The 57671-nt window shown below is 55.4% G+C and carries 49 protein-coding genes and 1 pseudogene (1 of these 50 running past the window's edge); 15 read left to right on the forward strand and 35 right to left on the reverse strand.

Annotation, left to right across the window (positions count from 1 at the left end; all coding sequences use genetic code 11):
• The 7 genes and pseudogenes from ACT3TJ_RS05365 to ACT3TJ_RS05395 form a co-directional block, all read right to left on the reverse strand.
• Positions 1-773, reverse strand: a 773-nt coding sequence (locus tag ACT3TJ_RS05365) for a hypothetical protein (RefSeq protein ID WP_444621823.1), incomplete at its 3' end; no start/stop codon positions are given.
• Between the two features lie 64 nt (positions 774-837).
• On the reverse strand, positions 838-2733 hold the full coding sequence (locus tag ACT3TJ_RS05370; RefSeq protein WP_444621822.1) for a hypothetical protein: 1896 nt from the start codon (positions 2731-2733) through the stop codon (positions 838-840).
• On the reverse strand, positions 2730-4097 hold the full coding sequence (locus ACT3TJ_RS05375) for a DUF4123 domain-containing protein (protein WP_444621821.1): 1368 nt from the start codon (positions 4095-4097) through the stop codon (positions 2730-2732). The genes ACT3TJ_RS05370 and ACT3TJ_RS05375 overlap by 4 nt, the downstream gene beginning before the upstream one ends.
• A gap of 3 nt (positions 4098-4100) precedes the next feature.
• Positions 4101-6065, reverse strand: a pseudogene (locus ACT3TJ_RS05380) (type VI secretion system Vgr family protein).
• A gap of 144 nt (positions 6066-6209) precedes the next feature.
• Positions 6210-6428, reverse strand: coding sequence for a DUF1653 domain-containing protein (locus tag ACT3TJ_RS05385; protein ID WP_441677930.1), 219 nt, complete (start codon positions 6426-6428; stop codon positions 6210-6212).
• The gene (tcdA, locus tag ACT3TJ_RS05390; RefSeq protein WP_444665486.1) at positions 6425-7348 is read right to left on the reverse strand and encodes a tRNA cyclic N6-threonylcarbamoyladenosine(37) synthase TcdA; all 924 of its coding nucleotides are present in this window, start codon (positions 7346-7348) and stop codon (positions 6425-6427) included. The genes ACT3TJ_RS05385 and tcdA overlap by 4 nt, the downstream gene beginning before the upstream one ends.
• 12 nt (positions 7349-7360) lie before the next feature.
• Positions 7361-8134 (reverse strand): pseudouridine synthase, encoded by a 774-nt coding sequence (locus ACT3TJ_RS05395; protein WP_193056466.1) that lies wholly within the window; start codon positions 8132-8134, stop codon positions 7361-7363.
• A 171-nt stretch (positions 8135-8305) separates the two neighbouring features.
• Here ACT3TJ_RS05395 and sodC point away from each other — a divergent pair, with 171 nt between their 5' ends.
• The 6 genes from sodC (at position 8306) to ACT3TJ_RS05425 (ending at position 15886) form a co-directional block, all read left to right on the forward strand.
• Complete coding sequence (gene sodC / locus ACT3TJ_RS05400) at positions 8306-8854, forward strand: superoxide dismutase family protein (protein ID WP_172118576.1); 549 nt, start codon at positions 8306-8308, stop codon at positions 8852-8854.
• A gap of 201 nt (positions 8855-9055) precedes the next feature.
• Positions 9056-10519 carry a carbon starvation CstA family protein gene (locus ACT3TJ_RS05405; RefSeq protein ID WP_444665487.1) on the forward strand — a complete coding sequence of 488 codons (1464 nt, stop codon included), beginning with the start codon at positions 9056-9058 and terminating at the stop codon, positions 10517-10519.
• 227 nt (positions 10520-10746) lie between these two features.
• Positions 10747-11586: an ATP-binding cassette domain-containing protein gene (locus tag ACT3TJ_RS05410; RefSeq protein ID WP_441677922.1), complete on the forward strand. Its 840-nt coding sequence runs from the start codon at positions 10747-10749 to the stop codon at positions 11584-11586.
• Complete coding sequence (locus ACT3TJ_RS05415) at positions 11586-12461, forward strand: ABC transporter ATP-binding protein (RefSeq protein WP_444665488.1); 876 nt, start codon at positions 11586-11588, stop codon at positions 12459-12461. Before ACT3TJ_RS05410 ends, ACT3TJ_RS05415 begins: the two co-directional genes overlap by 1 nt.
• A 127-nt stretch (positions 12462-12588) precedes the next feature.
• Positions 12589-14109 (forward strand): ABC transporter substrate-binding protein, encoded by a 1521-nt coding sequence (locus tag ACT3TJ_RS05420; protein ID WP_444665489.1) that lies wholly within the window; start codon positions 12589-12591, stop codon positions 14107-14109.
• Positions 14110-14122: 13 nt separating this feature from the next.
• Positions 14123-15886 carry an ABC transporter permease subunit gene (locus ACT3TJ_RS05425; protein WP_444665490.1) on the forward strand — a complete coding sequence of 588 codons (1764 nt, stop codon included), beginning with the start codon at positions 14123-14125 and terminating at the stop codon, positions 15884-15886.
• Positions 15887-15975: 89 nt separating this feature from the next.
• Here the strand turns inward: ACT3TJ_RS05425 and bfr are convergent, their stop codons facing one another.
• The 5 genes from bfr to lptF all read right to left on the reverse strand — a co-directional run bounded on the left by bfr (position 15976) and on the right by lptF (position 19644).
• Entirely contained in the window at positions 15976-16461 is a 486-nt protein-coding gene (gene bfr, locus ACT3TJ_RS05430) for a bacterioferritin (RefSeq protein WP_172118571.1), read from the reverse strand.
• Positions 16462-16641: 180 nt separating this feature from the next.
• Positions 16642-16848 carry a bacterioferritin-associated ferredoxin gene (locus ACT3TJ_RS05435; RefSeq protein ID WP_087109929.1) on the reverse strand — a complete coding sequence of 69 codons (207 nt, stop codon included), beginning with the start codon at positions 16846-16848 and terminating at the stop codon, positions 16642-16644.
• 201 nt (positions 16849-17049) lie between these two features.
• Complete coding sequence (locus ACT3TJ_RS05440) at positions 17050-17514, reverse strand: RDD family protein (RefSeq protein WP_444665491.1); 465 nt, start codon at positions 17512-17514, stop codon at positions 17050-17052.
• Complete coding sequence (gene lptG, locus ACT3TJ_RS05445) at positions 17507-18571, reverse strand: LPS export ABC transporter permease LptG (RefSeq protein WP_444665492.1); 1065 nt, start codon at positions 18569-18571, stop codon at positions 17507-17509. The genes ACT3TJ_RS05440 and lptG overlap by 8 nt, the downstream gene beginning before the upstream one ends.
• Positions 18571-19644 carry an LPS export ABC transporter permease LptF gene (lptF, locus tag ACT3TJ_RS05450; protein WP_441677910.1) on the reverse strand — a complete coding sequence of 358 codons (1074 nt, stop codon included), beginning with the start codon at positions 19642-19644 and terminating at the stop codon, positions 18571-18573. The genes lptG and lptF overlap by 1 nt, the downstream gene beginning before the upstream one ends.
• A gap of 122 nt (positions 19645-19766) precedes the next feature.
• Between lptF and ACT3TJ_RS05455 the strand changes: the two genes are divergently transcribed.
• The 6 genes from ACT3TJ_RS05455 (at position 19767) to ACT3TJ_RS05480 (ending at position 28319) form a co-directional block, all read left to right on the forward strand.
• A complete protein-coding gene (locus ACT3TJ_RS05455) occupies positions 19767-21284 on the forward strand; it encodes a leucyl aminopeptidase (RefSeq protein ID WP_441677908.1) in 1518 nt (505 codons plus the stop codon).
• Positions 21285-21437: 153 nt separating this feature from the next.
• Positions 21438-22547, forward strand: a complete 1110-nt coding sequence (locus ACT3TJ_RS05460; protein WP_441677906.1) for a branched-chain amino acid aminotransferase — start codon at positions 21438-21440, stop codon at positions 22545-22547.
• 69 nt (positions 22548-22616) lie between these two features.
• Positions 22617-23048: a DNA polymerase III subunit chi gene (locus ACT3TJ_RS05465; protein ID WP_444665493.1), complete on the forward strand. Its 432-nt coding sequence runs from the start codon at positions 22617-22619 to the stop codon at positions 23046-23048.
• Between the two features lie 79 nt (positions 23049-23127).
• Positions 23128-24165: a PDDEXK nuclease domain-containing protein gene (locus ACT3TJ_RS05470; RefSeq protein WP_444630209.1), complete on the forward strand. Its 1038-nt coding sequence runs from the start codon at positions 23128-23130 to the stop codon at positions 24163-24165.
• Between the two features lie 53 nt (positions 24166-24218).
• Positions 24219-25409 (forward strand): MFS transporter, encoded by a 1191-nt coding sequence (locus tag ACT3TJ_RS05475; protein ID WP_172118564.1) that lies wholly within the window; start codon positions 24219-24221, stop codon positions 25407-25409.
• 63 nt (positions 25410-25472) lie between these two features.
• Complete coding sequence (locus tag ACT3TJ_RS05480) at positions 25473-28319, forward strand: valine--tRNA ligase (protein ID WP_444665494.1); 2847 nt, start codon at positions 25473-25475, stop codon at positions 28317-28319.
• Between the two features lie 112 nt (positions 28320-28431).
• On the opposite strand, the gene ACT3TJ_RS05485 is transcribed toward ACT3TJ_RS05480, so the two are convergent.
• Complete coding sequence (locus ACT3TJ_RS05485) at positions 28432-28827, reverse strand: transcriptional regulator (protein ID WP_441677897.1); 396 nt, start codon at positions 28825-28827, stop codon at positions 28432-28434.
• A gap of 162 nt (positions 28828-28989) precedes the next feature.
• Between ACT3TJ_RS05485 and ACT3TJ_RS05490 the strand changes: the two genes are divergently transcribed.
• On the forward strand, positions 28990-29982 hold the full coding sequence (locus ACT3TJ_RS05490; RefSeq protein WP_444621808.1) for a hypothetical protein: 993 nt from the start codon (positions 28990-28992) through the stop codon (positions 29980-29982).
• A 146-nt stretch (positions 29983-30128) separates the two neighbouring features.
• Here ACT3TJ_RS05490 and ACT3TJ_RS05495 read toward each other — a convergent pair whose 3' ends face one another.
• Together ACT3TJ_RS05495 and gloA are read right to left on the reverse strand one after the other, a co-directional pair.
• Complete coding sequence (locus tag ACT3TJ_RS05495; protein WP_441677893.1) at positions 30129-30599, reverse strand: META domain-containing protein; 471 nt, start codon at positions 30597-30599, stop codon at positions 30129-30131.
• A 19-nt stretch (positions 30600-30618) separates the two neighbouring features.
• Positions 30619-31059 carry a lactoylglutathione lyase gene (gene gloA, locus ACT3TJ_RS05500; RefSeq protein ID WP_441677891.1) on the reverse strand — a complete coding sequence of 147 codons (441 nt, stop codon included), beginning with the start codon at positions 31057-31059 and terminating at the stop codon, positions 30619-30621.
• Between the two features lie 276 nt (positions 31060-31335).
• On the opposite strand from gloA, the gene ACT3TJ_RS05505 reads away from it, so the two are divergent.
• Positions 31336-32406, forward strand: coding sequence for a metal-dependent hydrolase (locus ACT3TJ_RS05505; protein WP_444621807.1), 1071 nt, complete (start codon positions 31336-31338; stop codon positions 32404-32406).
• 54 nt (positions 32407-32460) lie between these two features.
• Here the strand turns inward: ACT3TJ_RS05505 and ACT3TJ_RS05510 are convergent, their stop codons facing one another.
• From ACT3TJ_RS05510 to rho, 7 genes are all read right to left on the reverse strand, one after another.
• Positions 32461-33186: an MliC family protein gene (locus ACT3TJ_RS05510; protein ID WP_441677887.1), complete on the reverse strand. Its 726-nt coding sequence runs from the start codon at positions 33184-33186 to the stop codon at positions 32461-32463.
• 41 nt (positions 33187-33227) lie between these two features.
• Complete coding sequence (locus ACT3TJ_RS05515; RefSeq protein WP_441677885.1) at positions 33228-33740, reverse strand: DUF3087 family protein; 513 nt, start codon at positions 33738-33740, stop codon at positions 33228-33230.
• A 75-nt stretch (positions 33741-33815) separates the two neighbouring features.
• A complete protein-coding gene (locus ACT3TJ_RS05520; protein ID WP_441677957.1) occupies positions 33816-34895 on the reverse strand; it encodes a 3-deoxy-7-phosphoheptulonate synthase in 1080 nt (359 codons plus the stop codon).
• A 2-nt stretch (positions 34896-34897) separates the two neighbouring features.
• A complete protein-coding gene (locus tag ACT3TJ_RS05525) occupies positions 34898-35053 on the reverse strand; it encodes a hypothetical protein (RefSeq protein ID WP_172118479.1) in 156 nt (51 codons plus the stop codon).
• A 400-nt stretch (positions 35054-35453) separates the two neighbouring features.
• Positions 35454-36191, reverse strand: a complete 738-nt coding sequence (locus ACT3TJ_RS05530; protein ID WP_087109965.1) for an NAD(P)H-flavin reductase — start codon at positions 36189-36191, stop codon at positions 35454-35456.
• A gap of 55 nt (positions 36192-36246) precedes the next feature.
• Entirely contained in the window at positions 36247-37743 is a 1497-nt protein-coding gene (gene ubiD, locus ACT3TJ_RS05535) for a 4-hydroxy-3-polyprenylbenzoate decarboxylase (protein ID WP_444621806.1), read from the reverse strand.
• Positions 37744-37791: 48 nt separating this feature from the next.
• Entirely contained in the window at positions 37792-39051 is a 1260-nt protein-coding gene (rho, locus tag ACT3TJ_RS05540) for a transcription termination factor Rho (protein ID WP_172118483.1), read from the reverse strand.
• 715 nt (positions 39052-39766) lie between these two features.
• On the opposite strand from rho, the gene ppx reads away from it, so the two are divergent.
• Positions 39767-41311 (forward strand): exopolyphosphatase, encoded by a 1545-nt coding sequence (gene ppx / locus ACT3TJ_RS05545; protein WP_444621805.1) that lies wholly within the window; start codon positions 39767-39769, stop codon positions 41309-41311.
• A 20-nt stretch (positions 41312-41331) separates the two neighbouring features.
• On the opposite strand, the gene tilS is transcribed toward ppx, so the two are convergent.
• From tilS to ACT3TJ_RS05610, 13 genes are all read right to left on the reverse strand, one after another.
• The gene (tilS, locus tag ACT3TJ_RS05550) at positions 41332-42615 is read right to left on the reverse strand and encodes a tRNA lysidine(34) synthetase TilS (RefSeq protein ID WP_444621804.1); all 1284 of its coding nucleotides are present in this window, start codon (positions 42613-42615) and stop codon (positions 41332-41334) included.
• Positions 42596-43549, reverse strand: a complete 954-nt coding sequence (gene accA, locus ACT3TJ_RS05555; RefSeq protein WP_444621803.1) for an acetyl-CoA carboxylase carboxyl transferase subunit alpha — start codon at positions 43547-43549, stop codon at positions 42596-42598. The genes tilS and accA overlap by 20 nt, the downstream gene beginning before the upstream one ends.
• Before the next feature lie 134 nt (positions 43550-43683).
• Positions 43684-47190 carry a DNA polymerase III subunit alpha gene (gene dnaE / locus ACT3TJ_RS05560; RefSeq protein WP_172118487.1) on the reverse strand — a complete coding sequence of 1169 codons (3507 nt, stop codon included), beginning with the start codon at positions 47188-47190 and terminating at the stop codon, positions 43684-43686.
• Positions 47191-47255: 65 nt separating this feature from the next.
• On the reverse strand, positions 47256-47873 hold the full coding sequence (gene rnhB, locus ACT3TJ_RS05565; RefSeq protein WP_172118488.1) for a ribonuclease HII: 618 nt from the start codon (positions 47871-47873) through the stop codon (positions 47256-47258).
• Positions 47863-49035, reverse strand: a complete 1173-nt coding sequence (lpxB, locus tag ACT3TJ_RS05570) for a lipid-A-disaccharide synthase (protein ID WP_441677873.1) — start codon at positions 49033-49035, stop codon at positions 47863-47865. Before lpxB ends, rnhB begins: the two co-directional genes overlap by 11 nt.
• A 16-nt stretch (positions 49036-49051) precedes the next feature.
• Positions 49052-49819, reverse strand: coding sequence for an acyl-ACP--UDP-N-acetylglucosamine O-acyltransferase (gene lpxA / locus ACT3TJ_RS05575; RefSeq protein WP_193055211.1), 768 nt, complete (start codon positions 49817-49819; stop codon positions 49052-49054).
• A complete protein-coding gene (fabZ, locus tag ACT3TJ_RS05580; RefSeq protein WP_087109982.1) occupies positions 49816-50259 on the reverse strand; it encodes a 3-hydroxyacyl-ACP dehydratase FabZ in 444 nt (147 codons plus the stop codon). Before fabZ ends, lpxA begins: the two co-directional genes overlap by 4 nt.
• A gap of 133 nt (positions 50260-50392) precedes the next feature.
• A complete protein-coding gene (gene lpxD / locus ACT3TJ_RS05585; RefSeq protein WP_193055210.1) occupies positions 50393-51430 on the reverse strand; it encodes a UDP-3-O-(3-hydroxymyristoyl)glucosamine N-acyltransferase in 1038 nt (345 codons plus the stop codon).
• Between the two features lie 58 nt (positions 51431-51488).
• Complete coding sequence (locus ACT3TJ_RS05590) at positions 51489-51995, reverse strand: OmpH family outer membrane protein (RefSeq protein WP_087109986.1); 507 nt, start codon at positions 51993-51995, stop codon at positions 51489-51491.
• A gap of 59 nt (positions 51996-52054) precedes the next feature.
• The gene (bamA, locus tag ACT3TJ_RS05595; protein ID WP_444621801.1) at positions 52055-54406 is read right to left on the reverse strand and encodes an outer membrane protein assembly factor BamA; all 2352 of its coding nucleotides are present in this window, start codon (positions 54404-54406) and stop codon (positions 52055-52057) included.
• A gap of 100 nt (positions 54407-54506) precedes the next feature.
• Positions 54507-55865 carry an RIP metalloprotease RseP gene (gene rseP / locus ACT3TJ_RS05600; protein WP_444621800.1) on the reverse strand — a complete coding sequence of 453 codons (1359 nt, stop codon included), beginning with the start codon at positions 55863-55865 and terminating at the stop codon, positions 54507-54509.
• Between the two features lie 78 nt (positions 55866-55943).
• Positions 55944-57140, reverse strand: coding sequence for a 1-deoxy-D-xylulose-5-phosphate reductoisomerase (gene ispC / locus ACT3TJ_RS05605; RefSeq protein WP_444665495.1), 1197 nt, complete (start codon positions 57138-57140; stop codon positions 55944-55946).
• Positions 57137-57671, reverse strand: partial view of a phosphatidate cytidylyltransferase gene (locus tag ACT3TJ_RS05610; protein WP_444665496.1) — the 3' portion only. 287 nt of this gene lie beyond the right edge of the window; the window shows 535 of its 822 coding nt (coding positions 288-822); its start codon lies off the right edge, out of view; the stop codon is at positions 57137-57139. The genes ispC and ACT3TJ_RS05610 overlap by 4 nt, the downstream gene beginning before the upstream one ends.

Consider the following 57671-nt stretch of genomic DNA (forward strand, 5'->3'; position numbering starts at 1 on the left):
TTACTAAGCCCAACAAGCTGTGACCCTACCGGAAGCGAAGAGAGATATTCTCTTGCATTCTTTCCACCGGCCACCAATAGCCCTGCTCGAGTCCACATCGCCTCACCTTCTCGTAAAATTAGATCGCTATCGCCCTCCTCAAACAAACGATATAAATTCTGATAGGCTTGACGTAGCTCATGCCGTAGTCGCGGTGTATCTTCTAGTGGCGTAGCATCCTCGACCCAATGGAAATTGGGGATAGGATCCAGAACGCGAAAGCTCATATCCACTCGCTCAGCCTCTAGACTCTGGCCACTACTCACGACTAGCTGTTCAGGTGAGCTCACCACAAACTCCCCTCTTGTGCGGAGATGTTCAGTTTGGTGTACCGTTTCACCACTCATATTGGCAGGATTTTGAGGAGAGGCTATAAGCTCACCTTCTTCCATGTCATAGCGTAACTGCAGAGTATTGATACGCTCCTTTTCCTGAGTACGTGTATTAATGGCTTCAATCGAGATATCAACCCAAAAGTCCTCTTTGGGTGCCTGTATATATTCGCCGGTCTCATTATTCTTCACCAAGTGACCTGTATCATCTTCAAGAAGTGGTGCAAAAATAAGCGACACCTCGTTCTGACCTTCTTTAAGACTAGGACTAATTGGATATGAGATAGAATATTGCTCTGTTGAACTATGAGACTCTATATTCAAATCATTAATGCGTAACACCCACGCTGCGCTTTCTGTATGAATATTAACCCAGTACTGACGTTCAATAGGTTGCGCCATGGCTAACTCCTTTAACATTAGCAATATTAATAAGTATAAAATCCCCGCTAGACTCATTAACTTTTTAGAAAGCAACCCACGAGCCTTCTTCCCTTGGCCAAATAGTTTTACCATCACTATCATCTCCTGATTCGTCTACTTCAACGCTGCCCAATGTCTCAGACCGTTCTTCGCTATCTACTAATTCTGAGTCCCCCTCTATGCGACCATGTAGAACCTCATCACTCTTATCACGCCCCATAGTAATTTCAGCATAAGCCTCGCCACTAAGCTTAACGCCTTCAAAGATATAACGTTTCTCTCGTTTCCCACCCGCACTGTTCCGAGCTTCCCATGTCCAGGAGGTATGGATAGATCCACGCACTCCCGCCTGCGCTCTGATCATGAAAACACTGCCTTCAACATGAAGCTTTATTTCTGCCCTTCCCAGGATTTGCAGCATACCCTTGAAGTCACTGGTTACTCCATTATCATCAGTATCCCTGCTTTCACCCGAGGCTGGTATGCGCAGGCCGCCTCCTCCTGTCAGGTTATGCTGTAAGGACCCGGTGGCGCTTAGCTCGAGGTAACCTTCTATAGTAGCGTTCACCTTGTCTCCAGCAGCCAGTCGAACACGGGCTTTATTGATTTTGTCAGCACCCGCTGCTGTCAACATAATGGTTGCAATGAGTTCGATCAGATCAATCTTACCGGTCACTCCCAAGCTTAAGGCCGATTCCAGGCTAAGCATATTAAGCTGAAGGTCAGGACTACTTCCGACAGGCTCTAGCTTGAAACCTGTCGGCTTAAAGGAAAGTGACTTACTGATGGTGATACCAGAGCCTATATTGCCATTGTCATATTCAACCGTGCCGCTTGCGCTTGCCCCACCTCCGCGAGACACGTAGTGATTAATTTTCTGAACCGTCTCGACCATAAGGCCGATAAGACCAGGTGCATCATTCTGACGGGGAGTTTCTTTAGGGCCTCCTCCGGAGGCTTCGGCACTGCGACTCCACTCAATCTTGTGTCGTCCATACTGGCCATTGAGTTCCCCGGTGACAGCCACCCTCGCGGAGACATTACTGGTCATGATGACAGTTTCAACCGCAATGCTGACATCTCCGCCCAACTCGGTGTAGGGATAAGGGATAACTTTTAAGGTGGCGCGAGTATCGTTGCTTGGAAAGCACTGTATGGGCTGAAAAGTCGCCTGCCCGCCCTGATCGGACAAGAAACGCCCCCCTATCAGTGCCTCAAAGGCCATAAAACCCAGCGTGACATCAAAGGGAATAAAATTGCTGAGGCTTTCTGCCAGCCGCACAGGCTGATCGTAGATAACAGTTACCTCTTCACTTTGCGAGATAAGTAACTTGGAACCGCTCTCTATTCCATCAGCCCTAATGCAAGGGGTTTGAGGACGCCCACATTGACAACTTTCATCACCTTCCCATGTCACTTCCACATCGGCGCTTAGCTTACCCCTCGCGGTGTCCTCCTGATGGTGGGCGACCACCAACAGCGTGGTGGCCTCTTCCACAGGAGGCCACTCGATCTTGCGGCTACTATCTTCCTTGTCTTGCACCACCCCAGCCTTGAGGCAGCAGCCAGCACTTTGCTCACACTCGACACAGGGCACGCCAAAGTCGGTGTCAGGCTCCTCATTACATGCTTCTTGGTTAGCCGTTGACGCTGTTGCGTACGCCGCTGGAATTTCAGATGGATCCATCATCATTCGATAAACCTCATCTTCTGCCAGCACGGTTCCCGGCAGAATAGGGCTTTCGGTGAGGGGCTCGCCACCAGCGTCGAGATACGCTTGATAGACGCGCTCTGTGACGTCCGCCTCATCTACTGGCTTACCGTCATGCCGTTTTCGAGCAATGGAGACGATTTCATCAAAGGCGTAATCTCTATTAAAGACTTCCCACTCGTTTTTCATCAAGTAAAGCGTATCTTCGTAAGTCGGCTGATAACTCATGACCACTCCCCGCTAACGATGGGCCGAAAATTGTCGTGTTGCATATCACTTTCCTTGTCGGCATATTTCGCCAGCAGAGCCTGCTGAATACGCCCTCGGGGAAACCAGGCTTCCAGGCGGTCACGCTTGCGCCAGGCGGCCATGGTGGGGTTTTCAAGTATTTGCTGTGCTTCGGTTTGATGGGTGGGAAAGGTGTCGCCAAACGCGATCACGCACTTCGCCAGGGTGCGGGTCTGTTTTTTTGAGGCGAGGCCGTAACGCTGTCCCAACTGCACCGCGGTGTGAACGGCAGACAGCAACTGCTGGGCCGTTTTCTGGGGATACTGTGGGGTCATCGAAAGCGCCAGGGCCGCCTGCGCCCGTTGCTGCATCAGGCCACCAAACCACACAAACTCTTTCTGGCCGATGGCAAACTGCCGCCCCTGCCCTCGCGCGTCACGGGCGTCATCGCTGAGCGAGATCGTCAGCAGTCGACCCTGTACCTGCTGAACGGGCGCCTCCAGCGCGATGGAGGGGATTAACGTTAACTCAGCCGGAAACACCATCAGCGGGGAAGCGGGAATAAAGACGGCTTCCAGCGGCGCCATAAAGGCCGCCAGCTTCCAGGGCTCGAGCGCCTGGCTCATATCCAGGGCCACACGGGGGTCGTAGAAGCGGAAGTACACCGGGGCCTGGTCGTTGGCCGGGGTCCAGAGCATGGTGAACTTGCGCAGGTGCGTGCGCAGTTGCTTGAGCGTGGCACGGGAGTGAAACAGCACGCCCCAGTGCTGATCCTGGGGCAGGTTTTCAAGCCAGGTCCGAATGTCGCTGTCGGCTTCCAGGCGTACAAGCCACGGGGCACTGGCCTGGGTGGCGGTGTCGGTGGTGGCGTAAAGGCAGGCGTGCTGGGCGTCGGTCTGGCCCAAACGCGCCATGGCTTCCCGGCAGTTGACGCCGTCAATGACTGCCCAGAGCGGCGGTTGGTTCCGTGCAAACAGCGCTTGCCAGGTCGTTTCCTGGTAGATGACCGGAGGAATCGCCGGCTGATCGTTTTGCGGTTCGGGCGGCTTTTCTGGCAACAGAGGCACCATGTCGCCGTAGGCGACCGGGTATTTCGTTGACGTCGTGTGCGCCAATTCAACCAGTGTTTGCACCAGGCCTTCCCGGCGGCAACGCTCAAGCAGTGTTTCAATGGCCTCCAGGCGCACCAGTCCCAGGCCGTCTTGATGGCACTGCTGTTGTAGGCGCGCTCTTACCTCGTCTTCACTGCTGGCCAGGACTGCGGCGACCGTGATGGCTTCATCGGTGTCTTCTTCCCAGCGCCGGGCGCTGGGGGTGTGGGCCATGACATGGCAGCGCGCTACCCAGTAGTCAGATGTTGCCATGCGTCATGCCTCTTCCAGCGGGCAATGGGAAACAAACGGGCTGCCTTCCCCTGCGGCGGCTTCCAGCACGGCAGGAATGGGCGGTAGCGCTGCGGCACTGGGCGAAGCCGAGCCCACGTTCAATACCGGCGTCACATCGACACTGCCCCCTGATACCACCAGCGCCGCGCCACCGGCCACGAGCGTGATCTTGCTGGCATCCAGAATCAGCTCGCCGTCGGCTTTAAAGGTGATATCGCCGTTGGCATGGGTCTGATAGCTGCCGCCCACGGTGAGGCCGCGGTCGCCGTCTATCTGCTCGGTGTGGTTGGTATGTACGGTGACATCGCGGTTGCCATCGATGGTCTCGACGCGGTCCTTGGCCACCGCCAGGTGTGAGTTGTTGCCGATGGTCGCGGTATCATCGAACTCGACGCGCTTCTGGCGGGAGTTCAGGACATGCAGCTCCATGTTCTTCTGGGCATGCATATAGATGAATTCTTCGCCCGCCTTGTCTTCAAAGCACAGCTCGTTGAAGCCTTCGCCCTGGTGGGTCTGGGTCTTGATCGCGGTGCGGGTCTTGTGTTCAGGCAGCGGATACGGCGCGGTATTGGCGGCGTGGTAGGTGCGCCCGGTAATCAACGGCTGATCGGGATCACCTTCAAGACACGAAACAATTACCTCATGCCCTATCCTGGGAATAGCGATACTGCCGTAGCCGCCGCCCGCCCAGCCTTGTGACACGCGCACCCAGCAGCTGGCTTTCTCGTTAGGCTCGGCGTAGCGGTCCCAAGGGAACTGTACTTTGACGCGGCCATGCTCATCGCAGTGAATCTCCTCCCCAGGCGGGCCGACCACCATGGCTACCTGGGGGCCATCCACACGCGGTTTGGGGTTGGGCGTGGCGCGCTAGGCGACATCGCCTGGCCCCAGTACCAAGGTGTTGTGGTAGCGCGTCATATCGGCGGAATCGCCTACCGTAAAGCTGTCTTCTTCAAGTGCCTGGGGCTGCTCACCGTGGTGAATGACCTCGATCAGCTGCCAATCACGGTTGAGGCTTTCCACATCATGGTCGCTCAGCGTAAAACGAACGCCGGGGGCGAGTTCGGGCAAATCGCTTTGTGCCTCGGCGGTCACGGCCTCCCGCCGCAGGTGCTCCAGGCGGATCCGGGTGAAGGGCTTACCAGAGGCATCCTGCTTATAGCGGCCGGGATAGTCGTAATGCTCGTAATCCATCCGTTGGCCGTGCTGTTCAACATTCGGCCCTTGATGCTCGTGCAACTGCGCGTAACAGGGGTTCTTGAACGTGTAATCCTTCAGTGTGGCAGATGAGCTGGCCACGCGAGCGGTATGGCGCAGTTTACGCACATGGCGCGTGGGGGCGGTGCCGCCAGCCCGGTTATGGTAGGTGCGCTCGCCAAGATTAGTTAGTGAATTAGGATCATCCGTGAATACCAGACGATGGGCACCCGCTTCAAATGTATGGAAGTAGAACAGCCCCTCTTCAGCAGCCAGGCGTTCGATAAAGGCAAGGTCGGTTTCGCGGTACTGCACACAGTACTCACGCTCGATGAGGTCACGGTTTAGCGTAAAGGTGACATCGCTGATGCCCCGCTCATTACACAGCGTGGTAATGATAGCGACCGGGTCAAGTTTCTGAAAAATGCGCGAGTTGTGGCGCAAAGAAAGCCGCCACAGGGCGGGGCGAAGTACCAGGGAGTAAAAGGTACGGCGGTGGCCACGGTCGCCGCGAGCAAACTCACTAATGATGCCGTGCACTTGGCGTAGCGCTTCACCCGACTGCCAGATGGTCAACGTAGCGTTGCGATCCAGCATCTCGGTGGCGTCCAGGCTGCCATCACGGCTGGCCAGGTTGAGCACCAGTTCAAAAGGCTGTGAGAGCGCCTCGCGATAGGTGAAGTCGACCACCGCCACGCTGCTCTCGCCCGGAAGCGTCAGAGTGAAGTAAAGACCATTTCCATTTGCCATCCGGCCGCTCCCTGGATTGTTATCTCGTCAATAGGAGCGATGAGGATAGCGACCAGGGTCAACAGAGCAAGGCCTGACCAATACGTGGCGGTAATGTCTTACAAGCTTGTAAGATATCTCTTACATAACCAAAGTTAACTTTTACTAAAACGCCTTCTCAAGCGCAAAGCGTGGTTGGGTCTGGCCCTCTTTAGTAACCGTCTCCATAAACATTTCAAGCGGGCGCACCCACAAACCGTACTCCCCATAAAGGGCGCGGTAGATCACCAGTGGCTCTTCGGTTTCGCTGTGGTGGGCGGTGCCAACCACTTCATAAAGTGCGCCTTTATAGTGGCGGTAAATACCGGGAACGGGGGCGGTCATTGGCTTTCCTTCTGAGTGGCTGGCTGGTTGGCTTTTTTAGCCAGGCGTTCGAGCACTTTGGAGGCTGCGACAAAGCCGAACGTGCCGGTGACGAATGTGGCGGCGCCAAAGCCCGAGGCGCAGTCCAGCCGGGTGGCGTCACCGCTGCCGGGCTTTTGCAGGCACACTTCACCGTCGCTACCGGGATACACCAGTTGCTCGTCGGAGTAAACACACTCGACTGAGAAGCGCCGCTTGGGGTTGCGCGAGAAGTTGTAATCCCGGCGCAGGCGCGAGCGCACTTTGGATAACAGCGGGTCGTGCTCGGTACGGGTTAAGTCGGCCACTTGAATACGTGTGGGGTCGGTCTGACCACCGGCGGCACCGGTCACGGTAATCGGGATTTTACGCCGCTTGCACCAGGCAATCAGCGCGGCCTTGGCGATAACACTGTCGATAGCGTCCACCACGTGGTCGGCGTCCTCGGGAATGCGCTCGGCCAGGTTCGTGGGCGTGACAAATGCCGTGTCAGCGACGATGTCGATGTCAGGCGCAATCAGGCGGCAACGCTCAGCCAGCACATCCACTTTAGGTTTACCGATAGTGCCATCCAACGCGTGCAGTTGACGGTTGACGTTGGAGACACACACATCGTCCAGGTCAATCAAGGTAAGCTTACCGATACCTGAGCGCGCCAGCGCCTCCACTGTCCAGCTACCTACGCCACCTACGCCCACCACCACCACATGCGCCTGGCGAAACGCGGTGGCCGCACGCTGCCCGTAAAGGCGCCGAATACCGCCAAAACGGAACTCATAGTCGTTAGAAGCATGGTCGTTAGAAACATGCTCGTTAGAAGCATAATCGTTAGAAGCCGTGCCAGCAGAGGCTGGCTCAGCACTTGCCGGGGTAACCGGTGGAAGTGAAGGCGTAGTAGACATGGCAAGCTCTTTTTAAAGCGTTTGAAGGGCAGAGGGCGCTGTCAGCGGCGGAGTTCGCACGCTGTCCAACGGCAGGTGGCCTGCCCAGCCTAAATGATGAAATAAGGCGGTCATGGTGTCATCCAGGGCACAGGTTAGCGCAACCCGTTTAGCCAGCACGGGGTGATCAAAGGCTAAATGCGTGGCCGCCAGCAACAAGCGTGGCGCATTCAGTTGGTCGGCAAAAAAGCGATTGTGGACGCTTTTACCGTGCTTGGCATCACCAATGATGGGGTAACCGCGCCGGGATAAATGGCGGCGAATTTGATGGCGGCGCCCGGTAAGCGGGCGCGCCTCCATAAGCGAATAACGGGCTACTGGGTAGCGGTCGACCTGAACGGGAAGCTCGACACTGTCCAGGCGGCGTATATCGGTCATGGCGGGCATCGCAGGCATCTCTGCTTTAGGCCGCGAGCCATCCTCTTCACGTAGCGGATAGTCCAGACGCGCCTCATCAGGTGCTTTGCCACGCACCACCGCCAGGTAGCGCTTTTCGACCTGGCGTTCACTAAACGCTTCGCTTAAAAGCCCAGCGACAGTCGAGGAGAGGGCAAACACAATAACGCCCGACGTCGGCCGGTCCAGCCGGTGCACGGGATAAACGCGTTTGCCTATCTGATCACGCAGTTGCTGCAACAAAAACTGCGTTTCACCCCGTGCCAGCGCCGAGCGGTGTACTAAAAGCCCGGCGGGCTTATGCACGGCGACAAGGTGCTCATCCTGATAGAGGATTCTAAGCGGCAACATAGCACTTCCTGGGTAAAAACGAGGCGCTATTGTCGCGGCTGGGCAGGCTGATGTCATCCGTAACGTTAGGTTAAAGCTAGCCAGCCAGCGTTGGCAACATGGGAACTCGGCAACTACCTTGTAAAGGCACCCCTTCGGGGGCTTCCACGGAACAGGAAAGGAGAACGAACCATGCGTTATTCAGCTCCGCTCACCGGTATCGCCGCAGCCCTGCTACTGGCCACTACCGCTAGTGCTCAAACCAATGAGAGCGAATCGCTTGAAGTGAATATGCACGAGGTAACGTCCGAAGGTGTAAACGATGCGCTCGGTACCGTGACGATTGAAAGCTCCGAACTCGGAGGCGTGTTATTGACGCCCTCCATCACCGGCCTAGAGCCAGGTATTTATGGTTTCCACCTGCACCAGAACCCCAGCTGCGAACCGGCCGAAAACGATGACGGCGAAATGACCGCTGCCCAGGCCGCCGGCGGTCACTATGACCCGGACAATACCGATACCCACCAGGGTCCTTATGGCGAAGGCCACTTGGGTGACCTGCCGGTACTGACCGTCAACGACGATGGGGAAGCGAACCTGCCCGTGCTGGCACCTCGGCTGAGCATGGACGACATAACAGACCGCGCCCTGATTATTCATGAGGGCGGCGACACGTATGAAGACGAGCCACACTTGGGTGGCGGTGGTGCGCGCATGCTCTGCGGTGTGACACCTTCATAACGCGCTTACGTTACGCAAGAAGATGACCGGGCAGCCTAAGGCTGCCCGTTTTCATATTGATGTGTGTCATTACGCTCAGTGGGCCACTAAAGTCTTAAAGCGGTTTGCTTAACGACACTGTACATTCTGCCAACTAATCAGCGCCCTAGCTGATTTTTCATCTGTCGTCTTTCACTATCCCCTGACCACTGAGTGCCCAACATGATTACCTTTATCGTCTCGATACTGCTGTTAATCGTGGGTTATTTTACCTACGGTAAATTCGTTGAACGGGTCTTTGTCACTGATCGCAAGCGTCAAACGCCTGCCTATAGTATGCGTGACAACATCGACTACGTACCGATGAACACAACGCGTAACTCGCTTATCCAACTACTTAATATTGCCGGTGTCGGGCCCATTTTTGGCCCTATTCTTGGCGCACTTTACGGTCCGGTCGCCTTCGTTTGGATCGTGATTGGGTGTATTTTTGCCGGTGCGGTGCATGATTATCTAACGGGCATGATCTCGATTCGCAACCACGGCGCTCACCTGCCTCAACTGGCGGGCAAGTTCCTGGGTAAAGTCATGAAGCACGTGGTTAATGGCTTTGCGATTTTACTACTGCTGCTGGTGGGTACCGTATTTGTCACCTCCCCCGCCGCGCTGCTGGACAATATGACGCCGATATCACTTACCCTGATTATTATGGCGATTTTTGTCTACTACCTGATTGCGACACTGCTACCGATTGATAAGGTGATCGGCCGCATCTACCCCTACTTTGGTGCGCTGTTACTGTTCAGCGCGGCGGGTATCGGCATTGGCATGATTGTGACGGGCGCACCGATTCCTGAGCTTTCGTTCCAGAATATGCATCCGGAAGGCGCCCCTATCTTCCCGTTACTGTTTTTAACGATTTCTTGCGGCGCGCTTTCGGGCTTTCATGCCACGCAAACGCCCATTATTTCGCGTACAACGGAAAACGAAACCAGCGGGCGCAAAATCTTTTACGGCATGATGATCACCGAAGGCATTATCGCCATGATCTGGGCAGCAGCAGCCATGAGCCTGTTCCACGGAGACCAAAGTCTTTCTGACGTATTGGCGGCGGGCGGCCCTGCTGCCGTGGTAAGCGAAGTGTCCACTACTATGCTTGGCGCCGTAGGCGGCACGCTAGCGATACTGGGCGTTATCGTTCTTCCGATCACCTCTGGCGACACCGCGTTTCGTAGCGCACGCATGATCATTGCCGACTACCTGAAAATTGATCAACGCCCGATCGTTAAGCGTCTGCTGATTGCCGTACCTCTGTTTGTCGTGTCGTACGCACTCACCCACATGGACTTCACGCTACTGTGGCGCTACTTCTCTTGGGCAAACCAGACCACCGCCGTGATTGCGCTATGGGTCGCCACGATGTATCTGGTGCTATCGCGCAAACCGTACCTGATTACGTCAATTCCGGCGGTCTTCATGACCATGGCCACCTTTACCTATATCGCCTATGCGCCCATTGGTTTTGGCCTGTCGCTGCAGGTGAGCTATGTGGTGGCGGCAATGGGTACGCTGGTGTGCATCGCCCTGTTTATGAAGCGTGTACGTCGTTTGAGCCGTGCGACCTTTACGGTTGATGAGCCTGCCACTAACTTTAGTGAAGACGTTCTCGCGGCCTCCTCCAAATAAATCCATACCCCGGGCAGCCTGCTGCCCGGCAAGCATTAAGCGCTGCACCGTCAGCGCTTTTTTTGTGCCTATCCTTTTGTCATCTCTGCTACGTTTTTCATCACTCCCGCGCCTGCTCTTTCTATTACTCTCTTCCTCTGCCCCCGGATTTTATTACGGTATATTGTCGACCCCATAGAAAACGTTATATCATAACTATTAATAGCGATTTAATGGCCTGATTTGAAATGTTGGCAATGTGCAGCGACCCCGTTTTATCCGTGCGTGATCTGCGCATTCAAATTGATCAACAGCCGGTGGTTGATGGCCTCTCCTTTGACGTGATGGCCGATGAGCGCGTATGCCTATTGGGCGCATCGGGGTCGGGGAAATCATTTACCGCGAAAGCGGTGTTAGGGCTTTTGCCACCTAATGCTCAGGTACAGGGAAGCATTCGCCTTCTTGGCCAGGACGTTATTCACACCCCTGCTGCACAGCGGCGCAATGAAACCCGTGTTTCCATGGTGTTTCAGGATTCGCTTTCGGCGCTCAACCCGCTGGTAACTATCGGCTCTCAGTTGCGCGAGCCCTTCACGCGTCATCACGGCTTATCACGTAAAGCGGCCCTGCACGCCGTTATTGCGTTACTGGAAGCCATGGGTCTTCCTGACCCACAGCGATTGATAAAACGCACGCCTGCCGAGCTTTCCGGTGGCCAGCGCCAGCGCGTGTGTATCGCGCTTGCCATGGCCTGTAAAACCTCGTTGCTCGTTGCTGATGAGCCTACGACCGCACTGGATGTCGTCACCCAAGCGCAGGTACTCCGCGCCCTGCGCGAACATACCGGCAAAACGGCCACGTCTCTGCTGTTTATCACTCACGACCTTCACGCCGCCGCTCAGTTGTGCCAACGCGCGGTGGTTATCGAGCGCGGCGTCATGATTGAAAGCGGTGAGCTGGATACCCTGATTACCGCCCCGCAACACCGCTTTACTCAAGAGTTGGTGGCCGCTGCGCATAGCGTACAGCCAGCCCAGTTCACGAGCGTGACCGAACCTCTATCCGTTGATTACTTAAAGAGCGCCTGATGCAAAGCCCCCTACCGTTTAGTCGTCAGGAAGCACTCGTGGGTAGAGAAGCATTTATATCGGCACGCGGGCTTAATAAAAGCGTCACGCTGCCGCGTGAGGTGTTTTGGCGAGCAGGTGAGCGTAAGCACATCATCAACAATGTTGACCTTACACTTTACCCCGGAGAACGCGTGGGACTGGTGGGCTTGTCCGGCTCGGGAAAAACTACCTTGTTGCGCTCGCTGCTGGCGATTGAAGCGCCTGATAGTGGGTCAATTACCTGCCAACATAAAGTAGTGCGCCCCGCGTCCACGGCCCGCCTGCGCTGGTACCGCCAAGCGGTTCAGTATATTCCCCAGGACCCGGCTTCTTCGCTTGACCCGCGAATGAGCGTGCGCGCACTGGTTGCTGAGCCGCTGATTCGCCTTCAGGTGAAGTGCGACCCGATTGAGCGCGCCCAGGAAGCGCTTGAGCACGTGGGGTTGGGCACTGCATTTCTGGACCGCAAACCCCATGAGCTTTCCGGCGGCCAGGCGCAGCGGGTAGCCATTGCCCGAGCCATCGCTCCCCGCCCGCGTTTTTTACTGGCCGACGAGCCGCTTAGCGGGCTTGACCTGCCAGTGCGCGCCCAGGTGATTAACGTGCTGAAGCGGCTTTGCGATGAGAACGGTACAGGCCTACTGATGGTGTCCCACGATTTATCCGTGGTCGCTAACCTATGCAAGCGCACCCTGGTAATGGACGACGGCAGGATTGTTGAAGACCGCCCTACCACTGAGCTTTGGCGCGCACCTCGCCATCCCATCACGCTTGATTTGATCAAGGCCGTCTCTCAACTGCCTACCTGCACTTACCCGCACTGTCGTCCGACGGACGTGGGGGCGCTTTTATAGCGGGCTTATAAACAACCTATCCGCGACGAATAATCCGTTTCGCCAACATGGCGTCTAAGCGTTTGCTTACGAACGTTTGGCGGCTGTTGTTAACGTCTACTTCTGTTCCTGACATGGAGACTCCCCAATGCTACGCCACACACTTCGCCTATCGTTACCCGCTGTCCTGGCCGCGCCTTTTCTACTCGCTGGCTGCTTTGATAACCAGCGTGATGACACCTCTGCCTCGCCAGACGCCGACGAGCGAATTAGCGTCGCGATGCTTCAGCCGCCGCGTTCAGGGTTGAGTCCGTTATCCGACGACGCGTTTAAACTATCGCGCTGGAGTAACGCTGAAACTCTGGTTCGTCTGGATGCCAACAGTGACCCGCAGCCGTTCCTGGCGACCGAGTGGGAGCTGGTGGACGACCAAACGTGGCGCTTTGTGATTCGTGACGGTGTGGTTTTCCACGACGGTACCGAGCTGACCGCCAACGACGTCGTGAATTCCCTGACAGCCGCCACTCAAGCGGCCCCCAAGCCGCGTATTCTGGACGGCGTTAACATGACCATTGAAGCCGATGGCGACAATGCCGTGTTGGTACGTACCGAGAAAGCCGACCCACTGATTGCCAACCGGCTTTCCAGCCCGCAGCTGGCGATTCTAGCCGCTAGCGCCTATGGCGACGATGGCCGAGTGAATCCCATCGAAGCAGGCACCGGCCCTTTTGTTTTGAAAGAGATCAATGGCACCACCAGCGCCACGCTTGACCGGTTTGATGATTACTGGGGCGAGCCCGCCGCCATTGCTGGTATTGATGCGGATTATGTCTCCGACGGTACGGCGCGCGCCGCTGCCCTGAGAACCGGCACCGCCGATGTGGTAGAAGCCATTCCGGTATCGCAAGTGGCGCTGCTGGACCAGGCGCTGGTGCACGAAGTGCCCATGCCGCGCACCAATACGCTGTATCTGAATACCCAATCAGGCCCCATGGCGGACCCCGGCCTGCGAGCGGCCGCGCGTGAAGCGATTGATCGCGCCGCCATTGTGAAGACCGTTTACGAAGGCCGTGCCGATATTGCCGAAGGTCTACTGGGTCCAGCACTGGCCTGGGCAAGCGACTACCGCACCTCAATAGATGACCGTGCCACGCCTATCGCACCAGAGGGCGTCGAAATCACTCTGGCGACCTTTACTGATCGCGCTGAGCTGCCGGAAGTCGCCGTCCTGCTTGAGCAGCAGTTGACCCAGGCTGGCTTCAAGGTGACGCAGGAAGTACGCGAGTACGCGCATATTGAGTCCGACGCGTTAGCCGGTGAGTTTGATGCCTTTATTCTGTCGCGTGCCACTGTGCTGGATTCTGGCGACCCGGTGGCCTACATGTACAGCGACTTCGCCTGCGAAGGCTCTTTCAATATCGCCCAGCTTTGCGACCCGGCCGTTGATGAGGCGCTTGCCAACGCTTCACAGCAGCCCACCGGTGAAGCACGCCGCCAAGCGATTATCGACGCTGAAGCCGCTATTCTGCGCACCGATGCGGCGATCCCGATGCTCCACGAGCGGGTCATTCAGGGGGAATCAGCACGGGTTAGCAACGCCGAACGCGACCCGCGTGAACGCATGCTGATCACCGAAAAAACCGCTATCGATACTGATAGCGAGTCCTGAAGGCGCGCCACGCATGATTAACGCAACATCACAGCCCCTGTGGCGCCGCTTACGCATCGAGCCGTTTATTCCCCTGTTGTCACGCCTAGTGACACTGGCAGGCGTTGTGGTTCTGGTGGGGCTACTGCCTTGGCTTTCAGGCCGCGACCCGGCGCTCAGCATCTTGCGGGCGCGTTCTGCCGAACAGGAGGCAACACCAGAAGCACTGGCGGCCATTCGTGCTCAGCTGGGTCTGGAATCCGGGCCGCTGGAGATGCTGAAGCACTGGCTGCTGGGGCTTTTGCAGGGTGATGCAGGTAACTCATGGATTTCAGGCGCGCCGGTGCTGCCCGGCCTGCTAAAAAGCGCACAGGTATCCTTGCTGCTAATGAGCTTTGCCATGCTGGTGGCGGTGGTTACCGCAACGCTTATTTGCCTGCCAGTGGTGCGGCAGGGTTTGCGTGGCCAGATTAGCCGCTCGCCTGGCACCGTGGGCGCGGCATTAACGGCCCTGCCGGAGTTTCTACTCGCCTCGCTGCTGCTGGTGGTGTTTGCCGCCTGGCTTAACTGGTTGCCGCCCTATGGTTGGCGTGGTTTGAGCTACGCGGTGCTTCCCGCATTGGCGCTGGGGCTTCCCGCAGGCGGCCTGCTGGGCCGCTTGTTCAGCGATGGTCTCTCGGCCACCTTTACTGAGCGTTGGGTGGCCACCTGGAGTGTGGCGGGCTTCTCTCATCGCCGTATTACGCTCTCCGTTCTGCGCCGTACGCTGCCAAGCCTTATGCCTCAAGTGGGTATGGTCATGGTCGGCCTAACCGGCGGTGCGATAGCCGTCGAGCAGGTATTTTCGATTCCGGGCCTTGGCCGGGCAACGCTGGGAGCGGCATCAGCCCAGGACATGCCTGCACTGCAAACCGGCATTCTTATTCTGCTGGTGATTGCAATTGTGCTGGGCAGCCTTGCCAATATTGGCCGTGCGCTGCTGCTCGGCCGGGCATTTAGGCTGGGCGCACTGCCCGTTACCCACACCGAGCAAAGCGTATCGCGGCGAGCGTGGATCGTCCCAAGCGTCGCGGTTCTTCTGCTGTGTGTGCTAGTGATTGCAGGCATTACCCGAGATCCGTTTAGTTCGGCCTTTATGCGCTTGGAAACACCCAGCCTTGGCCTGCCGCTAGGCGCGGACGGCACTGGGCGCGATATTCTGGCCCGCGTGGCCCATGGCGCGCTCTCCACCATTGGCATGGCGGTTGCGGTAGTATTTTTCACGCTGATATTGGGGCTCTTGATTGGCCTGGCACCCAAGCTTGCCACCGGCCCCATTGAGATTACCAAGGCAACGCCGCCCACTATTGCGGGTCTTATCGTGGCCGGTTTGATGGGACCCAGCACCAGCGGCGCCGTGATTGCGGTTACCGCGGTGGCCTGGGCACCCCTGGCGGCGCATACAGCAGCGCTGGTCGCCGAGGCAAAAGCCCAGCCCCACGTGCGCATAACGCCCCTCCTAGGAGTGGGGCAGCTGCGCTTGATGGTCCGCTATATTCTTCCTGCGGTGATTGGCCCGGTATTTCGCCACGCCATGCTGCGCTTACCTGGGGTTGCGCTGGCGCTTGCGGCACTGGGCTTTTTGGGTCTGGGACCGCGGCCACCTTCGCCAGAGTGGGGGTTAGTGCTGGCAGAAGGTATGCCGTACATTGAGCGTGCGCCCTGGGCGGTGCTGATTCCTGCGCTGGCGCTGGTGCTTCTCTCGGTACTGGCGGTATCGCTTTCAAGTTTTGTGGGGTCAAGCAAGCCCGCCCGTTAGGCAATAGCACTCATGACAGGCAAAAAAATGCCCCCGACACTGTCGGGGGCATTTTTGTGAGCGGTCGTCAATAAGTGCTGGGCTAGCGCTTACTCGTGGTCGCCCGCCAGCTGCATTTGGCGCAGCATGTAGTTCTGAATACCGACCTGCTCAATCAACTTCAACTCGGTTTCGATATGGTCAATGTGCTCTTCTTCATCGGCGAGCAGATCACGCAGCAAATCACGTGAAACGTAGTCTTTAACGCTTTCACAATACGTGATGGCTTCGATGTAGTCGTTACGGCCGTCGTGCTCAATACGCAGATCGCTTTCGAGCATCTCTTTAACGTTTTCGCCAATGTGCAGCTTGCCCAAGTCCTGAAGGTTAGGAATACCTTCCAGGAACAGGATGCGCTCAATTAGCTTATCGGCGTGCTGCATCTCTTCAATGGACTCGTCATATTCCCATTTGGCGAGTGCTTTTAGGCCCCAATCCTTGTACATCTTGGCGTGCAAGAAGTACTGATTGATAGCGATAAGCTCGTTGCCTAACGCTTTGTTGAGATGCTGAATTACCTGGGGATCACCTTTCATGACGTCACCTTTTCGTTGTAATGCTGAGAGTTCATCTAAGCAATCAAACAGTTACGTTAACAAAGGAGTATAGGCCACGCAAAGGCATACTCCCAGCTTTCTGAGAGTATAAAGAAGAGATCAAAAAATTCAAACAAATCAGTTATTTGCTAACGATAACTCTAACAAGAGTGATTCGCGTCATACGGCGTAAGCGAGACTCATATCGGCTTCCAAACGGGCATTTTGTACCGCTTCACGCGTTAGCGATTTAGCCATACAAGCGCACTTGCCGCACTGGGTCGCACAGCCGGTGGCTTCACGTACTTCTCGCCAGCTGCGCGCTCCGTCGCTCACTTGCTGACGTATCTGATGATCGGTTACTCCCTTGCACACACAAACGTACATGGCGACACCTCATTAATCACATGAGGTGAATGTAAATGATTCGCATACATCTTTGCAAGTAAAAACAGATGCTCTTTAGCAGTGATTGCCCTTAGCATCTAGCTTTTATTATTCAATTCAGCTTGTTAGTTATTTAGTTGTGTAAAACCTAATACGACTTTTGCCAACGGAAACCTCTGATTAACGTAATGAGCACACTCGTTAGTCAGAGGTTTTCTGGCGTTTCGGTACTATTACCGTGCAGGTATGAGAGGCGATATCTGGCCAACTGCGCCGTTGCTTATCGACAAGCACCCACCCATAGCCCGTGCCCAGCGCCGCCAGCGAAAGCCAAGCCGTGACACAGCGAACAAGGCCTTGCTTAAGGGTGATTTTTTGCCCGTTCGGTGCTTGCACGCGCAGGTGCCATGCCTGCATACCCAGCGTCATGCCGCTACGAGACCAGAAAAAGCAGAAGAAAAAAGTGACGGAGACCAGTAACAGCGCGCGCAGGCTCCAAACCGATAGCGCAGAAGCACCCACGGCTTCAACGGGCTGCCCCAACACCAGTCGAAAAAAAGCCAGATGGACAATGGTTACAATCAGCCAAAGCGCCACCACCAACACGCTGTCGTAGAGCAGAGCGCCCAGGCGGCGACCTAAACCAGCGCCCATGACGTCAGCCATTACGGCGCAGGAAGTAAACCCCAACAGCAGCGCAGGCGAGTGTTGGCACCAGCACTGCCCATACGGGCGAAAACCCAAAGATCGTCGACGCAGGCGCAAGCAGATCCTGCATATATTTAAATGACAGCCCGGTCACGACGCCATAAAAGACGCGAGTCCCTGCCGCTACAGTACGCAGCGGGCCAAACACAAAGGACGCCGCTATCAATACCAGCGATCCCATGGTGAGGGGCATTAAGACTTTTTGCCAAAAGTACAACAGCGGTTGATCCGCCGTTAAGCCTTGCTCTTGAAGGTAGCGTGAATACGCCCATAGCTCGCTGGGTGCCTGACTATCGACCGAGCGCAGCAGCCGCTCTAACTGCACCGGCGTAATCTGTGTTTCCCAAACAGCACTGGCCTGATAGTCGGATTCAGTGCGGTCATCATAGATACGTGTCGTGGTGATGTTTGCAAGCCGCCAAGCGCCCTCTTCCCAGTGCGCCCGGTCAGCGTGGGTGGCTTCCACCAGGCGGCGCCCATCAAACCGGTAACGGGTTAAATCAAGCACGACCTCATCGGCCCGTATGGCACCAAATCGGTAAACGCTGTCGCCTTCAAACTGCCAGCCGCTACGGCTGGCGGGTTGAGCGCTTTCCCCCTGGCGCTGCTCAAGCCGCCACGCTTCGGCAAACTGCTCGGTGCGCGGGCTTACAAACTCAGCAACCAGTAGCACGGCCACAACCACCAGCAACACCGGTTTCATCACGCCCCAAACGATGCGCGCCAGCGAACGACCTGAAGCACGCATCACGGTCAGCTCGTTACTGGAAGCCATACTTCCCAAGCCAATGAGTGCACCTATCAGTACCGCTACGGGCGCGTATTGATAAAATCGCCAAGGCACGCGCATCAGTAGATAGAGAAACACATCAAACGCGGTAAAATTCCCTTGTACGTCGCTCAGGTCGCCAATGTAGGCAATGGTGATATCCAGCCCCAGCAGTACGAACTGCACAACGATAATTGCCCCCAGCACGTTGCGAGCGATGTAACGATCCAGACGATCAGCCAGCATTAGCGCATCCCCTTACGTTGTGAGCGCCACAAAAGCAGCAAGCCGAGGGCTAAAAACAAGAGATGCACGGGCCAAACGCCAACCAATGGCGAGAGCTTTCCACTGCCAATCGCATCGACCGCAGCAAGCAGTAAACTCAAATAAGCCACATACAAAAATACCGCCGGTAGTAGCTTGGCAAACCGGCCCTGCCGTGGGTTCACCCGAGAAAGTGGCTGGGCGATGAGCGCTAATACAAAGACCATGAACGGCAAGCCGGTACGCCACTGAAACTGCGCCTGAGCGCGTGGATTGGGGTCATCCCAAAGCGCTGCTGTGGTAGCGTACTCAATAGAATCAAACTCCTGAAGGCCACGACTTAACCCCAGGCGCATCGTATAGCGCTCAAACGTTAGCCGCTGGGCATCCTGCTGGCCCGGCACCACACCGTAGCGCTCGCCATTTTCCAATATTAAAAAACGGCTGCCCGTTTCAACGCGCGTTTCCTGATACCCGGAACCGGCCCGAGTAACAAAGCTATGTGGGTTTTCTGTATTAGGCTGCTCATGAACCAACACCTCCTGCATCTCGGTGCCATCGCTGCTGAAATCGCTGATATAAGCGGTACGCCCACCACCGAAATCCTGGAACCGCCCGGGTGCCAGTACCGAAACATCCAACCGGCTGCGCTGCTCTGCAAGCGTCGCTGCCGTTTGCAACGCCCCGGCGGGGGTTAGCCACAAGCTACAAAAGCCCACCAGCACCGCCACTACCGAGGCGGGCAGCAACGTTACTCGCAACAGCCGCAGAGGGCTCATGCCACAGGCCACCATCACGGTGATTTCGCTGTTCATATACATTTGGCCATAGGCCAGCAGGATGCCTAGAAAAAACGCGAGCGGAAGCACCAGTTCCATAAAGCCGGGTAGATGAAACATCATCAAGCTACCCAGAATGGTAACGGGGATATCTCCCTCCGCCGCGTCAGAGAAGTAACGAATAAAACGACTGCCCATAATGACCAGCAGCAAGATACCTGCCACAGCCGACATGGTGAGTAACACTTCGCGAGTTAAGTACCGAAATAAAATCAATGCCCTCTCCGGCTAATCGTGCAGGATGCCATGCAATGCGCCCATGGCTTGGGTACACTAACCCAACACCCAGTACGGGGCATTATCCCGAATCCCTCGATGCTTGTCTTGTTGGAGACGTTATGGAATTTTCCGTTCAGACCGCCAATCCGGCCAAAACCGAAACGGCTTGTCTCGTCATCCCCATGTTTAAAGGTAGCGACTTGTTGCCCACGGCCGCCAGCCTGGACGACGCCAGTGAACGTTTAATCGGTCAGTTGCTTGAGCGCGGCGATTTCGATCCTACGCTTGGCAACGTACAGATGATTCCTTTCGCGCCGGGGCTTTGCGCAGAACGGCTTTTGTTAGTAGGCCTCGGAGAGCGCGAAAAGTGCCAAGAAGGCGCCTTTTTAAAAGCGCTGGATGCGGCCATGGTGGCGCTGACCAAGTTGCCAGTCGATGAAGCAAGCATCGCGTTTAATGATGTTCCTCTTGAAAGCCGCGACAGCAGCTGGAAAGCGCGCAAGGTGCTGGAGGCCGCGGAACGCGCGGTTTACCGCTTTGACCAGTTTAAGTCGCAGCCAGCGCCTTTAGCGCGCCTTAACGCACTCACGCTTTTTAGCGAGCCTGAAAACGCGACGCTTACCCAGCAAGGCGCCCAGATTGGCGCAGCGATTGGCCAAGGCATCAACTACGCCCGCACGTTGGGCAATTTACCGGGCAATGTGTGCACGCCAAGCTACCTGGCCCAACAGGCCGAGCAGTTGGGTAAGACGTCCAACGGCGCGTTAGAGGTGGACATTCTCGACGAAGAGGCGCTGGATGCCCTCGGCGCTGGCTCACTACTGTCGGTTGGCCGAGGCAGCCACGAACCTACGCGCTTGATTGTCATGAAGTACAACGGTGCGACGGAGAGTGAAGAAGCCCCCCACGTCCTGGTAGGCAAAGGGATCACGTTTGACACCGGCGGCATTTCGCTGAAACCCGGCGAAGGCATGGACGAAATGAAATTCGACATGTGCGGCGCCGCCAGCGTATTCGGCACCGTGAAGACCATGCTTGCGCTCAAGCCCAAGCTCAACCTGGTATTTATTGTCGCCGCCGCAGAAAACATGCCCGATGGCCTTGCCACCAAGCCTGGCGATATTATTAAAACGCTGAAAGGTCTAACGGTTGAAGTGCTTAATACTGATGCCGAGGGCCGCCTGGTACTGTGCGACGCACTGACCTACGCCGAGCGCTTTAAACCAGCAAGCGTTGTCGATATCGCCACGCTAACAGGCGCGGTGATTGTTGGCCTGGGCCACCACGCGACGGGCCTGCTCTCCAACGATGACGACCTGGCGCTCGATTTTCTGGAAGCCGGTGAAGCCTCTTGGGACCGCGCCTGGCATTTACCCTTGTGGGATGAGTACCAGGAGCAGTTGGAATCCAACTTTGCCGACCTGGCCAATATTGGCGGGCGCCCGGCAGGTACGATTACCGCCGCGTGCTTTTTATCGCGCTTTGCCGATCATTTCCCATGGGCGCACCTGGATATCGCCGGTACCGCCTGGCACTCGGGCAAACAGAAAGGCGCCACCGGCCGCCCGGTTGGCCTGCTTTCCCAGTACCTGCTGGACCGTGAAGCCGACGGCCAGGTAGAAATCAGCGCCAACTAATCACACGGATCGTGCGCTCAATGGTTGCCTTTGAGTGCCACAACCGTTAAATCTGGAAGTATTAGCGTGTGCTCTATCGTTTATGGCACGCGCTACGCTAACGACACGCTTATATCGCCCTTCGGGGCCTGGCTCTAGCGGAGAAAACACGCCGTGCCCACTAGCTCTACGACTCGTTTTGAAATCCTGCCGTCCAATCAGCCAACGGCCGACAGCATTCGTGACAACATCCTGGCCAACCCAGGTTTTGGCAAGCACTTCACCGACCACATGGTCAATATCCGCTGGACGGTCGATGCCGACTGGCACGGCCACCAGGTACGCCCCTACGGCCCGCTGACGCTCGACCCGGCCGCATCGGTCCTGCATTACGGCCAGGAAATTTTTGAAGGCATCAAAGCCTACCGCCATGCCGATGGCTCGGTCTGGACCTTCCGCCCTGAGAAAAACGCCGAGCGCTTTCGCCGTAGCGCCCGCCGCCTGGCACTGCCGGAACTCTCCGATGAAGACTTCATTGGCTCCATCAAGGCGTTGCTGGCTCAGGACACGACCTGGGTGCCCACGCCGTCAAGCGATGCCGACGAATGCAGCCTTTACCTCCGCCCGTTCATGATCGCCTCGGAAGCTTTCCTGGGCGTGCGCCCGGCCCATGAAGTGGACTACTACGTGATCGCTTCTCCGGCAGCGTCTTACTTTAAAGGCGGCATCAGCCCGGTTTCCATTTGGCTCTCCTCGCACTACAAACGGGCCGCCCCAGGCGGCACCGGCTTTGCCAAGTGCGGCGGTAACTACGCCGCCTCGTTGGCCGCGCAAAAAGAGGCCGAAGCTCACGGCTGTGGCCAAGTGGCCTTCCTTGACGCTGAGGAAAGCAAATGGGTTGAAGAGCTGGGCGGCATGAATCTGTTCTTTGTTTTCAAGGATGGGCGCTTGGTGACGCCACGCTTAACCGACACCATTCTGGAAGGCGTTACCCGCAACTCGGTGCTCACGCTTGCGAAAGACGAAGGTTTAACCCCCGAAGAGCGCCCCATCAGCATTGACGAGTGGCGCGAAGGCGCGGCGTCCGGCGAGATTAGCGAAGTGTTCGCCTGCGGAACCGCGGCAGTCATCACTCCGGTGGGCGAGCTGGTGACGGAAAATGAGCGTATTCGCCTGAACGGCGACGGTGGCAACGACGTGGCCATGCGCATTCGTAAAAAGCTGCTCGACGTGCAGTACGGGCGCAGTGAAGACAAGCACGGCTGGCTCACCCGGCTGGTGTAATGCCTCCCTCCGCCGCCAGCCCTGGCGGCGGCACTGTTTTAAACGCGTTTTGAAAGAGCTGGAGCCGCTATGGCGCGCATCGATTTTTATATCCTCCCGGATACCACCCTGGAAGCGCGTTTGGCATTCGCCTGTAAGCTGGCCGAAACCATTTGGCGTAAGGGGTACCGGCTACACCTTCACTGCGAAGACAAGGCCTTGGCCGAGCAGGCTGACGCGGCCCTGTGGAATTTTCGCGAAGATGCCTACCTACCCCACGCGCTTGAAGACAGTGAAATGGCGGCCAGCGTACCGATAACGCTGGGCTGGCAAACCCTGCCTACGCCCAAAGCAGAAACCGCGCTTCTCAATCTGTACCCCGATATTCCTGATGGCGTTGAGCGCTATGCGCGCGTTGCCGAAATTATCAACCAGCATCAACACGTTCTGGTCGCCAAACGCGCCTGCTGGCAGCGCTATAAAGAACTGGGCCACGAAGTGGTGCCGCATAAGCTTGGGTAATGCCAGAGCTCAGCGAAAGCGCCCAATCAACCCCCGAAGAACATAATTCAGGTCTTGTTGATCGAAAGGATCAAACGGTATGAGCCAGCCCTCAACTCAGGATTCAATACTCCTGCCTGAGCTTCGCCAATTAATCGACATAGCAAGAGAGCGGGCAGCAATATCCGTCAATGCTGAATTAACGCTTCTCTATTGGCAATTAGGCAACCGCATTCATCGGGAAATTCTGAGGCAAGAGCGGGCCGGTTATGGTGAGCAAATTGTCTCTTCACTGGGGAGACAATTAACGAGTGAGTACGGCCGTGGATTTTCGGCAAAGAATCTACGCCATATGATCCGCTTCGCCGAGACGTTTCCTGAAGAGAAGAAAGTCTCCGCACTGCGGAGACAATTAAGCTGGACCCATATAAAAAGCCTGATTTATCTCGACGATTCGCTCAAGCGCGATTTTTATATTGAGCTATCTCAGCTTGAAGGCTGGTCGTCCCGTCAGTTACAGCAGCGTATCCAGTCAATGTTATTTGAGCGAACCGCTATTTCCCGCAAGCCGGATGAAACCATTCATCATGAGTTACAAAACCTGCGCAACGCTGGCCAGCCCTCGCCACAGCTACTGTTGAAAGATCCTTATGTGCTGGATTTTCTCGGCTTAAATGATCGTTACCTGGAGCGAGATCTGGAAGACGCTATTCTTCGCGAGATTGAGCAGTTTCTTCTGGAGCTGGGCGCAGGATTTACGTTTGTGGCGCGCCAAAAGCGCATTCAGATTGATGACGAGGATTTCTACATTGATTTGCTGTTTTACAACCGCAAGCTTAAGCGGTTGGTAGCGATCGACCTTAAACTGGGGCGCTTCAAGGCTGAATTTAAAGGCCAGATGGAGCTTTATCTGCGCTGGCTGGCTAAACATGAGCAAGAAACTGATGAAAATCCGCCGCTAGGAATCATTCTCTGTGCCGGTAAGCAACAGGAACAGATTGAACTGCTGGAGCTAGATAACAGCGGTATTCACGTGGCGGAATACCTGACCGTCCTACCATCCCGCGAGGCCTTGCAGGCCAAACTGCATCAATCCATTGAAAGCGCTCGAGCTCGCTTATCGAGCGAACAGGAGTAGTTCTTTTTGGATACTCAGTTTTAACAACAATAACTCAACACACGAGAGTACTAATGCAGACCTCCTCCAGGCTAACCCGCTATCCATTGGCAGTTATCGTCCTCGCTCAGCTGTTTGGCACCTCGCTGTGGTTTAGCGTTAATGGTGTTGGCCTAGCATTGCAGGAGGCGGTGGGTCTTAGTGAAGGTGATCTCGGTTTACTGACCATCGCGGTGCAGGCCGGGTTTATCACCGGTACGCTACTAATCGCCATTACCGGCCTTGCCGACCGCATGCGGGCAAGCCATCTGTTTGCGCTGTCAGCGGTGCTCGGTGCGCTTATCAACGCGGCATTTATTGGCGTTGCCGACAGCATAACGCTGGCGGCAGTGGCACGCTTTGCCACCGGCCTATGCTTGGCAGGCATCTACCCGTTGGGCATGAAGCTGGTGGTGAGTTGGACACCTTCGCATGCGGGCGCGGCCTTGGGTTGGCTTGTCGGCATGTTAACGCTAGGCATCGCCTCGCCCCATTTACTGCGCGGATTAACGTTGCACCTGCCCTGGCAATGGCCACTGCTATTGGCATCGCTGTTGGCGCTGGTCGCGGCATGGATGGTTTTCCGGCTAGGTGTTGGCCCCCACCTACCCGCCAAAGCCGGAAGCGGGCGCCCCTGGGCCGGGCTTGGTGCGTTCAAGCAGCGCCCGTTTCGCAAGGCCGCACTGGGCTACTTCGGCCACTGTTGGGAGCTTTATGCATTCTGGGCGCTGGTGCCCTTTTTGGTTAGCCGCGAGCTTGAGCGGCTCAATGCGTCAGCAAGCCTGCAGCCGTGGCTAAGCTTTGCCGTTATTGCCCTTGGCCTGCCTGGTTGCGTGTGGGCAGGCCGGTGGAGCCGGAAAGCGGGTAGCGCCCACGTTGCTTTTGTGGCGCTATTAACATCGGGCGTACTTTGCCTGGTTTACCCGCTATTGGGCAGCCTTTCACCCTGGTTACTGCTGGCGCTGCTGGGCGTTTGGGGCGTTAGCGTGATTGCCGATTCAGCGCAGTTTTCAGCGCTGGCATCAGCCCACGCGCCAGCCGAACGGCTGGGCGCGGCCCTGGCCATGATGAACGCTATCGGCTTTGGTTTGACCATCCCCTCCATTGCCTTGGTAACCGCCCTTTGGGCAAGCCAGAGCGTGGCGGTTATCTGGTGGTTGTTGCCAGGCCCTGTGTTAGGTTTAATCGCGATGCGTGGGTTACATCTCCCCTCGGCAAAGGCCTGACGCTCTGCCTCTTATCGCGCTATACTTGTCACCATTTTTTTGCACGTTGTGAGCCGACTCCCCATGGAAAAGACCTACCAACCCGAACAGATTGAAACCCGCTGGTATCAGCGCTGGGAAGCCGATAACCGCTTTGCCCCTTCGGGTAAGGGCGCGCCTTTCTCCATCATGATTCCGCCGCCCAACGTCACCGGCAGCCTGCACATGGGCCACGCGTTCCAGGACACCATCATGGACACCCTGACGCGCTGGAAGCGAATGCAGGGTAACAATACGCTGTGGCAGGTAGGTACCGACCACGCCGGTATCGCCACGCAAATGCTGGTTGAACGCAAGATCGCGGCAGAAGAGGGCAAAACGCGCCACGACCTGGGCCGCGATGCGTTTATTGATAAAGTTTGGGAGTGGAAGGAAGAGTCTGGCGGGCACATTACCCGCCAGCTACGCCGCATGGGCGCCAGCGTCGACTGGAGCCGCGAGCGCTTCACCATGGATGACGGTTTCTATAAAGCCGTGCAGGAAGTCTTCGTGCGCCTGCACGAAGAGAAGCTGGTTTATCGTGGCAAGCGGCTGGTCAACTGGGACCCGACGCTACACACGGCGATTTCCGACCTGGAAGTGGAGAATAAGGAGCAGCAAGGCAGCTTCTGGCACTTCCGTTATCCGCTGGCCGACGGCGTTAAAACCGCCGATGGCAAGGATTATGTCGTGGTGGCCACCACCCGCCCCGAAACCCTGCTGGGCGATACCGGCGTTGCAGTCAACCCAGAAGATGCGCGATACGCCTCGCTGGTGGGCAAGTTTATTGAACTACCGCTGGTGGGCCGCCGCATCCCTGTAGTGGCCGACGAACACGCCGATATGGAGAAAGGTTCGGGCTGTGTAAAAATCACCCCGGCCCACGACTTCAATGACTATGAAGTCGGCAAGCGCCAAAACCACCTGCTGATCAACGTTTTTTCCAAAGATGCCGCGATTCTTGAACAGGCGGAGATCTTCAACCTTAAGGGCCAGCCCCAGCCTGAAGAAGACGCTAGCCTGCCCGCCAAGTACGCAGGCCTTGATCGTTTTGAAGCGCGTAAACAGATTGTCTCCGACATGGACGCACTTGGCCTGCTGGAGCAAGTGGAAGCCGTCAACAACACTCTGCCCTATGGCGACCGCTCGGGTGATGTGATTGAGCCGCTGCTTACCGACCAGTGGTTCGTGGCCGTTGAGTCGCTGGCCAAACCAGCGATTAAAGCCGTAGAGAACGGCGACATTCAGTTTGTCCCTAAAAACTACGAAAACATGTATTTTGCATGGATGCGCGACCTTCAGGATTGGTGTATTTCCCGTCAGCTGTGGTGGGGCCACCGTATTCCGGCCTGGTATGACGCAGAAGGCAATGTGTACGTTGCCCGCAGCGAAGCCGAAGCACGTGAAAAACATGGCCTGGATGCGGGCCTGGTGCTCACCCAGGACGAAGACGTTCTGGATACCTGGTTCAGCTCAGGTTTATGGACCTTTGGCACGCTTGGCTGGCCAGAAAAAACCCCGGAGCTTGAAACCTTCCACCCCACCAGCGTGTTGGTGACAGGCTTTGACATCATCTTCTTCTGGGTAGCCCGGATGATTATGATGACTTTAAAGTTCACCGACCAAGTGCCCTTCAAAACCGTGTATGTCCACGGTCTGGTACGTGATGGGCAGGGACAGAAGATGTCCAAATCCAAGGGCAACGTACTCGACCCGATTGATCTTATCGACGGCATTACGCTGGATGCACTGCTTGAAAAGCGCACCGGCAACATGATGCAGCCGCAAAAAGCCAAGGCGATTGCCAAAGCGACCAAGGACGAATTTAAAGACGGTATCGAAGCCCACGGCACCGATGCGCTGCGCTTTACGTTCCTCTCCCAGGCCACCACTGGGCGCGATATTAAATTTGATATGAATCGCTTGGAAGGTTACCGCAACTTCTGCAACAAGCTGTGGAACGCCTCGCGCTACGTGCTGATGAATGCCGAAGGCGAAGATTGCGGCACCGACGGCAGCGAGGTTGAGCTGTCGCTGGCCGACCGCTGGATCATTTCCGAGCTGCAGAAGACAGAAGCCCAGGTGACCAAGGCGATGGACGAATACCGCTTTGACCACGCCTCGCAAGCGCTCTACGAGTTTGTCTGGAATGAGTATTGCGACTGGTATCTCGAGCTCTCCAAACCGGTGCTGTGGGATGAAAATGCCTCCGCTGAAGCCAAGCGCGGCACACGTCGTACCTTGGTGCGCGTGCTGGAAGCCATTCTGCGCCTGGCGCATCCGATGATGCCTTATATTACAGAAGAGATATGGCAGCGCGTGTCGCCCCTCGCGGGCACGTTTATGGGCGAAGGCACCTCATTGATGCTTCAGGCATGGCCGGAAGCCGATGAGAACAAGATCGACGAGCAGGCCACCCGCGATATCGAATGGCTCAAAGGCGTCATTATCGCCGTGCGTAACATTCGCGCCGAGATGAATATTTCCCCCGGCAAGCCGCTGGACGTTCTGTTAACCAAGGGCAAACCGGAAGATGCCAAGCGCCTGGAAAGTAACCGCCATTTCCTGGCCAAGCTGGCCAAGTTGGAAAGCGCGACCTGGCTTGAAAACCCAAACGATGCCCCGCTTTCAGCCACACAATTAGTGGGCGATATGGAAGTTCTGGTGCCGATGGCCGATTTGATCGACAAAGACACCGAGCTTGCCCGATTGAATAAAGAGATCGAAAAGCAGGACAAGCTGATGGTTGGCATTGAGAAAAAGCTGGGCAACCCCGGGTTTATGTCTAAAGCCCCCGATGCCGTCGTCGAAAAAGAGCGCGGCAAGCTAGCCGAGTTCCAAGCGGCCAAGAAATTGCTGGAAGAGCAACGGGCCAAGATCAAGGCATTGTAAGCTCTCCCCCACCGGCCTTTCAAAAAACGCCCGGCTCCTTTCTGGAGCCGGGCGTTTTTTATGCTCGGCGTGTTCACCGTATGCGCTCTTTGAACCGGGATAAAACGACTTGTTACTCTTTTCCGTCCGGGTCGGTTGAATAAGCTTTTACGAATGTCTCCAACACGTCACGTACTACCTTACGCTGAGCAGCCGGTAGATTACGATACAGCGACAGCACGTGACGCTCCTCGTTACTGAAAGATACCTCCCAAGCAGCATGCGGCTCACTGACGCGATGGGCACTTCCTTCTCCATAGCGCAGATAGTGCGGATCAATACACAGCCACTTCGCTAAAAGTTGCAGTTTGTCCTGATTGGGAATCGAATCACCACGCAACCAGCGCCTAACTGCCTGGAAAGTGATGGGTCTTCCCCAATAGCGCAAATTGAACTCGCGTTCTAGAGTCGACGGCCGAACATCATATCCCGCCGAAACCATCGCTATTTTTAAACGCTCCGCAAACATTAGCTTTTCATTCATGCCCACAATGTGAATTGATTATTCAATAATGGTTGAATAGCAGTTCACCTTTTGATTGAATCATTAATTCAATTTTGAGTTTTGGATCATTCCGGCTGCTTCGCGGAGCTGTAAGCGGCAAGACTTGACGTTACAGGAGGCTTCAAGATGGGTGAGATAATTTATCTGCGGGACCAGCATTTTGCAGAATTTCACGATAAATGCTTTTTACTCTTGTCTGCGTCTAATCACATCGAACTTTCTAGGCAGTTAACGAAAACGCTTCACCATATGTTAGTGACCAAAAACACACCTGTCGCTTTATATCACTATCTCCCTACCGGGCAGTTGCGTTTGATCTACTATTTTTCCTTTGGCAGTAATATTGAGTACGAAGATGAAATAAGCTCGATCCGGTCCTTTGAAGCCCTATCCCATTCACAGCTGACGTATTATGCATTAAACGGAGAGCATGAAACCTGGGGCTACGTTGCTCACCCGCCATCCTCGTACATAGGCTCTACACACTGGATCAGCTCGCTGGTAGATATAGCAATGCATCAATTGGGTTTATTAAGTGCTAAATGTATCGACAGGCAGCAGGCAAAGCTAAAAACATCGCGAAGACTACTCAGCAAGGATATCCATCTCTTCACAAACATTGAGGAAATTCTCGATCGGCATCACCAAAGATGGCGTGATATTTTCCATGCATGCGGTATTTGTCTAGCCTCTCAGGGCGCGCTCCATCGCTTTGGTCACTGCCCTTCTGACCATCAGCTGTTGCAGCAGCTGTCATGGTTAAGTAATGACGCTGAGCAAACGGATGTCATCGAATTCGAGGGCAGCCATCAGGGAAGTCTCGCGGTCAAGTTGAGCCTAGCTGGCACGCATCACGGATGGTTGCTCTTGTTTAGAGACCAACCCTTTACCAATAAGCATGTCGATAGTGCCATCCATCGAGCACTGAGCTGCTGGCTTACCTACGAGGCTCGTATGGCGCGAGTACTGGCAGACGATTTGGCACTGACCATCGCTGCATTAGAAATATCTCATACTAACAGGCAGTTTATCACAACCGCTCAGCAATTAGCGTCACTGAAACCTGCTATCCATTCAGCGCCCCGCGCGGTCACATCGGCGGAGCAGAACAACAAATAACGCACAGCGCGACGGAAACGCCATCGTTCAAGTAAGCTTTTAAAACGTTCGCTCGGGCCTACTGGACAAGCCCCCTCAACGGTTGAAGAGTGGACTACTGATATTCCGGATCACGAAATACCAGTAGCCCAACCATGGAGGGATGCTTATTTACCTTCACGCCAGCCGCCAAGCACTCGGCTATCCGGGCCGAACAAGACCAACCGGTCATGGTCAATGAGATAACGATAGGCGCCTTCCAGCATGTTCGTTACCTGCGCGGCGTTTTCCATATCGGGGCACGCCATACGCGTGCTCGCCAGCTCTTTTACATCGAAGCGGTGCCCTTCGCCCAAGCTTATCTGCCCCGTAAAGCGGTTACAGCCGTCATAACCGGCAATCGTTCCATCGCGAGAGATTTCAAAAAACGGCGTTTCGTTAAACGCTAATTTCTCATCTGTTCCGATCAACAAAAGATCCCAGCGCTGATCTACTATCGCTCCTGAAAGCTCCGCACTGCTCGGTGCTTCATGCCCCTCTTGAGGCGCGGGCGAACTGCTGCATGCGCTCAAAAGCAAAGCCGCCGATACACACAAGGGCAGCAAGCAATGACGCAGCGTTAACGTCTTCATGGACATAATCGTCACCTTATAGGTTTTACCAGTTACCGCTGTTTTCCATGGAAGCCCATGGCTCTTGAGGTGCTAGCGTGTCACCCTTTTGCAGTAGCTCGATTGAGATACCGTCAGGCGATTTTACAAATGCCATGTGCCCATCCCGTGGGGGGCGGTTAATAGTAACACCGGCGTCCTGGAGCTTCTGACAAAGCGCGTAAATATCGTCTACCCGATAGGCCAGGTGACCAAAATTACGGCCGCCAGTATAGGTTTCAGGGTCCCAGTTATACGTCAATTCAAGCTCGGGAGCGGAGAGCTGCGCAGAGCGCTCTTCATCTTCGGGGGCGGCAAGAAAGATCAGCGTAAAGCGGCCTTTTTCGTTCTCTTTACGGCGTACTTCTTTAAGACCCAGCAGGTCACAGTAAAAGTAAAGCGATGCATCCAGATCGCTGATACGTACCATCGTGTGTAAAAACTGCATGTTATTTCCTTTTCATTAAGACCGGTGAATGAATGTTAACGCGGATATCCATTATGTGGATGGAAACAGAATAGGTCTTAACCAGCAAATCTTGTGCATATCAGATGGCTTATGCCCAAATGCTCATCAAAGCTCATTATTCAGCCCGACCTACACCACTATCGGTTTAAATGACGGCCTGCTTTAACCAACCATTAGACAGATTTAGTATACAAGGTCGAATTCAAAGAAAAATCTGTATAGTGCTATTTGAGGGCTATCTCAAAGGAGACGTTAGTGGACTCAATCACACAGGCGGCGTTGGGCGCTGCGATTGGCGGTGCGGTGCTGGGTCGGCGCTTGGGCCGTAAAGCCATTCTCATAGGGGCACTAATGGGCACACTGCCCGACCTGGACGTAGCGCTGGACTATGGCGATGCTATCGCTAATGTGACCGAGCACCGTGGATTTAGCCACTCGTTATTTGTACTGACCGGACTCGCGACGTTACTAGCCCTGCTTAGCCGCCGTTTTGCCCCTGCACGCGATATTTCCTTCATCCACTGGTGGTGGTTTTTTACACTCACGCTAATCACGCATCCACTGCTTGATGCTCTGACCACCTATGGCACGCAGCTCTTCTGGCCGCTAGAAACATCACCGGTCGCTTGGCCGATTGTATTTATCATTGACCCGCTCTACACCCTGCCTCTTCTAATTGGTTTAATCGTAGGCATCGCGTCAAAACAGGTACAAAAGTACGCTACGGCCGCGCTGGCTGTCTCAAGCGTTTACTTATTACTAGCAGCCGGAGCGAAGCTGAACATTGAGCACCGGCTGGCAACGGTTCTTGCCGAGATGGGGCTAGAGGAGGCGCCTTTACTGGTTCAACCAACCCCTTTTAACACGGTGCTATGGCGGGCTACCGTGGTCAATGAAGATCGCTATTATGAAGGTCTGATTAGCGTATTTGATGGCAAGCGTCAGCCACGTTTGGAGCCGTTATACCGCAATATAGCGCTTGAAGAGAGTGCGTTGGCGGGCCCGCTTGGCCAGCGGCTAATGTGGTTTACTGGCCCTTTTTTGCGCTATGACACCATCAATATTGAGGGACATGAAACATTAATTGCTACCGATCTTCGGCTGGGCTATCCCGGCTTTCACCCGTTCAGCTTCACCCTCGCAGCGCTGCAGGATGACACATGGATACCTGTGGATGTCAGCGAGCAGATCGAGACTGCACGTGGGCTGCAGCTAAATATGCTGTCGCGTCTCGCAGCAAGGGCCGCTGGAGATGCCATGGCGCTTTGTGCAAGCGACTTTATCTCGCCTGAGTGGCGCGCTGCCCCGCGTCAATACCACTGCTAAGCGGTGGCCACCGCACCGCTAGCAGTGATGGCTGATAGGCGCTGAAATAAAAGCTTAGGGGGCGATTCCCTGCCCACAACCACTGAACTGCTCACCTCCGTAGCTGAGCGTTACCCGCGCAGGGAAGGGAAAACCGCTCATATTGTCAAAGCAAGCGCCCGCTTCAATACGCACCCGAAAGAAAGGCTCAACGCGGGCGTTTTCAAGCACCACCCGGCCCGCTTCGTTGTCCATCACGCTCACCATATAGGGCAACTCAATACGCTCTTCGCCGTAGTTAAGCTCCAGGGTTAACGTGGGGGAATCGTGTGCGAGCGCTACCACCCAACCAGGCTCATTGCCATGCCCAAAAAACATAACGCCTGGACGCTCTGAACGAGTAAGAACGTTTCTCTCTTCGCCAAGGGTGCACTGCAGCTGGCCACGCGGTGTTTCTACCATGGCCTGGTTACCTCGATTCCAAAAACTGATACCGCCATCCTGGTAGCGAGCCCCGTTGGCGACGACCGCTTGAGGCAGCTGCCAGGCACCGTGCAGCGACCAAAGCCGTAGGTCATTAGTATTCGTCGCTGTCACTAAATTCTGGTCAGCGGGCTGACAGTGCCAGCCTTGGTACTGCTCGGCGTTTCCAGCAAAAAGTACCGAGGGCAGCAATGGGGCACTGCTGTTAACGGTCATTGTGCCAGACTCGTCTGCTGGTGAAGACGTAGAGGCACAGCCGGTGAGTGCCATCAAACAAGCACCCACAGCGGCTAGTCGAAGGGGGGTAAAAAACGTCATCTATCAAGGCTCCCTGCGCGCGTGATTTATTGTGTAATGCACTAGCTTCGCTTAAAGGCGTGTAGATCCTGCGGATCAAAGGTATCAAACCTGGGCGGCAATCCCAATGCTGCCCGTTTTTCCGCCAAGTGATGCTTCTCGTCCAGCCACGTGGGGTCTTGAGAGGGCTCTCGACCATTTAGCTCGGCTAGCTGCGTTATCCCTTGATGGTAAAAGGTCACGATATTAAGCGCGGCTTGATTATCATCTTCAAGTGCACGCCTAAGCGTAGGTAAATAGCCCCTGATTTGCGACAGGTGTTGCTTTAACTGCCATACGTAGCGCATCTCAGTCATCCAGGGCCGTTCGCGCAGCACCGCAAAGAGTGCGCTGGTGGCTAGAAGCCCCAAGAAGATACCCAACGCGTAGAGCCATAAGCTGCTGCCCAGGGCAGAGGTCAGCAGCATGGAAAACAGCATTCCAAAAATGGCCAGCTGGCCCGCCATCGCAAAGCTAATCATACGCGCCTTACGGCGGTAGCGTTGTACATCATGCGGCTCAAGGGTAAACACCATGGCCAACCTCGCAATCCAAATGAGTGCCCTATAATACGGGGCTGACCAACGCAAACAAGCCTGAGTCGCTTAATGTTAGCTTAATCGTTCTGCGGCCATTTTTAACAACCGCTCGGTTGCCTCCCAGCCAACACAGGCATCGGTTACCGAGACACCGTAACGCAGTGCACTAGGATTCAACGGCTGCTTGCCCTCAAACAGGTGGCTTTCAAGCATCAAGGCGACCAGATTGGCGTTGCCCGCCTGCCGCTGAGCCAGTACATCCAGCATTACTTCATTCTGGCGACGATGATCTTTACGTGCATTGGCGTGGCTACAGTCGACCATTAAACGTGGGTTCTGACTCGCCTCATGCAGCGCCTTGATCGCTGCATGAACATGCGCTGCCTGATAGTTAGGTTCGCCATGCCCACCGCGAAGCACGACATGCGTATGAGGGTTACCGGCTGTTTGCTGCATGATGGGACGTCCATGGCTGTCCTGAGCAAAGCGCTGATGCCCATGAGCGGCAGCTTGTATGGCGTCAATCGCGACCTGTACATCACCGCTGGTGGCATTTTTGAATCCGACCGCCGCGGCCAAGTCACTGGCCAGCTCACGGTGCAGTTGCGACTCTGTCGTGCGCGCACCAATCGCTACCCAACTTAAGAGGTCATCCAGGTAGGGCGCGAGCATGGGCTGAAGCAGCTCGGTGGCCACCGGCAGGCCTCGGGCGGCAACGGCATGCATCAATTCACGAGAGAGGGTAATGCCCTTGGGCATATCACCACGACCATCTAAATCAGGGTCATAGGCCAGCCCTTTCCAGCCAACCGTCGTGCGCGGCTTTTCAACGTAAACCCGCATTACCGGTAAAATCTGCTCATCCACCTGTTCACTTAGCGCCGCCAAACGGTCAGCGTACTCAAGCGCTGCGTCCGGGTCATGGATAGAACAGGGGCCTACCACCACCAATAATCTTTTATCCTGACCACTTAATATTTTCTGAACCGCTTCTCGCTGTTGAGAAATTTGCTGGCCTAACCGAGCATCAACGGCAACGCTTTGGCGTAACTCGGCGGGTGTTGGTAAGTGATTAACAGGGCTGGGCGTACTGTCGCCAAGGGGTTTGGCGTTAGCATTCTTGATCGGGGCTAGGCTTGCCTGGGCATTCATCATTAACTCTCCGGTATCACATGACATCGTTGATTGGCGTTACCACCCAAACGGGCACGGTCGGAGGTGGCAGCTTGCACCGACCGCGCGTCGCTAAATCGCCAGCCATAGCCCACATAGCCGGTAGCGATAGTGACGTTATAAGCGCGATACATCATGGTGAAGCTCCTTAATGAAATTCCTATGGCAAAAGCCGTTAAACGCAAAAAGCCCCGGCGGGGTTACCAACCGGGGCTTGAAGATTCGGCAGGCAACCTGGAAGGTGTGCCTGGTAGCGCGACGTTAACCGTCGGCCGCGGGCACACCGTGGCTAAACCAATATCCAAAATAGGCCACAACGCTCATGCACACACTAACCGCCACAAAAGGCAGGCGGTTAGTAGTGTGAAAAGGCGCTTGTGTGTGCATATTTTTCCTGATGATTGGCAAGCCAAGGGGCCGCGAAAAGTCGTTTTAAAAAATGTATATCTTTATCCTGCCCTTAAGCTTGGCAAATGGCAACTGTTGATTAACAAACAGCGCCATAGCCAAAAGTGACAGACTAACACCGTGGGTCAATCACCCACGCGGCGCATAAGCAAATACGTCGGAAAAAACCCGCTCACTCACCACGCCTCTGGCTTCCAACACATCCAGGCAGGCGTATACCATGCCGGGCGAGCCGGAGAGATACACGTCATAATCGCTGAACGTCAGCGCCGCTTTCTCCAGTACAAGATCAACCCGGCCCTGATGGTGATGAATACGCTCGCCGCTTGCCAAAGGCTCGGTTAGCGGAAATTCGGTGACCGCTTTAAACGTTACATTGGGATAGCGCTGCGCCCACTCAGTCGCCAGGCTTTCAGCGTAAAGGTCGCGATGCTCACGGGCAGCCCACCAGAGTGAGATTGGCCGCTCGGGCTGGTCACGCAGGGTGGCCTCAACAATCGCTTTCATTTGTGAAAACCCTGTGCCGGCAGCAATCAGTAGCAGCGGACGCTCGCTTTGCGCGTCAACCACACATTCACCGCCGGGCAAGCGCAGCGTTAGCTGATTGGCCACCTGGAGCAAGTTTCGAAGTCGTACTGAATTATCACGCTCAGGCCAGTGCTGAATATGCAGTTCAATGACGCCATCGCCCTGCTCGGCACTGGCAATTGAAAAGGGCACCCAGGTGTTGTCATCCAATTTAAGTTCTAGATATTGCCCAGGCGCATGCTGCATTGATTCTGCGCGCCCTTTTAGCGTCACGCCAAATACGTCAGGATTTAAATCCTCAACGGCCGTTACCTGGCAGGTTAACGTCCTTGCGCTCATGAAAACCTCTATATGAAAAATCGATCAACGTGCGCCGCTAAACTTGACTACCTTCTTAACCGCCATGCCGCGGTGCTGGCAGAGGAATACCGATTCCCAGCTCTTCCCACCGCTCGTCAACGCGCTTTTTGACCGTATCGTCCATCACGATGGGTGTGCCCCACTCACGGTCCGTTTCGCCTGGCCATTTGTTGGTCGCATCGAGCCCCATTTTGGAACCCAAGCCAGAGACAGGCGAGGCGAAATCCAGATAATCGATAGGCGTATTCTCAACCATCACGGTATCTCGCGCCGGGTCCATACGAGTGGTAATCGCCCAGATCACGTCTTCCCAGTTGCGCGCATCAACGTCGTCATCCAGCACAATCACGAACTTGGTGTACATGAACTGACGTAAAAAGCTCCATACCCCCATCATCACGCGCTTGGCGTGACCTGGGTACTGCTTTTTCATGGTAACAACCGCCATGCGATACGAGCAGCCTTCAGGCGGCAGGTAAAAGTCGACAATTTCAGGAAACTGCTTGCAGAGTATCGGCACAAACACTTCGTTAAGCGCCAACCCGAGAACGGCAGGCTCATCCGGCGGCCGCCCGGTATAGGTGGAGTGATAAATGGCATCACGGCGCATGGTCATGCGCGTTACCGTAAAGACCGGGAAGTGATCCACCTCGTTGTAATAGCCGGTGTGATCACCGTACGGGCCTTCAGGCGCCATATCATCAGGATAGATAACCCCTTCCAGAATAATCTCACTGGAGGCAGGCACCTCAAGGTCATAATGGCCGCACTTAACAAGCTCGGTACGCGAGCCGCGCAGAAGCCCGGCAAACGCATATTCGGAGAGTGAGTCAGGGACGGGGGTCACGGCCGCCAGGATCGTAGCCGGATCAGCACCCAACGCTACGGCAACCGGGAAAGGCTCGCCAGGGTGCGCTTGCTGAAACTCCTGGAAATCCAGTGCCCCGCCGCGGTGGGAGAGCCAGCGCATGATCAGGCGGTTCTTGCCAATCTTCTGCTGCCGGTAAATCCCCAGATTCTGACGCTTTTTATGCGGGCCACGGGTAATGACCAACGGCCAAGTGACTAAAGGCGCCGCATCGCCCGGCCAGCAGTGCTGGATAGGCAGGCGATCAAGATCAACCTCGTCACCTTCAAAAACGACTTCCTGCACTGGCGCCCGCTTAACGGTTTTAGGCCCCATGCTAAGCACTTGTTTGAAGATAGGCAGCTTATCCCAGGCGTCCTTCAACCCCTTGGGTGGATCAGGCTCTTTTAAAAAGGCCAACAGCTTACCCACTTCGCGCAGCGCTTCGACCGACTCCTGCCCCATTCCTAGCGCCACGCGCTTTGGCGTACCGAAAAGATTGCCCAGCAGCGGCATATCATGGCCCTTCACATTCTCAAACAAGAGTGCCGGGCCACCGGCACGCAGCGTGCGGTCGCAAATCTCGGTGATTTCCAGGTAAGGATCAACTTCGGCTTGGATACGCTTGAGTTCACCGCGCGCTTCCAGCGCCGCGATGAAGTCGCGCAAGTCGTTATACTTCAAGACACACTCCCCGCTAGGCTTGCGCCGCTATAGTGATTTTCATCAATCCTAGCGGCGTTTCATCGCTTCAAAGAACTCAAGATTCGTCTTGGTATCCTTCAGACGATCAATCAGGAATTCCGTGGCAGCCGTGTCTTCCATCGGGTTGAGCAGCTTGCGCAAAATCCACATGCGCTGCATCTCTTCCTCAGACGCCAGCAGATCTTCACGCCGCGTGCCGCTGCGACGAATGTTGATTGCCGGGAAGACGCGCCTTTCCGCCAGCTTGCGATCAAGGTGCGCTTCCATATTACCGGTACCCTTGAACTCTTCGAAGATGACTTCATCCATCTTCGAACCGGTATCCACCAGGGCCGTAGCGATAATGGTCAAGCTACCGCCCTCTTCGATATTACGCGCCGCACCGAAGAAACGCTTAGGCTTCTCAAGCGCATGCGCATCGACACCACCGGTAAGCACTTTACCGGAGCTCGGCACGACGGTGTTGTAGGCACGCGCTAAGCGGGTAATCGAGTCCAGCAGGATAACCACGTCTTTTTTGTGCTCAACCAAACGCTTGGCTTTTTCGATGACCATTTCAGCGACCTGAACGTGGCGCGCTGGCGGTTCATCAAAGGTGGAAGCCACCACTTCACCGCGTACGGTACGCGACATTTCGGTCACTTCCTCCGGGCGCTCATCGATCAGCAGTACGATCAGATGGCACTCAGGGTTGTTGCGCGTAATCGAGGTGGCGATGTTCTGCAGCATCAGTGTCTTACCCGCTTTAGGCGGAGACACCAGCAGGCCACGCTGACCTTTACCAATCGGCGCAGTCAGGTCGATGATACGGGCCGTTAGATCTTCGGTAGAACCGTTACCGATTTCCATCCGCAAACGGTCATTCGGGAATAGCGGCGTTAAGTTCTCGAAGAGAATCTTGTGCTTGGCATTTTCCGGACGGTCAAAGTTGATCTGGCTAACCTTGAGCAGAGCAAAGTAGCGCTCGCCTTCTTTGGGCGGGCGAATTTTGCCGGAAATGGAGTCGCCTTTACGCAGGTTAAAACGGCGAATCTGCGAGGGCGATACGTAGATATCGTCCGGTCCGGCAAGATAGGAGCTGTCGGCGCTGCGCAGGAAGCCAAAGCCATCCTGAAGAATTTCCAGTACACCGTCGCCATAAATGTCCTCACCGCTTTTAGCGTGTCGTTTGAGGATGGCGAAAATGATGTCCTGCTTGCGCGAACGGGCCAGGTTATCGATACCCATTTCGCGGGCGATATCGAGCAGCTCGGGAACGGTTTTTTGCTTGAGTTCAGTGAGATTCATCGGCGTGTTAGAAAGTTGCTCTGGAAGCTAGGCGCAAGGCGCCAGAATAAGACAGGAGGCGTAGCACGTACTGATATGGCTAGGCGCCGTGTGATGCGTTCAGGTCCCGATAAAGCACGTACTCGATGGTAAGCCGCTGGGCATGTGAAAACTCATGGCATTGGTGCAATGAGGCAATGAGTTATTGCTCAGTTCGAGGGTACATGCAGTTGTTTGTTCTGATTGGCATAAGGAAAGAACCAATCAGCGGGTCATCTGACGACTTGGAAATATGGCTGATGCTATCTGGATAAGCAGTATCTTGTTAACATGCTGGATAAGCGTTAGTTAGTCAATATACGTAGCACAATCATCGCGTGCTTAGCCAAGGTAAGTACAGCATTAAATAAATACGACGTTCAATAAGTCCCGATAATACCAAGAAAGCCTAGTACCAGGAAAGCTTAACTAGGAAAGCTTAACTAGGAAAGCCTAGCACCAGAAAGGCTTGGCAACCAAGACAACTGAATCGACACGCTATCAACGATCTCTTGTCAGCAGAGCTATTACTAGTAATTTTTTGGGTAATTTCTAGCAATCAGCCTTGTAGCAGGCAAGGTCGAGTCAGACCTGTCGTTCGATGGTAGTCAAGGCCCGCGATAAACGCAAGTCTTTGCCAATTGACAATAGCCCAAGCGCACCGCAACCTTGGCAAAGCCAATACGAAGGATAGCTCATGCCCAAGGACATTTCACCCCCCGTTAGCGCTCCTGTTAGCGACCTGGAAAACGCAGCACCACAGCGGCTAGCCGCCATTGACCTCGGCTCCAACAGTTTTCACCTTCTGGTAGCCAACTATCAAAATGAGCGTCTTCAAGTCGTTGCACGATTGGGTGAAAAAGTCCAACTGGCGGCTGGCCTGGATGAAGAGGGCAAGCTTAACGAAGCAGCCATTCAGCGCGCCCTGGATTGCCTGGGCCGCTTCGCGCCGTTTTTAAGTGATATTGAGAGCGCAAACCTGCGTATCGTGGGCACTAACGCCCTGCGTGACGCCCATAATAGCCAGGCGTTTATTGAACGGGCTGAAACACAACTTGGTCACCCCATCGAAATTATTGCGGGCCGTGAAGAGGCCCGGCTTATCTATCTAGGGGCGGCTCATGCCTTGGCCGAAAACGGGCGCCGCTTGATTGTCGATATTGGTGGCGGCTCAACAGAATTTATCATTGGTGAAGAGTTTGAACCCAAGGCGCTGGAAAGCCTGCGCATGGGCTGTGTGACCTTTACCAGCCGCTACTTTCCTGACGGCGAGATGAGTGAAAAGCGCATGCGCCGCGCCGAACTGGCCGCGTTATCAGAACTTGCCCATATCCAGCGCCCCTACCTGCGCCTTGGCTGGGAAGACCCAGTAGGCTCCAGTGGCACTATTAAAGCAGTGGCTAGCGTTCTTCTCGCCTATGGTGACACACCCTCTGAAGGTGTGATTACGCGCAGCGGGCTCAAAAAACTGCGTGAGCGCCTGCTCAAGTGCAAACAGCTGGACAAAGTCGAACTCGACGGGTTAAAGCCTGACCGCGCACGAGTTTTCCCTGCTGGGGTGGCCATTTTAAGCGCTATCTTCGAGGCATTTGACCTGCACCAAATGCGTTTTGCCGACGGCGCCCTGCGCGAGGGTGTGCTCTATGATATGGCTGGACGCAATAGCGCAGAAGACACGCGCTCCAAAAGCCTTGACGTACTCCAGCGCATTTACGACGTGGATACCCGACAGGCCGATAACGTGGCCGAGACCGCACTGCGTCTGTTTAAGCAGGTGCAAGGCACCTGGTCGCTCACCCATGAGCATCGTTACTACCTTCAGTGGGCCAGCCATGTACACGAAATTGGCTTGGCTATTTCCCATAGCCAGTTTCATCGCCATGGCGCTTACCTGCTGGAAAACTCTGACCTGGCGGGCTTTTCACGCCCGGAGCAGCATCAGCTGGCCTTTCTAGTGCGTGCCCATCGGCGTAAATTCCCGCTCAAGGAGTGGCAGGCGCTCCCCAAGGCGCAGCACGCGCACAGCATACGGCTTGCCCTATTGCTGCGCCTGGCGGTACTGATTAACCACTCACGCCCCGAAAACGCCCCACCCTTGCCGAATATTAGTGTTGATACCGACAGCTTAACGCTGGCACTGCCCGCCAGCGATGAACCAACGCTACTCAGCACCGATATTGAGCAGGAGCAGGCGTATATGGACGCCGCAGGCTTCACGCTGAACGTCATACAGGAAGACTAAGAGACAGACGGGCACACCGCCTACGAGACAAACCTTACGTTAGCCGCTTTCCAGAGCACTCTGGCTGGCGGCTGAACCACGCCAAGGCAAGTGTCTTCCGCCATGACCATCACCAGCCGCTCGCGCTCCCATGGGGGAATTTGGGCCTCCTGAAGCAGCCTTTTAACGTCTCGGCGCCCTCGCTCGGCAAGCGCAATCACTTCTCCTCCCTGGCGCCAGCGCAACGTTAGCGGCGTATCGGACTTCAACGAGAGTTCCAGCGCACCTAACGGTGTTGCCTGCCCTGCCCTGCCATCCCAGGCACACTGCCAGGCCGGTAGCGGCTCAAGCGGCGCCATTAGATAAAGCCGCTGTTGCCACACCCGGGCCTCCGCTCCTGGCCACGTGACGTGCACACTCGCGTCCGGTGCGGCCGTTAATTGATCAAGTAGCGTCTCCAGACGACGCTGAGGCGGGGTCGGCAATAATCGCTGCTGGCACCAGGAGCGTATCAGCAATCGCTGACGAGGCCGTGAGCGCGTGGCCAACGCGAGGGCATCAATACACTCCAAGTCGGCGCTGTTAGCATCTGTGCGAAGCGCCTCCAACTCCGCTTGGGCATACTCACTGAGCAGCGCATCCGCTTCCCCGGCATGCTTAGCGCTATGGGAAAACGCGCCAGCCATGTCGGGCCAGCGCGCTTTGAGAAGAGGCAACACGTCATGACGCAGGCGGTTGCGATCAAGCGTGACATCGCTATTAGTGGGGTCTTCGCGCCATTCAAGGCCGATTTGGCAGGCTCGCCCCTCCAGGCAGCGCCGGGCAATCGAGAGCCAGGGCCGAACGAAGGTAAGGCCGTGTGCATGACGGCAGTGTGGCATTCCCGCTAACCCACGAATACCGCTTCCCCGCAGTGCCGCCAGCAGAAAGGTTTCCGCTTGATCATCCTGATGCTGGGCCAGCCAAACGGTGTCTCCCGTGGGAACATGCTCATGAAACGCAGCATAGCGCGCCTGACGCGCTGCCGCTTCAATACCGCCAGCAGCGTCGACCGTTACGCGCACCACACTAAGCGGCACGCCAAGCTGCTTGCAAAGCACTTGGCAGTGCTGCTCAAAGTCATCGGCGGCGGCTTGCAAGCCATGATGAATATGGATGGCGCGCAGTGGGCGATTGGCCTGGCGGCAAACAGAAGCTGCCAGCGTCAGCAACAATGCGGAATCAAGCCCTCCGGAGAGCGCGACCCAAATAGAGCGCCCCGATGGGGTTTCCACCAGGGCGTCGTTTAACAGGCGTTCAAGCTGATTAGGCAGTTGGGGCGCCATAGCTCATTAAGCGCTTATAACGGCGCTCCAGCAGGGCATCGGTATCCAGTGCCTGAAGGCGCTCAAGGCCCTCGGTGACGGTCTCTTTCACACGCTCCGCCGTCGTCATCGGATGACGATGCGCACCGCCTAGCGGCTCTTTAATCAGCCCATCTACAAAGCCAAGCTCTTTTAAGCGCTCTGCGGTGATCCCCATTGTCTGGGCCGCATCAGAGGCTCTTTCGGCACTTTTCCAGAGAATAGACGCACAGCCTTCTGGTGAAATAACCGAATAGGTGGAGTACTGAAGCATGTACAGCTCATCGCATACGCCGATCGCCAATGCCCCACCGGAGCCGCCTTCGCCAACAACCGTTGATATAATCGGTGTTTTCAGGCGCGACATGACCGCCAGGTTGTAGGCAATCGCTTCACTCTGGCCACGCTCTTCCGCGTCAATGCCTGGGTAAGCACCGGGGGTATCGATAAAGGTTAAAATCGGCATTTTGAAGCGTTCGGCCATTTCCATCAGACGACACGCTTTACGATAACCTTCCGGGCGAGGCATACCGAAGTTACGGCGCACCTTCTCTTTAACATCGCGCCCTTTCTGGTGGCCGATCACCATGACCGGCTTATCATTCAAGCGCGCAACGCCGCCTACCAGAGCAGCGTCATCAGCGAAGTTACGGTCACCATGTAGCTCGTCAAAGTCGCTAAACATATGCTCAAGATAGTCGAGCGTATAAGGGCGCTGAGGATGACGCGATAGCTGAGAGACCTGCCAGGGCGTCAAGTCCTTGAAGATCGATTCGGTCAGCTTACGACTTTTCTCCTCCAGCCGGGATATCTCATCGGAGAGATTAACGCTGTCGGAGCTAACCAAACGTAGCTCCTCAATTTTTGCCTGAAGCTCGGCAATGGGCTGTTCAAAATCGAGATAATTGGGATTCATCGGCTCTGCCTGTAAGCTGCCTATAAAAAGGCCTTGTCGAAACGAGTATCTAATAGACGTATTATCGCATCCTGACCCTGCCACGCAAGGCAGGGTCTGCTCAACGACACTCCCCAACCGTCATACGGTCAGGTTTAGCGGTAACGTAGCTGAACCCCCGCTTGCCCTTCCACATCGCGCAACGCAAGCAGCAAGTCATCACTGGGCGCGACTTTCCATTCACCGGCAAGCTCCAGCCAGCCGACGGCTTGGGCATGGCGATACTGCAACCGCACCGGCAAACCGCCATTATCCCGGTAGGGCGCTAAGCTATCGCGCAGACTCTCGACCAAGCGGCCATTGATACGCTCGGCGTCCAGTGCAAGCTCAACGGCATCGCCATAGCGAATACGGGCAGTGACCATAGGCGTTACATCTTTTCCACGCAGTCTCAGCCCGCCAGAGAAATCGTCACTGGAAACTTCGCCTTCAACAATCAATACCTGATCAGCCTCTATCTGACCACGTAACTGGTCGAATAGCTCACCAAACAACGATGCTTCAATACGCCCGGTGCGATCATCCAGGGTGATAAACGCCATGGTATCGCCACGTTTGGACTTCATGGTACGCATCGCAACCACCAGCCCGGCCACCCGCTGAGGTTCGCGGGAGGGTTTTAAATCGCTAATACGTGTTGATACAAAGCGTTTTAATTCACGCTCATATTCATCAATCGGATGCCCGGTAAGATAAAGCCCGAGGGTATCTTTTTCACCTGAAAGGCGCTCGCGGTCGGTCCATTCCCGCGCCCCGAGGTACTCAGTGTAGACGTCGAGCGCTTCGTCTTCGGCATCAGCAAAAGCCTCGCCGAACATATCCAGCATGCCCAAGCTCTGGTTGGTGTGGTTCTGGGCGGCGGCCTTCAGGGCATCTTCCATAGAGGCCGCCAGCACGGCCCGGTTAGGACCAAGGTTATCCAGCGCCCCTGAGCGAATCAGCGCTTCAAGGGTGCGCTTGTTCATACGCTTAGGGTCAAGCCGACGGCAGAAATCGAACAGGTCGGTGAACGGCCCACCCGTCTGGCGCGCCTCGACAATTGCCCCGATGGGCCCCTCGCCCACCCCGCGAATCGCCCCCAAGCCGTAAACCACGCGCCCTTCGGTATCCACGGTAAATTTGTAGCCGCCTACGTTAACGTCCGGCGGAGTAACGGTCAGCTTGAGGTTACGGCACTCCTCGATTAGCGGCACTACCTTATCCAGGTTGTCCATCTCGGTGGACATAACCGCGGCCATAAATGGCCCTGGATAATGGGCTTTCAGCCACGCAGTCTGGTAAGACACCAGCGCGTAGGCGGCAGAGTGCGACTTGTTAAACCCGTAACCGGCGAACTTTTCCACCAAGTCGAAGATATTACCGGCAAGATCCTTATCGATACCATTGGCCGCGCAGCCTTCCATAAAGCCTGAGCGCTGCTTGGCCATCTCTTCGGGCTTTTTCTTACCCATCGCCCGGCGCAGCATATCGGCCTGGCCCAGCGAATAGCCCGCCATTACCTGAGCGATCTGCATGACCTGCTCTTGGTAAAGGATAATACCGTAGGTAGGCGACAGCACCGGCTTTAACAGCTCGTGCTGGTAATCCGGGTGTGGATAAGATACTTCGGCACGGCCATGCTTACGGTTGATAAAGTCATCGACCATGCCTGACTGCAGCGGGCCGGGGCGGAACAACGCCACCAGAGCGATCATGTCGTCCAGCGAATCTGGTAGCAGGCGCTTGATCAGCTCCTTCATGCCGCGAGATTCGAGCTGGAAAACGGCGGTAGTTTCAGCACGCTTGAGCATTTCAAACGTTTTGCCATCATCCAACGGAATCGCATCGATGTTCAGCGGTTCCTGGCCGTTCACGCCGCGAACCTTATCGACCATCTCAAGCGCCCAGTCGATAATGGTCAGCGTACGCAGTCCCAAAAAGTCGAACTTGACCAGCCCGGCGTCTTCGATATCGTTTTTATCGAACTGAACCACCAGCCCATTGCCGCTTTCATCGCACAGTAAGGGCGAGAAATCGGTCAGTTTGGTGGGAGCGATGACCACGCCGCCCGCGTGCTTGCCGGTGCCCCGGGTCGTACCCTCAAGCTTGAGGGCCATTTCCCAGATCTCTTCAGCTTCTTCGTCGTTAGCAATGAACTCTTTAAGCGCAGCCTCCTGCTCGATCGCCTTGCCAAGCGTCATGCCCACTTCAAACGGGATCAACTTGGAGAGCTTGTCACCCAGCGAGTACGGCCGGCCCTGAGCACGTGCCACGTCGCGTACCACGGCTTTGGCCGCCATGGTGCCGAAGGTAACAATCTGCGATACCGCGTCGCGCCCGTAGCGCTCGGCCACGTACTCGATCACCTTGTCGCGTTTTTCCATGCAGAAATCGACGTCAAAGTCGGGCATGGAAACACGCTCAGGGTTCAAAAAGCGCTCAAACAGCAGGTCGTAGCCGATGGGATCAAGGTCGGTGATCTTTTGCGCGTAGGCAACCAGAGAGCCCGCACCGGAACCTCGCCCGGGCCCTACCGGTACGTTGTTATCCTTGGCCCACTGAATGAAGTCCATGACGATCAGAAAGTAGCCGGGGAAGCCCATCTGAATAATAACGTTGAGTTCAAACTCCAGCCGGTCGCGGTAACGCTGGTCAATTTCCTTGTATTCGTCACTGTCGCGCGGGTAGCGCTCGACAGGAAACAGGAAGTTCAGACGATCCGTCAGGCCGTCGTGGGAGACCTTGCGGAAAAACTCATCCAGGGTCATTCCCTCGGGGATTTCGAACTCAGGCAAAAATATCTCACCCAGACGTACATCCACGCTGCAGCGCTCGGCAATCATCACGCTGTTTTCCAGCGCCTCGGGGATATCCGAGAACAGTGCTGCCATCTCGTCCGGGCTTTTTAAATACTGCTCTTCAGTGTAGCGGCGTTCACGGCGCGGGTCGTCCAGCGCCTTGCCTTCACCAATGGCGACACGCGTTTCATGCGCCCAGAAATCCTCCCGCTCAAGAAAGCGTACGTCATTGGTGGCCACCACTGGCGTGCCGGTATCGATGGCAAGCTTGACGCTGGCATGCACGCACGCCTCTTCAAGCGGACGCCCGGTACGAATCAGCTCCAAATAGAAACGATCCGGAAAGGCAACCTGCCACTCTTCAAGCAGTTGGCGCGCTTCACGTTCATGGTCGGAAAGCAGATGGCGGCCAATTTCGCCCTCCCGCGCACCGGAAAGCGCAATCAGGCCTTCACTTTGTTCAAGCACCCAGCGCTTATCCAAAATGGCCCGCCCCTGACGCTGGCCGTGGGTCCAGCCCTTGGAGATCAGCTCGGTCAGGTTGCGATAGCCGACATCGTTCATCGCCAGCAGCGTTATACGGTAAGGATGTGACTCATCGTGGGGATTAAAGAGCCATAAGTCGCTGCCAATAATGGGCTTGAGTGCGGCCCCTTGAGCGGCCTTGTAAAACTTCACCAAGCCGAACAGATTTGTTTCGTCGGTTAGCGCCAATGCCGGCATACCGCGATCAAAGGTAGTGCTGACCAACGACTTAAGTTTTACCAAGCCGTCGACCAGGGAGTATTCACTGTGCAAACGTAGATGAACAAACGGTACCGTCATGACACTCTCGGTAGAATCTCGGTAAAAAGAAATGAAATAACGTTAATTTAACGTAGCGACAGCACTTAAATGAGGGCTAATTGGCGCTGAACGGGGGCGAAGCTTCGGCGGTGCTCTTCAAGCGGCCCGTGAGCGGATAGCGCCTCAAGATGCTCTTTCGTTGGGTAGCCTTTGTGACGTGCAAAGCCGTACTCAGGATAGCGCATATCCAGCGTAACCATCTGGGCATCGCGCGCGACCTTGGCAAGAATCGACGCCGCAGCAATGGCGGGATGGCGCGCATCGCCTTTGACCACGGCTTGCCCCGGCAAACTATGTCCCGGCAAACGGTTACCGTCCACCAGCAAGTACTCGGCCGCAGGGGCTAAACCATCAATCGCACGACGCATTGCCAAGTGCGTGGCGTGGTAAATATTGAACTGATCAACTTCGGCAGCGCTTGCCTCAGCGACCACAAAGGCTAACGCCTGTTCGCGTATCAGCACGTCTAACGCTTCACGCTTACGGGCGGTGAGCTTTTTAGAGTCAGTCAGACCGTCAATGGGGCGTGCTGGGTCCAGGATCACCGCTGCGGCCACGACGCTACCGATTAACGGCCCACGCCCAACCTCGTCGACCCCCGCCAAGCGCTCGCCCACATAAGCAATCTCAAGCGGCGGAAAATCGCCTGATTTAGCGGGCATTGTGCTGCTCCAGTGATTGGCCTAAGGCGATAGCGGTGATTGCCTCAGCGGCGCGTCGACTGGCGTTGCGCTGCAAGTCGGCGTGCATCGTTGCAAAGCGTGCCTCTAACGCCAATCGTGCTTCGTGATCGCTAAGCAACTCATAAAGCTGGTCTGCGATAGCTTCCGGTGTCGCCGCGTCCTGAATAAGCTCAGGCACCACGCTTTGCTGCGCGATCAGATTGGGTAGCGATATCCACTGGGTTTTCACCATACGCTTGGCGAGCCAATGCGTGGCCGGCGCCATCTTGTACGCAACCAGCATCGCCCGGTGACACAGCATGGCTTCAAGCGCGGCGGTCCCGGATGCCAGGAGCACCACATCACTGGCGACCATTGCCTCTCGCGCTTGGCCATTTAACAGCTGCACACGCTCGGCAAGCGTTGGATAGTGAGACAAGAGCGCCTGAATTTCGTCATGACGCAGTGCTGAGGCAGCCGGAATCAAAACCTTTAGCGTGGCATGGCGCTGGCACAGCAGTTCAGCGGCGGCTAAAAACGTATGACCCAGGAAACGTATTTCGCTGCTGCGCGAGCCTGGCAACAAAGCAAGCACCGGCGCATCTTCATCAAGACCTAGTGCCTGTCGCGTTGCGATGCGGTCATTTTCAAGCGGCAGCTCATCGGCAAGCGGATGACCCACGAACACGACAGGAACACTGTGGTGCCGGTAAAAATCGGCCTCAAAGGGCAGCAGAGTGAGCATTCCATCAACGGATTTGGCAATGCCTTTCACACGCCCCTGTCGCCACGCCCAAACAGAAGGACTGACGTAGTGGGCCGTTTTGATTCCGGCATTACGCAGTTGCTTTTCCAGGCCGAGCGTAAAATCAGGCGCGTCGATACCAACCATGATATCCGGCTGCCAGGCGAGCGCTTCGCGACGCAGCGTGCGGCGCACACCTACCAGCTCAGGCAGGTGTTTGATGACCTCAACCAGCCCCATCACAGAAAGCGTTTCCAACGGAAAGCGGCTTTGCATCCCCTCAGCGATCATGCGAGGCCCGCCAATCCCACGAAACTCAACCTCTGGATGACGCGACTTAAGCGCACGCATCAGACCAGCCCCAAGGATATCCCCCGAAAGCTCGCCAGCCACCAGATAAACACGCTGCAAGGTCATAAGCGAATGGACATGGTTAGCGCGTAATGCCGCGGGTCGAACGCTCGATAGAGTCAGCGAACTCCGTCACTTCCTCTATATCAAAGCGCGCACGCATCTCTTCAAGCGCTTGCTCGACGGTAAGCCCCTGGCGATAGACCATCTTATAAGCAACGCTCAGTGCATTAATTGCCTCACGGCTAAAGCCGCGGCGTTTTAAGCCGACCAGATTCAGACCACGCGCTTCTGCCGGGTTGCCGTTAATCATGACATAGGCAGGCGTGTCTTTAGTGATAATAGAGCCACCGCCCGCCATGGCATGTTCACCAAAGTGACAAAATTGGTGCACGGCAGACAGGCCACCCAGGATAGCGTAATCACCCAGCGTTACGTGCCCGGCGAGCGTTACCTGGTTGGCGAGGATACAGTCATTGCCGATGACACAGTCATGGCCCACGTGTACGTAGGCCATAAACAGATTGCGGGAACCAATCGTCGTTTCACCACGGTCTTGTACCGTACCACGGTGAAGCGTCACGCCTTCACGGATAACGTTATCGTCGCCCATGACCAGACGAGTAGGTTCACCAGCGTACTTTTTGTCCTGACAATCCTCACCTACCGAGGCGAACTGAAAAATACGCGTGCGCTTCCCCAACACAGTGGGTCCTTTGACCACTACGTGCGGGCCGATTATGGAGCCTTCGCCGATCGTGACGTTAGGCCCAATAACACTAAAAGGGCCAACCTCAACGTCATCTGCGAGCGTTGCCGTTGGGTCAACCAGTGCAGTAGGATGTATCAAGCAACCTTCCTCTCAGCACAAATAATTTCTGCTTCACAGGCAAGCTCTCCGTCAACCGTGGCGCGACACGCAAATTTCCAAATGCCCCGCTTGCCACGAATTACGTTAGCCTCCAGTTGAAGCTGGTCACCTGGCATCACCGGGCGCTTGAAACGTACATTGTCGCTACCCACCAGGTAGTACACGTAGCCATCCGCTGGCAGCTTGTTAACTGTTTTAAAGCCTAAAATACCGCAAACCTGGGCCAGTGCCTCGACTACCAGCACACCCGGCATAATCGGATGATGTGGAAAGTGGCCGTTGAAAAATGGCTCGTTAATACTAACGTTTTTGAACGCAACGATGGATTCGCCCACAGTTAATGCTGTCACTCGATCCACCAATAAAAACGGATAGCGGTGGGGCAAGTATTCGCGAATTTCGTTAATATCCATAACCATCGTAACGACCTCAAAATGAAAAACGCCTGATAGGCATCAGGCAAATACCAGCACTTCGTCTGGTTAAAGGGCAGGGAATTATACCCTGCCGCCCTCTCGTCTCAAGCTACTTACTTAGTAAACAATATGGCTTTTAGGTGTCACGCGTCGTTTTTTCCAGCCGAGACAGCCGCTTGGCTATATCATCCAACTGCTTAAACCGCACCGCATTTTTACGCCACTGCGAATTACTCATTGCCCCCGTACCTGACGAGTAGACGCCGGGAGTATGAATCGAATTGGTCACAAGGCTCATTCCGGTGACCTGAACGCCATCACAAATCGTTAGGTGGCCTGATAATCCAACCCCCCCACCCAACATGCAGTGCTTGCCTACTTTGGTGGACCCTGCAATACCGACACAGCCCGCCAAAGCGCTATGGGCACCAATAGTGACGTTATGAGCGATTTGTACCTGACTATCGATTTTAACGTCATCGCCAATCAGGGTATCGCCTAGCGCACCACGGTCAATGCTTGAACAACTGCCAACTTCGACATTATCACCCAGCACAACGCCACCTAACTGGGCAATTTTGTGCCAACCTTCACCGTCGTGGGCAAACCCAAAACCGTCTCCACCAATCACACAGCCACTTTGTAAAATGACCCGCTTGCCAATAATCACGCCGTGACACACGGTCACATTGGCATGCAGCCGAGTATTTTCGCCGATAACGCTATCAGCCCCAACGACACTCCCAGCGCCCACCACAACGTGGTCACCCAGTGTTACGCCCGCTTCTACTACGGCGTGGGCCTGGATCGAGACGCCTTCACCCAGCGTTACGCTGTCGGCAACGACCGCGGTGGGATGAATACCGGCCTTATCACGTGCAGGCAATGGGTCAAATAGCTGAGAGAGTTTGGCATACCCCAGGTAGGGGTTTTCCATCTCAAGCTTTGGTACCGGGCAACTCTTGCCATGCTCAGGGTGAAGCAGCACGGCTGCCGCCTGAGTGGTGGCCAAATCCTTGAGGTAAGCGCGATTTGTTAAAAAGGCCACTTGATCAGATGTGGCCTCTTTAAGTGTTGCTAAACCACGAATGGGTAGCGCGGCATCACCTTCAAAGGTGACCCCTAAATGGCGAGCAATGTCCGCAAGTGTAAGATGGTGAGATGCGTGCGTCATGGGAGCCCAATAAAGCAATAGTGCAGCACAGCTACACCAACAGTCATTAAAAAATTAATTACATCGAATCAAATATTTGCGTAACTTCATCAGTCACATTAGGCAAATCAACCGAGGAATGAAGCACTCCTTGAGGCTCAACCAATACATCAATATTGTGACGGTTCAGCACTTGCTCCACCGCTTGCTCAAGCTTGAGTTCCGCACCTTCCAGAAACTGCTGCTCTGAACGCTGCTGAGCCTCCATAACATCACGACGTAACTGCTCAAAACGCGAACCTTTCTGCTGCAGCTCAGCGATCAGTGTTTCGCGCTGCGACTGAGACATCGTTTCGCCTTCGCGCTGCAAGCGTTCTTGCAACTGCTGTAACTCATTTCCCAGGCTTTGGGCTTCACTCTGCTGACTGCCAATCTGGTTTTCCAGCTGATTTAGCGAGGTTTGAGCCGACTGGGTATTCATCAGCGCAGCTCGCCAATCCAGCACGGCAACCTCTGCAGCTTCTGCTGCATGAACCGGTAAAACAATCGCACCAAATAAGCACACGGCCGCTGTCAGTTTACGCATCGAGTCACTTCCTTATCATCAAGCGGGGGCGCTACCAAGGGCGCGCCCCTTTAGCAAAGTTAGAATGTTTGTCCCAGCGAGAACTGGAAGAACTGTGTGTCATCACCGCTTTTGTCTTTAAGCGGCTCCGCGATGCTAAAGGTCAGCGGACCAACCGGTGTTAACCAGGAAAGGCCAACGCCCACACTATAGCGCAAATCGCCCAGGTCGACGCCAGAACTACACTGCTGACGACCCACATCAGCTTCTAATACCTTGTAGCAGGAGCTCAAGAACGTATTACCGGCATCCAGGAACAGCGAAGGCTGCACAGAACGCTGATTTTCTACAAAGGGCATGGGGAAGATCACTTCAGCACTACCTTCCACCAACACATTACCGCCCATTGTGCGATCACGCCCTCCTTCAACTCCCGGCGTGGTAGGTTGCCCCAATGTATTGGATGTAAAGCCTCGTACCGATCCTAAACCACCTGCGTAAAAATTCTCATAGAAGGGAAAAGGATCGTTTGAATCAAACGTATTGGCATAGCCAAGGTTACCGCTAAACTTAAGCGCCCAACTCTCATCGTTATTGAGCGGATATAGCTGCTGAGCCCGAGCGCGCAGCTTATAGTACTCTGCATCGCCGCCCGGCACGCCGGTTTCAAGCGACAGGCGCTGATAGTTACCGGCTGTCGGCATCACGCCTCGGTTAAGGTTGTTACGCGTCCAGCTCGCCGTGAGTTTAAGGCTTTGAGCGCGCTCCCCTTCGTCATCCACATAGCGATGAATTTCTGACGCCGTATCGTTGTAGGTTTTAATTTTAAGTTCTTCAATGCTCGCCCCGAAGTTGAGGCGAGACAGTTCACTTATCGGATAGCCGAAGTTGATACCCGCGCCGTACGCATCGGTCGAGTAGGTAGAGATATCCGAGTCGGCATAGTCCGTTTCACGGTAAAATATGTTGTAGCCGCGAGAAATACCATCAAGTGTCCAGTAAGGATCCGTGAAGGCAAAGTTGACGCTGGTGAAGGTGTCGCTGCGCTGCGCGCCAACATTGACCCGGTTACCCGTACCCAGGAAGTTGTTTTGTGCCAGTCCAACTCCATAGATTACCCCGGCACTTTGCGAAAAGCCCACGCTGGCAGACACCGAGCCTGAGGGCTGCTCTTCCACACTGTAGGTGACGTCCACCTGATCAGGCTGACCTGGTACCGGCTGAGTATCCACTTCTACCTGGCTAAAGAAGCCAAGCCGTTCAAGGCGCTGGCGCGACTGAGCAATTGAGTCGGTCGATGCGGGGGCGCCTTCCATTTGAATCATTTCCCGACGCAGCACTTCGTCCTGGGTGGTGGTATTACCATAAAACTCAATACGTCGAACATAAGTGCGCTGGCCAGGTTCAACCGCGATGACCAGGTCAACCGTTTCACCGTCATCCGCCATTTCAGGAATACCCTGAATATCGGCGAAAGCAAAACCTTCAGCGCCCAAACGCTGGCGTAGCGCTTCGGTCGATGCGTTCACCTGACCACGAGAGAAAATGTCTCCGCTATGGATCTCCATGAGTTGGCGTGCTTCGCTTTCGCTGATTTGCATATCACCTACAAAGCGGACATCACCTACTCGATATTGGTTACCCTCATCAACATTAAGCGTAACAAATATTTCGGACTTTTCAGGCCCAATAGAGACTTGCGTGGAGGTAACATCAAAATTTACATAGCCACGATCAAGATAGAAGGTGCGAAGGCGCTCGATATCGCCCGATAAAGCTTCACGCGAGTACTCATCACTTGAAAACCAGCCAAAGAAGCGCCCCGGCTTGTCGTTCAGCTCAAAAACATCGCGCAGCGTTTCATCGTCAAAATCCTGATTACCGACAATATTGATTTGACGGATCTTGGCGACTTCGCCTTCATTAATATTGATATTGACCTGTACACGCCCTTCATCAACCTGTTCAATCTCGGTCGTAATGCGAGCACTGTAGCGTCCCTGAGCCTGGTAAACACCTTCAAGCTCACGCTGAATCTCTTCAAGGGTCGAGAGTTGCAACACTTGCCCTTCCGACAACCCTGACTGACGTAAGCCGTTACGCAGGTCCTCTTCTGAAATCTGCTTATTGCCAGTGAGGTTCAAGCGCGCGATGGTCGGTCGTTCAACTACCTGAATAACCAATACATCGCCTTCGCGAGCTAGCGAAACATCTTCAAATAAACCAGTGGCAAACAAATCGCGTGCGGCTGACGCTAGCTGCTGCTCGCTAACCCGATCATTCGTACTGACAGGAAACGCATTAAAGACCGATGCAGCGGATACCCGCTGTAGTCCTTCCACTCGAATGTCCGAAACATCAAAGGATTGTGCCTGGGCGCCGCTAGCGCCTACCAGCAAGAGTGCTGCCATTCCAAGGGTCTTGATTTTCATGCTGTCAGTTCGCTCGCGTTGGTCTGCCTATCACGTTAGATAAGCACCATATACATTTGTGCAGGCAGATGACAAGGCATCCTGCGCGCTACACGCGTCATTACCAAAGGCGCATCAGATCAAAATACAGAGCCATCACCATCAGGCCGCCAACCATGGCAAGCCCGATGCGCAATCCAATGGCTTGGGTTTGTTCAGAGACCGGCCGCCCACGTACGATTTCCAAAAAATAGTAAAGCAAGTGTCCACCATCGAGCACCGGAATAGGCAATAAATTAAGCACGCCAAGGCTGATGGACAAATATGCTAAAAAGCCTACAAAGGCTTCCATTCCGGCACGGGCCGAATCACCCGAAATTTGCGCAATCGTAATAGGACCGGAAAGATTGGAAGGTGAAATCAAACCTACCAACATTTTACGAATCGCATCAACGGTTAATAAAATCATATCACCGGTACGCGATAGCGCTTGTCCAACCGCTTCGGTAGGCCCATAACGAATTTCGCGCTGTAGTGACTCAGGCCACGTTACCGACTCAACGCCTGCACCAATGTACCCAACCTCACCGCCACTCTCCAGCAGATTGCTACCCGGCGTTAGTGTTAGTGCGCCCTGCTCGCCATTTCGCTCATAGGCTACGCTAAGCGTTTCACCCGCACTACGGCGGATCATCGTGACAAACTGCATCCATTCTTCCACCGGCGTGCCGTCAATCGCAATAATATGATCGCCTGCTTGCAACCCCGCATTGGCGGCAGCTTCGCCATCGACCACCTGGCCTAATACTGCAGGGAATTCTGGCTGCCAAGGCGCCATACCCAAGGATTGCAGTGGCTGGGGCGGGTCCTGGCGGGCCAGATAGTTATCGACCTCCAGCGCGTAAGCTCGTTCACTGCTACTGCCCTCAGGCAACACATTGATGGTTAGCGAGCCACTAAAACCAATCATCGAGATAAGCTTTAGGTTGACCTCCTCCCAGGAGCGTACGGCATCATTTTGAATAGCGATAATTTCATCGCCGTGGGCAAGGCCTGCTTCAGCTGCCGGTGAATCAGGCAGCACATCTCCCACCATGGGAGCGACCACGGTCGTCCCGGATACAAAGAGCGCCCAGTAGGCAACAATAGCCAACAGGAAGTTTGCCAAAGGTCCAGCGGCAACAATGGCGATACGCTGCCATACCGTTTTGCGATTGAAGGCCTGGTCAAGCTGATCTTCCGGTACCGGCGCTTCACGCTCGTCCAGCATTTTGACATAGCCGCCCAGCGGAATGGCCGCTATTGCGTACTCCGTCCCCTGGCGGTCCACGGTGGACCAGAGCGGTTTGCCAAAGCCCACCGAAAAACGTAACACCTTGACGCCACAGCGGCGCGCCACCCAAAAGTGGCCAAACTCGTGAAAGGTGATCAACAAACCCAGCACGACGATGATCGCTAAAATGTTTTGTAACAGGCCCACAATAAACTCCCTGGCACCCTGCACATCAGCCGATGCTTAAGTGACCTACTTGCTTCTCAATATTCGGTACGGCACTGCCTAGCCTGCTTGTAACATGACCCTTTGTGCTGCCTGCTGACGCGCCCAGTGGTCTGCAGCCAAGATATTTTCAATCGTATCGGCGCTGCCTGCATAGGGCTGCGATACAACTTCTTCAACCACGTTGGCTATTTCACCAAAGCTGAGCCTTTCCGCCAGGAAGGCCTCAACGGCGACTTCATTGGCGGCATTGAGAATCGCCGGCGCGGCACCGCCCTTCTGCATGGCTTCACGGGCCAAGCGTAGGCAGGGAAAGCGCGCTTCATCCGGTGCTTCAAAATCCAGCTGCGCGATCTGGAACAGATCCAGGGCTTCTACACCGGCCTCAATACGCTCGGGCCATGCCAGTCCATAGGCAATGGGTATACGCATATCCGGGTTGCCCAGCTGGGCGATGACAGAGCCATCAATGTAAGCTGCCATGGAGTGAATCACACTCTGCGGATGCACTACCACCTGAATTTGCTCGGGCGTTGCATCAAACAGCCAGCACGCTTCAATTAATTCAAGGCCTTTGTTCATCATGGTGGCGCTATCAACCGAAATCTTGCGCCCCATCGACCAGTTAGGATGGGCGCAGGCCTGGTCGGGTGTCGCATTGGCAACCTTGTCCGCACTCCAGGTGCGAAAAGGCCCGCCAGACGCTGTTAGCAGCAACTGCCGAACGCCATGACGCTCAAGCCCGCCACGATGCTTTACCGGCAGGCACTGATAAATGGCATTATGCTCAGAATCGATAGGCAACAGCGTGGCGCCAGAGCGCTCAACCGCCTGCATGAACAGCGCACCGCTCATCACCAGCGCTTCTTTATTCGCAAGTAGTACGCGCTTGCCCGCTTCTGCAGCGGCCAGCGCAGGCAGCAGCCCCGCTGCCCCAACGATGGCGGCCATAACGGCATCGACACACGCCTCACGGGCAACCTGGCAGAGTGCTTCACGACCCGCCAGCACGACGGTCGGTTGGTCAGCGTCATCAAGCGCTTGGCGAAGCCATTGCGCATCGTCACTATGATCGAGTACCGCGATACGGGGATGATGCGTCAGGCACTGTTCCAGAAGCACTTCCCTAGAGGTATGTGCCGTCAACGCATACACCCGATAACGCTCGGGATGACGGGCGATGACATCCAGGGTGCTCACCCCGATAGAGCCGGTTGAGCCCAGCACGGTAATCCACTGGCAGGACGGTTGACTCATAAGACAGGCACCTGCCCTTGAAGAACGGGCAAATAGAGCAGCGCAAAGAGCGGAATCGCCGCCGTCAAGCTATCAATCCGGTCCAGCACGCCGCCATGGCCCGGTAGCAGCTGGCTTGAGTCCTTGATGTCTCGGTAGCGTTTGAGCATGCTTTCCAGCAGATCGCCCAGCACTGAAATAAGCGTGACAATAACGGTGACTACCACCAAGCCAACAGCTACACCCGGGGTTAACGACTGCCAAAAGGCGAAGACAAGCGCCAGTAGCGTGGTGGCAACAAGCCCACCAATAACGCCTTCCCAGGACTTACCGGGGCTGACCCTTGGGGCGAGCTTGCGCTTACCAAAACGACGCCCGGCAAAATAGGCGCCGATATCCGCCGCCCACACCAGCAATAATACAAACAACAGCCATACGCCGCCGCTATCGCGCAGAATATTAAAGCCGACCCAGCAGGGCAGCAGCACCCATAGCCCCATCGCCAAGCGGCGTGGCGTTGACTGCCACTGCTGTCCTTTTTCCGGGTAATGG

Source organism: Halomonas sp. AOP30-A1-24, from assembly GCF_052378165.1.
Classification (GTDB): domain Bacteria; phylum Pseudomonadota; class Gammaproteobacteria; order Pseudomonadales; family Halomonadaceae; genus Vreelandella; species Vreelandella citrativorans.

Coding starts and splice junctions, on each gene's coding strand:
- ACT3TJ_RS05435 (WP_087109929.1), bottom strand. CDS start 16,848: ATGTACGTTTGTGTGTGCAAGGGAGTAACCGATCATCAGATACGTCAG.
- bfr (WP_172118571.1), bottom strand. CDS start 16,461: ATGAAAGGTGATCCCCAGGTAATTCAGCATCTCAACAAAGCGTTAGGC.
- ACT3TJ_RS05530 (WP_087109965.1), bottom strand. CDS start 36,191: ATGAGCGCAAGGACGTTAACCTGCCAGGTAACGGCCGTTGAGGATTTA.
- rho (WP_172118483.1), bottom strand. CDS start 39,051: ATGAATCTCACTGAACTCAAGCAAAAAACCGTTCCCGAGCTGCTCGAT.
- ACT3TJ_RS05485 (WP_441677897.1), bottom strand. CDS start 28,827: ATGTTTGCGGAGCGTTTAAAAATAGCGATGGTTTCGGCGGGATATGAT.
- ACT3TJ_RS05385 (WP_441677930.1), bottom strand. CDS start 6,428: ATGACCGCCCCCGTTCCCGGTATTTACCGCCACTATAAAGGCGCACTT.
- lpxD (WP_193055210.1), bottom strand. CDS start 51,430: ATGACGCACGCATCTCACCATCTTACACTTGCGGACATTGCTCGCCAT.
- ACT3TJ_RS05425 (WP_444665490.1), top strand. CDS start 14,123: ATGATTAACGCAACATCACAGCCCCTGTGGCGCCGCTTACGCATCGAG.
- tcdA (WP_444665486.1), bottom strand. CDS start 7,348: ATGTCTACTACGCCTTCACTTCCACCGGTTACCCCGGCAAGTGCTGAG.
- lptG (WP_444665492.1), bottom strand. CDS start 18,571: ATGCTGGCTGATCGTCTGGATCGTTACATCGCTCGCAACGTGCTGGGG.
- rnhB (WP_172118488.1), bottom strand. CDS start 47,873: ATGCCCGCTAAATCAGGCGATTTTCCGCCGCTTGAGATTGCTTATGTG.
- ACT3TJ_RS05480 (WP_444665494.1), top strand. CDS start 25,473: ATGGAAAAGACCTACCAACCCGAACAGATTGAAACCCGCTGGTATCAG.
- ACT3TJ_RS05510 (WP_441677887.1), bottom strand. CDS start 33,186: ATGACGTTTTTTACCCCCCTTCGACTAGCCGCTGTGGGTGCTTGTTTG.
- dnaE (WP_172118487.1), bottom strand. CDS start 47,190: ATGACGGTACCGTTTGTTCATCTACGTTTGCACAGTGAATACTCCCTG.
- ACT3TJ_RS05375 (WP_444621821.1), bottom strand. CDS start 4,097: ATGGCAACATCTGACTACTGGGTAGCGCGCTGCCATGTCATGGCCCAC.
- ACT3TJ_RS05410 (WP_441677922.1), top strand. CDS start 10,747: ATGTTGGCAATGTGCAGCGACCCCGTTTTATCCGTGCGTGATCTGCGC.
- ACT3TJ_RS05470 (WP_444630209.1), top strand. CDS start 23,128: ATGAGCCAGCCCTCAACTCAGGATTCAATACTCCTGCCTGAGCTTCGC.
- ACT3TJ_RS05490 (WP_444621808.1), top strand. CDS start 28,990: ATGGGTGAGATAATTTATCTGCGGGACCAGCATTTTGCAGAATTTCAC.
- ACT3TJ_RS05465 (WP_444665493.1), top strand. CDS start 22,617: ATGGCGCGCATCGATTTTTATATCCTCCCGGATACCACCCTGGAAGCG.
- ACT3TJ_RS05515 (WP_441677885.1), bottom strand. CDS start 33,740: ATGGTGTTTACCCTTGAGCCGCATGATGTACAACGCTACCGCCGTAAG.
- ACT3TJ_RS05495 (WP_441677893.1), bottom strand. CDS start 30,599: ATGTCCATGAAGACGTTAACGCTGCGTCATTGCTTGCTGCCCTTGTGT.
- ACT3TJ_RS05395 (WP_193056466.1), bottom strand. CDS start 8,134: ATGTTGCCGCTTAGAATCCTCTATCAGGATGAGCACCTTGTCGCCGTG.
- bamA (WP_444621801.1), bottom strand. CDS start 54,406: ATGAAAATCAAGACCCTTGGAATGGCAGCACTCTTGCTGGTAGGCGCT.
- ACT3TJ_RS05590 (WP_087109986.1), bottom strand. CDS start 51,995: ATGCGTAAACTGACAGCGGCCGTGTGCTTATTTGGTGCGATTGTTTTA.
- lpxB (WP_441677873.1), bottom strand. CDS start 49,035: ATGACCTTGCAGCGTGTTTATCTGGTGGCTGGCGAGCTTTCGGGGGAT.
- ppx (WP_444621805.1), top strand. CDS start 39,767: ATGCCCAAGGACATTTCACCCCCCGTTAGCGCTCCTGTTAGCGACCTG.
- ACT3TJ_RS05415 (WP_444665488.1), top strand. CDS start 11,586: ATGCAAAGCCCCCTACCGTTTAGTCGTCAGGAAGCACTCGTGGGTAGA.
- gloA (WP_441677891.1), bottom strand. CDS start 31,059: ATGCAGTTTTTACACACGATGGTACGTATCAGCGATCTGGATGCATCG.
- fabZ (WP_087109982.1), bottom strand. CDS start 50,259: ATGGTTATGGATATTAACGAAATTCGCGAATACTTGCCCCACCGCTAT.
- ACT3TJ_RS05405 (WP_444665487.1), top strand. CDS start 9,056: ATGATTACCTTTATCGTCTCGATACTGCTGTTAATCGTGGGTTATTTT.
- accA (WP_444621803.1), bottom strand. CDS start 43,549: ATGAATCCCAATTATCTCGATTTTGAACAGCCCATTGCCGAGCTTCAG.
- tilS (WP_444621804.1), bottom strand. CDS start 42,615: ATGGCGCCCCAACTGCCTAATCAGCTTGAACGCCTGTTAAACGACGCC.
- ACT3TJ_RS05440 (WP_444665491.1), bottom strand. CDS start 17,514: ATGGCTGACGTCATGGGCGCTGGTTTAGGTCGCCGCCTGGGCGCTCTG.
- ACT3TJ_RS05370 (WP_444621822.1), bottom strand. CDS start 2,733: ATGAGTTATCAGCCGACTTACGAAGATACGCTTTACTTGATGAAAAAC.
- ACT3TJ_RS05525 (WP_172118479.1), bottom strand. CDS start 35,053: ATGATGTATCGCGCTTATAACGTCACTATCGCTACCGGCTATGTGGGC.
- ACT3TJ_RS05455 (WP_441677908.1), top strand. CDS start 19,767: ATGGAATTTTCCGTTCAGACCGCCAATCCGGCCAAAACCGAAACGGCT.
- ispC (WP_444665495.1), bottom strand. CDS start 57,140: ATGAGTCAACCGTCCTGCCAGTGGATTACCGTGCTGGGCTCAACCGGC.
- ACT3TJ_RS05420 (WP_444665489.1), top strand. CDS start 12,589: ATGCTACGCCACACACTTCGCCTATCGTTACCCGCTGTCCTGGCCGCG.
- ACT3TJ_RS05520 (WP_441677957.1), bottom strand. CDS start 34,895: ATGAATGCCCAGGCAAGCCTAGCCCCGATCAAGAATGCTAACGCCAAA.
- ACT3TJ_RS05475 (WP_172118564.1), top strand. CDS start 24,219: ATGCAGACCTCCTCCAGGCTAACCCGCTATCCATTGGCAGTTATCGTC.
- sodC (WP_172118576.1), top strand. CDS start 8,306: ATGCGTTATTCAGCTCCGCTCACCGGTATCGCCGCAGCCCTGCTACTG.